49 protein-coding genes and 4 pseudogenes are annotated in these 56,241 nt (G+C 61.5%); 26 read left to right on the top strand and 27 right to left on the bottom strand.

Annotated elements, in window-relative coordinates; genetic code table 11:
• Window positions 1-358: 358 nt before the first annotated feature.
• Window positions 359-1,297 carry a LysR family transcriptional regulator gene (locus IB272_RS33180; protein ID WP_060521191.1) on the bottom strand — a complete coding sequence of 313 codons (939 nt, stop codon included), beginning with the start codon at window positions 1,295-1,297 and terminating at the stop codon, window positions 359-361.
• A 95-nt stretch (window positions 1,298-1,392) separates the two neighbouring features.
• Between IB272_RS33180 and IB272_RS33175 the strand changes: the two genes are divergently transcribed.
• From IB272_RS33175 to IB272_RS33155, 5 genes are all read left to right on the top strand, one after another.
• A complete protein-coding gene (locus IB272_RS33175) occupies window positions 1,393-1,641 on the top strand; it encodes a hypothetical protein (RefSeq protein WP_060529873.1) in 249 nt (82 codons plus the stop codon).
• Window positions 1,641-2,156 (top strand): SgcJ/EcaC family oxidoreductase, encoded by a 516-nt coding sequence (locus tag IB272_RS33170; RefSeq protein WP_060580694.1) that lies wholly within the window; start codon window positions 1,641-1,643, stop codon window positions 2,154-2,156. Before IB272_RS33175 ends, IB272_RS33170 begins: the two co-directional genes overlap by 1 nt.
• On the top strand, window positions 2,149-2,622 hold the full coding sequence (locus IB272_RS33165) for an SRPBCC family protein (RefSeq protein WP_090302489.1): 474 nt from the start codon (window positions 2,149-2,151) through the stop codon (window positions 2,620-2,622). Before IB272_RS33170 ends, IB272_RS33165 begins: the two co-directional genes overlap by 8 nt.
• 255 nt (window positions 2,623-2,877) lie before the next feature.
• A complete protein-coding gene (locus IB272_RS33160) occupies window positions 2,878-3,981 on the top strand; it encodes an efflux RND transporter periplasmic adaptor subunit (RefSeq protein WP_348646843.1) in 1,104 nt (367 codons plus the stop codon).
• 28 nt (window positions 3,982-4,009) lie between these two features.
• Complete coding sequence (locus tag IB272_RS33155; RefSeq protein WP_192445795.1) at window positions 4,010-7,162, top strand: efflux RND transporter permease subunit; 3,153 nt, start codon at window positions 4,010-4,012, stop codon at window positions 7,160-7,162.
• 26 nt (window positions 7,163-7,188) lie between these two features.
• Here IB272_RS33155 and IB272_RS33150 read toward each other — a convergent pair whose 3' ends face one another.
• The 5 genes from IB272_RS33150 to IB272_RS33130 form a co-directional block, all read right to left on the bottom strand.
• The gene (locus IB272_RS33150; protein WP_192445794.1) at window positions 7,189-7,839 is read right to left on the bottom strand and encodes a glutathione S-transferase family protein; all 651 of its coding nucleotides are present in this window, start codon (window positions 7,837-7,839) and stop codon (window positions 7,189-7,191) included.
• A 521-nt stretch (window positions 7,840-8,360) separates the two neighbouring features.
• Window positions 8,361-9,344, bottom strand: coding sequence for an ABC transporter permease (locus IB272_RS33145; RefSeq protein WP_060580698.1), 984 nt, complete (start codon window positions 9,342-9,344; stop codon window positions 8,361-8,363).
• Window positions 9,345-9,355: 11 nt separating this feature from the next.
• Window positions 9,356-10,366: an ABC transporter permease gene (locus IB272_RS33140; protein WP_034803379.1), complete on the bottom strand. Its 1,011-nt coding sequence runs from the start codon at window positions 10,364-10,366 to the stop codon at window positions 9,356-9,358.
• Window position 10,367: 1 nt separating this feature from the next.
• On the bottom strand, window positions 10,368-11,882 hold the full coding sequence (locus IB272_RS33135) for a sugar ABC transporter ATP-binding protein (RefSeq protein ID WP_060521186.1): 1,515 nt from the start codon (window positions 11,880-11,882) through the stop codon (window positions 10,368-10,370).
• 148 nt (window positions 11,883-12,030) lie between these two features.
• Window positions 12,031-13,011: an ABC transporter substrate-binding protein gene (locus tag IB272_RS33130; RefSeq protein WP_057251674.1), complete on the bottom strand. Its 981-nt coding sequence runs from the start codon at window positions 13,009-13,011 to the stop codon at window positions 12,031-12,033.
• 274 nt (window positions 13,012-13,285) lie between these two features.
• Between IB272_RS33130 and IB272_RS33125 the strand changes: the two genes are divergently transcribed.
• On the top strand, window positions 13,286-14,380 hold the full coding sequence (locus IB272_RS33125; protein ID WP_192445793.1) for a LacI family DNA-binding transcriptional regulator: 1,095 nt from the start codon (window positions 13,286-13,288) through the stop codon (window positions 14,378-14,380).
• Between the two features lie 236 nt (window positions 14,381-14,616).
• Entirely contained in the window at window positions 14,617-15,288 is a 672-nt protein-coding gene (locus IB272_RS33120) for an FkbM family methyltransferase (RefSeq protein ID WP_034803387.1), read from the top strand.
• Between the two features lie 511 nt (window positions 15,289-15,799).
• Here IB272_RS33120 and IB272_RS33115 read toward each other — a convergent pair.
• Complete coding sequence (locus IB272_RS33115) at window positions 15,800-17,662, bottom strand: sigma-54-dependent Fis family transcriptional regulator (RefSeq protein WP_192445792.1); 1,863 nt, start codon at window positions 17,660-17,662, stop codon at window positions 15,800-15,802.
• A 231-nt stretch (window positions 17,663-17,893) separates the two neighbouring features.
• On the opposite strand from IB272_RS33115, the gene IB272_RS33110 reads away from it, so the two are divergent.
• The 6 genes from IB272_RS33110 to IB272_RS33085 all read left to right on the top strand — a co-directional run bounded on the left by IB272_RS33110 (window position 17,894) and on the right by IB272_RS33085 (window position 24,551).
• Window positions 17,894-18,946, top strand: coding sequence for an NAD(P)-dependent alcohol dehydrogenase (locus IB272_RS33110; protein WP_192445791.1), 1,053 nt, complete (start codon window positions 17,894-17,896; stop codon window positions 18,944-18,946).
• Window positions 18,947-19,034: 88 nt separating this feature from the next.
• Entirely contained in the window at window positions 19,035-20,591 is a 1,557-nt protein-coding gene (locus IB272_RS33105; RefSeq protein WP_192445790.1) for an extracellular solute-binding protein, read from the top strand.
• A 90-nt stretch (window positions 20,592-20,681) separates the two neighbouring features.
• Entirely contained in the window at window positions 20,682-21,563 is an 882-nt protein-coding gene (locus IB272_RS33100) for a sugar ABC transporter permease (protein WP_192445789.1), read from the top strand.
• Window positions 21,563-22,396 (top strand): carbohydrate ABC transporter permease, encoded by an 834-nt coding sequence (locus tag IB272_RS33095; RefSeq protein WP_192445788.1) that lies wholly within the window; start codon window positions 21,563-21,565, stop codon window positions 22,394-22,396. The genes IB272_RS33100 and IB272_RS33095 overlap by 1 nt, the downstream gene beginning before the upstream one ends.
• A gap of 8 nt (window positions 22,397-22,404) precedes the next feature.
• A complete protein-coding gene (locus IB272_RS33090; RefSeq protein ID WP_192445787.1) occupies window positions 22,405-23,487 on the top strand; it encodes an ABC transporter ATP-binding protein in 1,083 nt (360 codons plus the stop codon).
• Window positions 23,487-24,551 (top strand): ABC transporter ATP-binding protein, encoded by a 1,065-nt coding sequence (locus IB272_RS33085; protein WP_060529887.1) that lies wholly within the window; start codon window positions 23,487-23,489, stop codon window positions 24,549-24,551. The genes IB272_RS33090 and IB272_RS33085 overlap by 1 nt, the downstream gene beginning before the upstream one ends.
• Before the next feature lie 189 nt (window positions 24,552-24,740).
• Here IB272_RS33085 and IB272_RS33080 read toward each other — a convergent pair whose 3' ends face one another.
• The 3 genes and pseudogenes from IB272_RS33080 to IB272_RS33070 form a co-directional block, all read right to left on the bottom strand.
• The gene (locus tag IB272_RS33080) at window positions 24,741-25,628 is read right to left on the bottom strand and encodes an NmrA/HSCARG family protein (RefSeq protein WP_060609886.1); all 888 of its coding nucleotides are present in this window, start codon (window positions 25,626-25,628) and stop codon (window positions 24,741-24,743) included.
• 104 nt (window positions 25,629-25,732) lie between these two features.
• Entirely contained in the window at window positions 25,733-26,752 is a 1,020-nt protein-coding gene (locus IB272_RS33075) for an NAD(P)-dependent alcohol dehydrogenase (protein WP_060529889.1), read from the bottom strand.
• A 70-nt stretch (window positions 26,753-26,822) separates the two neighbouring features.
• Window positions 26,823-27,234: pseudogene (locus IB272_RS33070) on the bottom strand (DoxX family protein).
• Window positions 27,235-27,349: 115 nt separating this feature from the next.
• Between IB272_RS33070 and IB272_RS33065 the strand changes: the two are divergent.
• Window positions 27,350-28,258, top strand: a complete 909-nt coding sequence (locus IB272_RS33065; protein WP_060529891.1) for a LysR family transcriptional regulator — start codon at window positions 27,350-27,352, stop codon at window positions 28,256-28,258.
• A gap of 479 nt (window positions 28,259-28,737) precedes the next feature.
• Here the strand turns inward: IB272_RS33065 and IB272_RS33060 are convergent, their stop codons facing one another.
• The 4 genes and pseudogenes from IB272_RS33060 to istA all read right to left on the bottom strand — a co-directional run bounded on the left by IB272_RS33060 (window position 28,738) and on the right by istA (window position 32,753).
• The gene (locus IB272_RS33060; RefSeq protein WP_060529892.1) at window positions 28,738-29,010 is read right to left on the bottom strand and encodes a helix-turn-helix domain-containing protein; all 273 of its coding nucleotides are present in this window, start codon (window positions 29,008-29,010) and stop codon (window positions 28,738-28,740) included.
• A gap of 95 nt (window positions 29,011-29,105) precedes the next feature.
• A pseudogene (locus IB272_RS33055) lies at window positions 29,106-29,864 on the bottom strand (IS30 family transposase); the annotation flags it as partial.
• Window positions 29,865-30,436: 572 nt separating this feature from the next.
• Window positions 30,437-31,231, bottom strand: a complete 795-nt coding sequence (istB, locus tag IB272_RS33050; RefSeq protein WP_192445786.1) for an IS21-like element helper ATPase IstB — start codon at window positions 31,229-31,231, stop codon at window positions 30,437-30,439.
• Window positions 31,221-32,753 (bottom strand): annotated as a pseudogene (istA, locus tag IB272_RS33045) (IS21 family transposase). The gene istB and the pseudogene istA overlap by 11 nt, the downstream one beginning before the upstream one ends.
• Window positions 32,754-32,963: 210 nt before the next feature.
• Between istA and IB272_RS33040 the strand changes: the two are divergent.
• Together IB272_RS33040 and IB272_RS33035 are read left to right on the top strand one after the other, a co-directional pair.
• Entirely contained in the window at window positions 32,964-33,167 is a 204-nt protein-coding gene (locus IB272_RS33040) for a hypothetical protein (protein WP_192445785.1), read from the top strand.
• A 152-nt stretch (window positions 33,168-33,319) separates the two neighbouring features.
• Window positions 33,320-33,679 (top strand): hypothetical protein, encoded by a 360-nt coding sequence (locus IB272_RS33035; RefSeq protein WP_192359023.1) that lies wholly within the window; start codon window positions 33,320-33,322, stop codon window positions 33,677-33,679.
• 102 nt (window positions 33,680-33,781) lie between these two features.
• Here IB272_RS33035 and IB272_RS33030 read toward each other — a convergent pair whose 3' ends face one another.
• The 6 genes from IB272_RS33030 to IB272_RS33010 all read right to left on the bottom strand — a co-directional run bounded on the left by IB272_RS33030 (window position 33,782) and on the right by IB272_RS33010 (window position 38,154).
• Entirely contained in the window at window positions 33,782-34,066 is a 285-nt protein-coding gene (locus IB272_RS33030; RefSeq protein WP_060585856.1) for a copper-binding protein, read from the bottom strand.
• Between the two features lie 27 nt (window positions 34,067-34,093).
• Entirely contained in the window at window positions 34,094-34,570 is a 477-nt protein-coding gene (locus IB272_RS33025) for a plastocyanin/azurin family copper-binding protein (protein ID WP_246810506.1), read from the bottom strand.
• A 39-nt stretch (window positions 34,571-34,609) separates the two neighbouring features.
• Complete coding sequence (locus IB272_RS33020; protein WP_192359029.1) at window positions 34,610-35,959, bottom strand: copper oxidase; 1,350 nt, start codon at window positions 35,957-35,959, stop codon at window positions 34,610-34,612.
• 14 nt (window positions 35,960-35,973) lie between these two features.
• Entirely contained in the window at window positions 35,974-37,437 is a 1,464-nt protein-coding gene (locus tag IB272_RS33015; protein ID WP_192359032.1) for a TolC family protein, read from the bottom strand.
• Window positions 37,434-37,661 carry a hypothetical protein gene (locus IB272_RS35235; RefSeq protein WP_246810505.1) on the bottom strand — a complete coding sequence of 76 codons (228 nt, stop codon included), beginning with the start codon at window positions 37,659-37,661 and terminating at the stop codon, window positions 37,434-37,436. Before IB272_RS35235 ends, IB272_RS33015 begins: the two co-directional genes overlap by 4 nt.
• 88 nt (window positions 37,662-37,749) lie before the next feature.
• Window positions 37,750-38,154 carry a hypothetical protein gene (locus tag IB272_RS33010; protein WP_192359035.1) on the bottom strand — a complete coding sequence of 135 codons (405 nt, stop codon included), beginning with the start codon at window positions 38,152-38,154 and terminating at the stop codon, window positions 37,750-37,752.
• Between the two features lie 179 nt (window positions 38,155-38,333).
• Here IB272_RS33010 and IB272_RS33005 point away from each other — a divergent pair, with 179 nt between their 5' ends.
• Window positions 38,334-38,786 (top strand): YqaA family protein, encoded by a 453-nt coding sequence (locus tag IB272_RS33005; protein WP_192359038.1) that lies wholly within the window; start codon window positions 38,334-38,336, stop codon window positions 38,784-38,786.
• Window positions 38,787-39,201: 415 nt separating this feature from the next.
• Complete coding sequence (locus IB272_RS33000; RefSeq protein WP_192359041.1) at window positions 39,202-39,618, top strand: DUF305 domain-containing protein; 417 nt, start codon at window positions 39,202-39,204, stop codon at window positions 39,616-39,618.
• Between the two features lie 69 nt (window positions 39,619-39,687).
• Here the strand turns inward: IB272_RS33000 and IB272_RS32995 are convergent, their stop codons facing one another.
• The 4 genes from IB272_RS32995 to IB272_RS32980 form a co-directional block, all read right to left on the bottom strand.
• The gene (locus IB272_RS32995) at window positions 39,688-39,933 is read right to left on the bottom strand and encodes a DUF2933 domain-containing protein (protein WP_192359044.1); all 246 of its coding nucleotides are present in this window, start codon (window positions 39,931-39,933) and stop codon (window positions 39,688-39,690) included.
• Window positions 39,930-42,020 carry a copper-translocating P-type ATPase gene (locus tag IB272_RS32990; RefSeq protein ID WP_246810509.1) on the bottom strand — a complete coding sequence of 697 codons (2,091 nt, stop codon included), beginning with the start codon at window positions 42,018-42,020 and terminating at the stop codon, window positions 39,930-39,932. Before IB272_RS32990 ends, IB272_RS32995 begins: the two co-directional genes overlap by 4 nt.
• Before the next feature lie 210 nt (window positions 42,021-42,230).
• Window positions 42,231-43,688, bottom strand: coding sequence for a multicopper oxidase domain-containing protein (locus IB272_RS32985; RefSeq protein ID WP_192445784.1), 1,458 nt, complete (start codon window positions 43,686-43,688; stop codon window positions 42,231-42,233).
• A 92-nt stretch (window positions 43,689-43,780) separates the two neighbouring features.
• Complete coding sequence (locus IB272_RS32980) at window positions 43,781-44,254, bottom strand: hypothetical protein (protein WP_192359053.1); 474 nt, start codon at window positions 44,252-44,254, stop codon at window positions 43,781-43,783.
• Window positions 44,255-44,378: 124 nt separating this feature from the next.
• Between IB272_RS32980 and IB272_RS32975 the strand changes: the two genes are divergently transcribed.
• Window positions 44,379-44,822, top strand: coding sequence for a cytochrome c (locus IB272_RS32975; protein ID WP_318841768.1), 444 nt, complete (start codon window positions 44,379-44,381; stop codon window positions 44,820-44,822).
• A gap of 37 nt (window positions 44,823-44,859) precedes the next feature.
• On the opposite strand, the gene nirK is transcribed toward IB272_RS32975, so the two are convergent.
• Complete coding sequence (gene nirK / locus IB272_RS32970; RefSeq protein WP_192445782.1) at window positions 44,860-45,936, bottom strand: copper-containing nitrite reductase; 1,077 nt, start codon at window positions 45,934-45,936, stop codon at window positions 44,860-44,862.
• 203 nt (window positions 45,937-46,139) lie between these two features.
• Entirely contained in the window at window positions 46,140-46,361 is a 222-nt protein-coding gene (locus IB272_RS32965; protein WP_192445781.1) for a heavy-metal-associated domain-containing protein, read from the bottom strand.
• Between the two features lie 26 nt (window positions 46,362-46,387).
• Here IB272_RS32965 and IB272_RS32960 point away from each other — a divergent pair, with 26 nt between their 5' ends.
• The 4 genes from IB272_RS32960 to IB272_RS32945 all read left to right on the top strand — a co-directional run bounded on the left by IB272_RS32960 (window position 46,388) and on the right by IB272_RS32945 (window position 51,601).
• Entirely contained in the window at window positions 46,388-47,194 is an 807-nt protein-coding gene (locus IB272_RS32960) for a Spy/CpxP family protein refolding chaperone (protein WP_348646842.1), read from the top strand.
• Window positions 47,195-47,286: 92 nt separating this feature from the next.
• Window positions 47,287-47,994: an ABC transporter ATP-binding protein gene (locus IB272_RS32955; RefSeq protein ID WP_192445780.1), complete on the top strand. Its 708-nt coding sequence runs from the start codon at window positions 47,287-47,289 to the stop codon at window positions 47,992-47,994.
• A gap of 3 nt (window positions 47,995-47,997) precedes the next feature.
• Window positions 47,998-50,361: an ABC transporter permease gene (locus tag IB272_RS32950; RefSeq protein WP_192445779.1), complete on the top strand. Its 2,364-nt coding sequence runs from the start codon at window positions 47,998-48,000 to the stop codon at window positions 50,359-50,361.
• Between the two features lie 4 nt (window positions 50,362-50,365).
• Entirely contained in the window at window positions 50,366-51,601 is a 1,236-nt protein-coding gene (locus IB272_RS32945) for an HlyD family efflux transporter periplasmic adaptor subunit (RefSeq protein WP_192445778.1), read from the top strand.
• 208 nt (window positions 51,602-51,809) lie between these two features.
• On the opposite strand, the gene IB272_RS32940 is transcribed toward IB272_RS32945, so the two are convergent.
• Complete coding sequence (locus IB272_RS32940) at window positions 51,810-52,193, bottom strand: MerR family transcriptional regulator (protein ID WP_192359067.1); 384 nt, start codon at window positions 52,191-52,193, stop codon at window positions 51,810-51,812.
• Between the two features lie 75 nt (window positions 52,194-52,268).
• On the opposite strand from IB272_RS32940, the gene IB272_RS32935 reads away from it, so the two are divergent.
• The 3 genes and pseudogenes from IB272_RS32935 to IB272_RS32925 form a co-directional block, all read left to right on the top strand.
• A complete protein-coding gene (locus IB272_RS32935; RefSeq protein ID WP_192359070.1) occupies window positions 52,269-53,057 on the top strand; it encodes a glutaredoxin family protein in 789 nt (262 codons plus the stop codon).
• 165 nt (window positions 53,058-53,222) lie between these two features.
• Window positions 53,223-54,578 carry an SIR2 family protein gene (locus tag IB272_RS32930; RefSeq protein WP_210339553.1) on the top strand — a complete coding sequence of 452 codons (1,356 nt, stop codon included), beginning with the start codon at window positions 53,223-53,225 and terminating at the stop codon, window positions 54,576-54,578.
• A 754-nt stretch (window positions 54,579-55,332) separates the two neighbouring features.
• Window positions 55,333-55,959: pseudogene (locus IB272_RS32925) on the top strand (hypothetical protein); the annotation flags it as partial.
• Window positions 55,960-56,241: the final 282 nt, after the last annotated feature.

Here is a 56,241-nt window from a genome sequence, read left to right as displayed (position 1 = left end):
TTCCACTTCGGCCCAGGCCACCTGGCCGATCGTTTCCTCGTTGGCCGGGTCGATGACGGGAATGGTCTTGCCGGAACGCGCCGGCCGCCAGGCGCCGTCGATATGAAGCAGGATGTCTGGGTAGTGAACCATGGGAAACCCTTTACTGAATGAAGTTCGCCGCTTTGAGCGCGATGCCGTAGGATCAGGTCAATGGGGAACAGGTCGCCTGGCCAGGCGACCTTGAGATCTGGAGATGGGGACGTGGCCGCCCCGTTGCAAGGCGGCAACCCTATTCGGGGCGAACTGAAGACGCTCCGCTCGCAGACGTCAACCCCCTGGCTACCTTCTCGAACTCGTCTGCGTATTGCTAGCCCGATCAGGGGAGCGCCGATGTGGCCTGCGGCTGACCGCCGAAGTGGGCAATCATGAGCCTGCACAGGCTTTCCATTGCGGGTCCGCGGACCCGATCGATCCGGCGGATCGTGTAGAGGGGGAGAAGCGGGCCGGGGAGACCGTTGCGGGCCGCGAGTGGCACCTCGCAGAGCCGCCCTTCACCAAGATCTGCCGCGACCAGCCATAGCGGCAGATGACCCCACCCGGCCCCGGCAAGAATGAGGGCGTGTTTGGTCGCAAGGTCGCTGACCCTCAGCGTTTGCTGCGAGAAGACTGCGTAGCTCACCGCCTGCGCATCGGCTGCAGGATCCGCAACGACGATCTGCAGATGGTCGGCAAGGTCGACCGTCGTCAGGCCAACGGTTCCGTCGCGGGGTGCGGCCAGGGGATGACCGCCGGCGCATACCGGAACCATGCCCGGAAAGGCTGCGACCGCCTCGCTGGCGATATGTGCGTCCGTTTCCTGTGCCGCCGTCAGGCCGAGGTCGCAGTCGCCGTCGAGCACCAGGCTCAACGCCATCGTCATCGGCGCCGTCACAAGCTCCACCCGCACGCCGGGATGGGCGCGGGTAAAATCGCTGATGACCCGTGCAATATCCGGCAGAGGAAGCAGCGGGTCGAGCGCCACGCGCAGCGCCGATTCCATGCCCTGATTGAAGCCGTTCGCCTTGGCCCGCAGCGCGTCGGCCTTTATCAGCAAGGTCCTGGCTTCTGCAAGCAGGGTCGCTCCGGCCTTCGTCAATTCGGGGCGGTGCTGGGAGCGGTCGAACAGCGGCAGGCGCAGTTCCGTTTCGAGGTTCAGGATGGCGCTGCTGAGGCCGGATTGGGCACGCCCGAGCGCGCGCGCTGCCGCCCGGAACGAACCGTGGTCGACGACGGCGACGAATACGCGCAACTGGTCGAGCGTCAAGGCATCCAGCATGATCGGCCATCCCGATCAAAGTGATCGATATTTGAGCAATTACATTGATCATTTGAATTGGGCAATGCTCCGCCCACGGGTTAAGGGAGCAGGCAATGGAACGGCCGATCATCAATCACACCTCCGACACGCGGGAGGCATGCGACTGTGATCGCATCACCGTCCGTATCTTCGCCTCTTCCGTCCCGTGCAACGTCGATGAAGCTTCTATCGCCGGCCGGCCGCCGGACGAGGCTTTCCTGCTGCTAGGGCCTGGCGTGGATCCGGTATTTCGCACCCACGTTTCCGGATCTGTCGCCCAGGCTCTAGCGGTCGGGTACCGCACCGTTGGGAGCACGCCGTGATGCCGCGCATGCGCCCCATTCCCGCAATCGGCCAAGCTCGTGGCGTATCGTCACCTGATGCCCGCGATGTCAGTGCCGTTCTCGCGCTCGTCGCCCGGGTCGAAGAGACCCAATGGCTCCGGGACGTCGACGGTTTCGTCTCGTTGCTGGCGCCACAGGCCGTATGGACAACCGCATTCGGGCGCCAAATCGTCGGTGCGCCGGCAATCCATGCCTTCACCGCCGCCGTACTCCCGAACCTGTTTCGCGATTTTCAGGCGCTCTACGACGTCGAGCGCATCACCTTCCTGCATGCGGATGTCGTCGCGGTGAACGTGCGGCAAATTCCTGTCGATGCCGAAGGCAACCGCCGGCCGGGCGAGGACGAGGGGCGGCCGCTCTATATTCTTCGACGCCACGATGGCGCCTGGAGGATCGTTGTCGCCCAGAACACCACGCACCAGAACGAAAAGATCGCCGCCCAGCAGCGGGCGGTGGATGAAGCAACCAGCGGCGAGACCCAAGCACATGAATGAAAGATCTGCCGGCCACGCCACCTTCGTCATTCGCCGCAGCTACGCCGCAACACCGGCGACCGTTTTCCATGCCTTTGCGGATCCCGCCACCAAACGACGCTGGTTCTTCGAAGGGGAGGGGTGGACGGTCGACGAATTCACCTCGTCTTTCGAGGTCGGCGGCCGCGAGCACAGCCGCTTCCGCTTCGGAAACGGCCCGGTCATGTGCAACGACACGATCTATCTTGAGATCGTTGCGAATAAGCGCATCGTCTTCTCCTACACGATGACCGTGGCGGGAAGGCCGATTTCGGCTTCTCTCGGAACCCTCGAATTTTCCGCTGACGGCGAGGGAACGCGCCTCAACTACACCGAGCAGGCCGCCTTCCTCGATCGTCTCAACGAGCCGGGCGAACGTGAGGTTGGGTTTCGCGAATTGTTTCAGGCGCTTGCCGACGAAGTCGAGCGCGCGCCGGCCGATGCCTGACGGACGGAGGAACCGTCACCACTGAAGCGATGGCCGTCAAAACCTGATGAACGACACCCGAAGATGAACAATTTTTAATTGTTTTTCAGAGTGTTGCGCCATTGAAGCGGCCACATTTAGGCCCAGCTTCCGATAGTCGGCACCACCTATCGCCGCGTGCCGACAGCAAGGTCTGCGGAGGCGCCGATGCTCAGCCGATCAAGTGTCACGTGTCGTATCGCCGTCGTTCTTCTCGCAATCGCGGCCGTCGGGTTCGTGGTGGCGCGCAAGCCCGTGCCGAGCGAAGCGAAATTGCCAGCCAACGCGGCCGTCAGTACCAAGCGTGGCGCCGTGTCCGTGCAGACGGCGACAGTGACGCTTAAAGATGTTCCCGTTGTCGTCCATGCCCTGGGCAACGTGCAGGCCCCCGATACCGTGGAAGTGGGCGCGCGCATTGCGAGCCAGATCACGGCCATCCACATCAAGGACGGGCAGATGGTCAAGGCGGGCGACCTGCTGTTCACGCTCGACGACCGCACGATAAAGGCCGGGCTTGCCCGTGACCAGGCGATCGTCGCCAAGGATACCGCGCAGCTTGCCGACGCCAACACGGAACTCGAGCGTGCCAAAACCTTGCGCGACGACAAGACCGGCACCCAGCAAAGCTATGACACCGCTCTCTCGCTTCAGCAGGCGGCGCAGGGGACTCTGGATGCCGATCGCGCCACCGTGGATGCCGATCAGGTCGCGCTGAGCCTGACCGAGATCACCGCGCCGATCGGTGGACGCCTGGGCGCCGTGCAGGTCGCGCTCGGAGATCTTGTCGGCCAATCGGGCGCGACATCGAACAATCTGGTGACGATCACGGCGATCGACCCGATCGACGTTACGTTCCGCCTGCCGGAAGAGCGCTTGCAGACGTTCAAGGATCTGATTGACCGCGGGACGCCTCCACTGGTTCGTGCCAGGTCGAGCGGCACGCAAACAGTGATCGGCGAAGGCGTACTCGATTTCATCGATTCTGCCGTCGATACCGCATCCGGCACCATCGCCATGCGCGCGACCTTCCCCAATACCGCTCAGAAGCTCTGGCCGGGCCAGTTCGTGGATGTCGATATCGATCAGGCGCAACTGCATCAGGCGCCTGTTATCCCGAGCGTTGCGGTCCAGCCCGGGCAGGACGGCCCGTTCGTCTTTGATGTGAAGGATGACAACACGGTCGAGACCCGCGCCGTGTCCGTGCTGGCCGACGACGGCAAGGAGGCCGCCATCGGCACGGGCCTTGCCGCCGGTGACCGGGTCATCATCGAAGGACAGGCGCGGCTGAAGTCGGGTGATGTCGTTGTCGCTGCAGGCGCGGCCGATCTGGCCGCGGATTAGGATTTGCCATCATTCGGGAGTGCGTGAAATGCCGCTGTCCGAGTTCAGTATCCGCCGCCCGATCGCGACCATATTGTTATCGGTCGCGCTCATCCTGGCAGGCGTTTTCAGCTATCTCGTCCTGCCGATAGCCGCGCTTCCGCGAACGGATTTCCCGGTCATCAACGTTTCTGCCTCGTTGCCCGGCGCCTCGCCCGAGACCATGTCGACGTCGGTCGCCATTCCACTGATCAAGCAGTTCGCCACCATCGCCGGGATCGACACGATCTCGACGACGAATGCACTCGGCTCGACATCGATTTCAATCGAGTTCGTGCTCGGGCGCAACATCGATGCCGCCGCCGCCGACGTGCAGGCAGCTATCACCAGGACGCTCAGGCTGCTGCCACAGGACATGCCGGCGCCGCCAAGTTACCGGAAGGTCAACCCGGCGGATGCACCGGTTTTGCTCCTGGCGCTGAAGAGCAGCACCGTGCCGCTCACCACCCTCGACGCCATCGCGCAGCAGGTGATTTCGCCCACGCTTTCGGTGCTCGACGGGGTGGCGGAAGTGTCCATCTTCGGCAGCCAGCAATATGCCGTGCGCATTCAGATGCATCCTGACGCGCTTGCCGCGCGCGGCATTTCCGTCGACCAGTTGAGGACGGCGGTTGCGGCGGCGAACGACAATTCGCCTCTCGGCACCGCGCAGACCAGCGATCGTCAGGCGGCGATCGTTGCGAACACGCAGCGCATGAATGCCGCCAGTTTCGCGGATATCATCGTCAAAAGCGTCGACGGCAAGCCCGTGCGGCTCGGTGACGTCGCGACGGTGATCGATTCCGTTGCCAACAACCAGACGGCAAGCTGGCACGACGGTTCGCGGGCGATCATCCTGGCCATCCAGCGGCAGCCGGATGCAAATACTGTTGAAGTCGTCGACCGGGTGCAGGCGCTTCTGCCGTCGCTTCGCCAGTCGCTTCCGGCCGCAGCCTCGATCGAAACGCTCAGCGACCGGTCCATGTCGATCCGCGGGGCGGTGCACGACGTCCAGTTCACCCTGATCCTCACCGTCGGCCTCGTGATCCTCGTCATCTTCGCCTTCGTTCGCCGCCTCTGGGCGACGCTTATTCCGGCGCTTGCCGTTCCGATCTCGATCATCGCCACCTTCGCGGCGATGTATCCACTTGGCTTTTCGATCGACAATATCTCGCTGATGGCGCTCACGCTTTCCGTCGGGCTGGTGGTGGATGACGCCATCGTCATGCTGGAAAATATCGTGCGGCACATGGAAGAGGACGGCATCGATGCCTTCTCGGCGGCGCTCATCGGTTCGCGTGAGATCGGCTTTACGATCATCGCGATTTCGCTGTCGCTCGTCGCGGTCTTCATTCCCGTCTTGCTGATGGGCGGCGTGATCGGCCGCATTCTCAACGAATTTGCGATCGTCGTCACCGTTGCCATCCTCGCTTCCGCCTTCGTTTCCCTTACCCTGACGCCGATGCTTGCAGCGCGGCTTCCGGCGAGGGCGGATGGAGCAGAGAAAGCGCGCTGGCTGCGGCAGCTGGATCTTGTATTCGAACGAGGTTTCGACGGGCTTCTGCGCGCCTATGAGCGGCTGCTATCGCTCTGCATAAAGGCGCGCGCGCTGGTGTTTCTGCTTTTCCTGTTTACCGTCGCGATCACGGGCTACCAGATCGCCACGATCCCGAAGGGGTTCTTCCCGCAGGAGGACATCGGCCAGTTGCAGGTTACGACCCAAGCACGCCAGGACATTTCCTTCGCCGCCATGTCGAAGCTCCAGTCCAATGTGGAGGCGGTGTTTGCCAGTTCGCCCTACGTGGACCATGTGGCAAGCACGATCGGCTCGGGCGGCGCGTCGAGCGCGCTCAACTCCGGTCGGCTGTTCGTCGAGCTAAAGCCCAAGACCGAGCGTCCGCCGCTTGAAACCGTCCTTGCGGATTTGCGCCGGAAGCTGGCGGCGATCCCCGGTATCCAGGCCTTCATGTCGCCGGTCCAGAACCTCTCGGTCGGATCGCGCGCGTCGGCCAGCCAGTACCAGCTGGTGCTCCAGAGCCTCGATCAGCCGTTGATGAACGAATGGGCGCAGAAGCTCCATGATGCGATGAGCGCGGATCGGACCTTCTTTACCGACGTCAACAGCGACCTTCAGATCAACGCTCCACAAACACGCCTCGTGGTCGACCTCGACAAGGCGGCAACGCTCGGGGTCAACGCGAGCGAACTGCGCACCACGCTCTATGGCAGTTTCGGTACCGAGCAGATCTCGACGATCTACACGGCGGGCGACAGCTACGAAGTGATCCTGGAACTCGATCCCTCGATGCAATGGTCAGCCGACAAGTTCGACGAACTGCGTGTCGGCAGTGCCAATGGCGGCCTTGTTCCGCTCGGGGCCTTCGCCCGGGTCGAGACCGTATCCGGACCGCTCACCATCAACCAGCTCGGCCAGCTGCCAGCGGTCACGCTTTCCTTCAACCTGCCGGCCAAGGTCGCCCTCGGTGACGCCCTTGCGGAGATCGACCGCCTCAAGGCAGAAATCGGCATGCCGTCTGAGGTGACGACCCGCAATTACGGCACCACGCAGTTATTCGAAGACGCCGCCGCCAACCAGGGTCTGCTGGTGCTGGCGGCGATCGTCACGATCTACCTCGTGCTCGGTATTCTCTATGAAAGCCTGATCCATCCATTGACCGTGCTTTCCGGTCTCCCGTCAGCCATATCCGGGGCGTTGCTTGCCATCCATTTCGGCGGTTTCGACCTCTCGATCATCGCTATTGTCGGCGTGCTAATGCTGATCGGTATCGTCAAGAAGAACGCCATCATGATGATCGACGTTGCGCTGACGCTGCAGCGCGCCGGTTCGCCGGCCGCCGAGGCCATCCATAAGGCTTGTGTCATGCGCTTCCGCCCGATCATGATGACCTCGGTTGCTGCGATCATGAGCACGCTGCCGATTGCGATCGGCAGCGGCGCCAGCGCAGAACTGCGCCAGCCGCTTGGGGTCGCCGTCGTCGGCGGCCTGCTGGTGTCGCAGCTTGTGACCCTCTTCGTGACCCCGGTCATCTATCTGTACATGGAAGATTTCATGCGGGTCGCTTCCCGCCTGGTTCGCCAGGGGCTGCAGATCACCAGGGGCGAACGACCGACTGCGGTCGACGATCAGCCGGGACACGGATAGCCCGGCGTTCCGGGATCACGCTACCCTCAGGCGGATGAGGCGGATGTGAAGACCGCAAGCTGCGCATCGAAGGCGCGCTTGTAGGCCGGCCGCGCCTTGCCGCGCGCGACGTAGGCGGAGAGGTTGGGATACGCGTCGAGCAAGCCTGAGTTTTCCAGCCTGCGCAGCACCGTCACCATCAGCAGGTCGCCGGCACTGAAGGCGCCATCGAGCCAGTCGGCCTCCGCGAGCCGCCTGGACAATTGGGCGAGCCGAACTCGGATACGATCTTCGAGCATCAGCAGGCGCTCCTGATACCAGTCCTTGTCCCGCTCCACGTAGGTGCTCGCTTCACGCTCGAGGATCGGCGGCTCCACGGTGTTAAGCGAGGCAAACATCCAAGTGATCGCCCGTGCGCGGGCATCGGCGTCACTTGGAAGCAGGCCGGCATGACGCTCCGCGACATGAAACACGATGGCACCGGTTTCGAACAGGGCAAGGTCGCCGTCCTGATAGGTAGGGATCTGCCCGAACGGCTGAAGCGCGATGTGCGCAGGTTCCTTCATCGTCTTGAAGGTAACGAGGCGAACCTCGTAGGGCTGCCCCACTTCTTCGAGCGCCCAGCGAACGCGCATGTCGCGTGCGAGACCTCGGCCGCGATCGGGCGATTTTTCAAAGGCGGTAATCGTGATCGTCATCTTATCCTCCACGGCTTGCCTGTCCTGAAGACGATTGGCCGAGCGGGATGCCGACATTCATTTTCGCCGCTCGGCGCCGGAAGCGGAAACCGCGATGATGCTGGCAGATAAAGTGATCTCTTCCTCGGTCGGAGAACAGCCGGCTCGCTTCAAAAAGACGTACTGCTCGTCGAGACTAGCCCGAATGGACAGCTTGCTCCAACAGCCGTGGCGAAGTATAAAAGTGTCATAAACGTTATTGTCGAGCGCAATGGAAGTTGATGCCGGCAATTGCGTATCGCTTTCGCCTTTTGACCATGGATGTACTGGCAGAAGCCTTGAGAGCGAAAAAGAAAAGAAGGCCGGAGCCAGCGCGCTCCGGCCTTTTTTGCTGTCTGCTTATCGCTGCGATGCGCAATCCTATTGGCGCGGGCTTGCACCTTTAGCGGTCACGCATTGTTCCTGCTCCACGAGGGCTAATCCAGGGGTAGGTTTCCCCGTTTCGTCCTGTGGATGTTCGCGCCCCGTTCGCGACGGAGGGTCTAGGTGCTGCGATGCCGTGCCATCAGCTTTGCCTGAAGCACGACCACGACGAGCAGGAAGGCGCCGCGGATAACGGACTGCCAGTAGGCGGAAAGCGAGATCCAGCCGAGGCCGTTTTCGAAGTTCAGGATGTTGAAGACCATGGCAAGCAGCAGCGCGCCGGCAAGCGTCGCACCAACTGAGCCGGAACCGCCGGTCAACAGCGTACCGCCGACGACGACGGAAGCGATCGCGAAGAGTTCCCAGCCCACGCCTTCCGTCGGTTGCCCCGCGCCGAACTGGGAAGCGAGGATGACGCCGGCAAGACCGGCGAGCGTGCCCGAGGCGAGATAGACGCCGGCAAGCGCGCGCTCCACCTTCAGGCCCATCAGGCCAGCCGTCGCCTCGCCGTCACCGATCGCCAGGATATGCCGTCCGATCGAGAGCTTTTGCAGCACGAGCCAGCCGAACACATAGGCCGCAAGCGCGATCCAGGCGGGAATGGGGAAGCCCAAAAAATCGTCCTGCCCGATCACCGTGAAACCGGTGTCATAGGAGACTGAGACAGACTGGTTGTCCGCTAACAAAAGGCCGGTGCCATAGGCGGCGAGCATCGTCGCGAGTGTGGCGATGAAGGGCTGGATCCGCATCTTCGTAATGATGAAGCCGTTGAGCGCGCCGACGGCAAGGCCTGCCGCCATGCCGCCCGCAAGCCCCGCCGCCCAATGATAGGGGGATAACAGGGCTGCCACCACGCTTGCCATCGCCGCCGTGCCGCCGACCGACAGGTCGATGCCGCCGGTGATGATGACAAAGGCCATGCCGAGCGCGATCAGCGCGAACATCGAGTTGTAGCGCAGGAAGCTCAGGATGTTATAGGGCGACAGGAAGTTTTCATAGCGCAGCGCCCCGAAGAGGATGAGACCGGCAAGCGCCAGGATGACGCCGAACCGGGCAAGGTCGCCGGAGTTCTTGACCAGGAAGAGGCGGAGGATCGGTTGCATCGTGGTTGCCTCTAATGTTTGCTGGCGCGCTGCTGGATGAAGACGGCGGTGACAATCAGCCCGGCCTTGACGATGAGCGCTGCCGCATCCGGAACGCCATTGGCAAGCAGCGTGTAACGCACCAGCTGGATCACGAGCGCGCCGAGTACCGTGCCGACGATGTTGGCCCGTCCGCCCGTCAGTAGCGTCCCGCCGACAGCAACCGCGGCGATAGCATCGAGCTCCATGCCGAGGCCGACAAGGTTGGCATCGCTTGCAGAGTTGCGGGCAACGACGATGAGACCGGCCACACCGGCAAGCGCGCCGCTTATCATGTAGACGAAGAGCTTGACCCGTTTCACCGGTATGCCGGTCAGGCGGGCGGCCTTCTCGTTGCCACCGACGGCGATGATCTGTCGGCCGATGACGGTGTAGCGGATCATCGCGAAAGCCGCTGCGACGATGACGATCATCAGCAGGACCTGGGCCGGAACGCCGGCGATGCGACCGAGTGCGATGAACTGGAAGCCTTCATTCTTGAAGACCTGCAGGTTGCCGTTGGTCATCACCTGGGCGATGCCACGGCCGGCGATGAACAGCACAAGCGTGGCGATGATCGGCTGGATCGAAAAGCGGGTGACGAGGAAACCGTTGAAGAGGCCGAAGAGGGCAGCGGCGGCGATCGGCAAGAGGAAGGCAAGAGCCACCGCGAGCGCCATGTTTTCCACCGGCCAGAACTGGCCCATGAAGATCATCGGCGCCAGTGCGCCGGCAATTGCCATCAACGAACCGACGGAGAGGTCGATGCCGCCGGTGGCAATAACGAGCGTCATTCCGGTCGCGACGATGACGATTGTCGCAACCTGGGTGAGGTTCACGTTCAGCGTCTGCAAGGACAGGAAGTTCGGCGTGACGGCGACGTTGAAGAGGATCAGCGCCAGGAAGGCGACGAAGGTGCCGTAGCGGCTGGCGAGCGTCAAAAGCCTGTTTCCGGACGAAAGGGTTCCCGACGGCTGCGGGGCAGGGGTCTCGATCGTCGTCATGTCATTCTTCCTGGTGGGCTTCCTGGTGGACTTCCTGGTGGGCCATGGCGGCAAGCAGCGCCGTCTCGCTCAAGTCCTTGCGCGACAGCGTCGCGACGGAAGTACCGTCGCTCAGGACCGTCACGCGGTCGGCGGCGGCAAGCAGTTCTTCGAGTTCAGACGAAATCATCAGCACGCTCAAACCCTCGTCGGCGAGACTGCGCAGGAGTTTGAGGATTTCCGATTTGGCGCCGATGTCGATGCCGCGCGTCGGCTCATCTACGATGAGGACCCGCGGGTCTGTGGCAAGCCAGCGGGCGAGCAGCACCTTCTGTTGGTTGCCGCCGGAAAGCTCCTTGATCGGCTGATCGGGGGAGGCACATTTGACGCCAAGCGCCCGGATGTAGCGGCTGACGATCTCATCCTGGCGCGCGCGGTCGACGATACCGGCTTTCTTCAGCTTTGGCAGCAAGGCGAGCGTCATGTTTTCGCGGATGCTCATGTCGGGCACGATGCCATCGATCTTCCGGTCCTCGGACACGAGGCCGATCCCATCAGCGATCGCATCCGCCGGTTCGCGATAGCTGCGTCCCTGTCCCTCCATGCGGATCGTGCCGCGCTCCATCCTATCGGCGCCGAAGATCAGGCGCGCCGTTTCGGTGCGGCCGGAGCCGAGCAGTCCGGCAAGGCCGGAGATCTCGCCCTCTCGCACAGCAAGGCTGACGTCGCGCACGCGCACGCCGGCGCCCGCCTTGTCGAGTTCGAGGCGGACGGGCCGCACCGGCGCGTCCTTCTCCGGTGCCATGGCCTGAAAGGCGGCAAGCTCCTTGCCGAGCATGTGGCGCACCAGCGCCATTTTCGGCATGTCCGCCATCGGGCTTTTGGCGACCGTCTGACCATCGCGCATGATCGTCACGCGGTCGCAGATCTCATAGAGTTCGTCGAGCCGGTGGCCGATGAAGATGACGGCGACGCCGGAGCGTTTCAGTGTGCGGATCGTATCGAAGAGGATGGCGACCTCGCGCTCGTCGAGCGAGGACGTCGGTTCGTCCATGATGACGAGCCGGGCGCTCTGCGTCACCGCGCGGGCGATCGCCACCATCTGCCGTGTCGCCGCATCGAAATGCGCGACGGGACGGTCGACGTCGATCGTCAGGTTGAAGGTTTTGAGCACCGCTTCGGCCCCGCGCCGCATGGCGGAATAATCGATCATGCCGAACCGCTTCGGCTCGCGGGAGAGGTAGATGTTCTCCGCCACCGAGCGCTGCGGGGCGAGATTGATTTCCTGGTAGATCGTTGCGATCCCGGCGGCCTGCGCCTCAGCCGGCATCGAGAAATCGACATCCCGACCGTCGTAGGCGATGCTGCCTTCGTCCCGGCGATAGACGCCGGTCAGGATCTTGATGAGCGTCGACTTGCCGGCGCCGTTCTGGCCGACAAGCGCCATGACCTCCGCCGGTTCGACCTCGAGCGAGGCGGATTTCAGTGCCGGCACGCCGGCGAACGCTTTGGAAATGCCCTGCATGGACAGAAGCATGGGTCTCCTCCCTATCTTCGCCATCCGCCGCCCCATTTGGGGGTGGGCGTCATCAGCCTACACTTGAACGGGCTGAAGGTCATGCTGCCGTCAAAAAGACGGCCGAGACGGTTGCGCCGTCCCGGCCGTGGAGGCTCGGGAGATTGGATCAATAGGCGTTGGCGAGTTCGGCGGCCGCGTTGGAGGCGTCGTAGAACTTGTCGTCGTTGATGATCATCGGGTCGATCTTTTCGCCCTTGGCGTAGCGCATCATCGTCTCAAACGCCTTCGGCCCGAAGCGCGGGTTGCACTCGACGACGGCTGCGATCTTGCCGTCGACAACCGCCTGCACGGCCTCCTTGCCGCCATCGATCGATAGCACCAGGACGTCCTTGCCCGGCACCTTGCCGGCCGCTTCGAGTGCCGCGATCGCGCCGATCGCCATTTCGTCGTTGTGGGCGTAGATCACGTCCGCATCAGGATGGGCCTGGAGCAGGGCTTCTGCCACCTGGCGCCCTTTGTCACGGGCGAAATCGCCGGTCTGTGAGGCGACGATCTCGAAACCGCCGGCCGCTTTGATCGCCTCGTCAAAGCCCTTCTTGCGGTCGTTGGCGGGCGACGACCCGGTCGTGCCTTCGAGCTCGATGATCTTCGACTTGCCGTTGGCGTTCTTTACCAGCCATTCGGCAACGCGCTTGCCTTCTTCGACGAAGTTCGAGCCGATGAAGGTCAGATAGTCCTCGCCGGCCTTGGCCAACGACGGATCGACCGAGCGATCGAGCAGGATCACTGGAATGCCCGCCTTTTTCGCGGCCATGACGGCGGGGATCAGCGGCTTTTCTTCGCGCGGCGCGAGAAAGATCACATCGACGCCTTGAGCGATCATCGAGTTGACGTCGGCGACCTGCTTGGCGGCGGAACCGGCGGCATCCGTATAGACGAGCTGGAAGCCGAGCTTTTCCGCTTCGGCCTTCATGCTGTTCGTCTGGGCGATGCGCCAGGGATTGTTGGATTCGGTCTGCGCGAAGCCGACCTTGTATTTGTCCTTCTGCTCGAGCTTCGGCACTTCGGCGATCGCGACACCCGCAAGGGCGAGCGCGCCGACGGCCGTTGCCGCCAGCATGAAGGTACGACGGGAAATCGTGGTCATAATCGGGTTCTCCTCCCAGATTGGCCGGTGCTCCTCTACCGGACGTGAGCGTTTTTGCGCTTCACATCTCCAAATCTTGCGCTAATAATATTAGCAGTCAAGGCCAAAATTTATGAGCACTTGCAAAAGCCCGCGTGCGGTGCAATGCACGCTCAACTGCATGTTTCCTTTAATCGTCTCCGATTGAAGGGGAAAAACATGCAGAAATTCAAAGTGCTACAGCGACCTTTGCACGTCTCCTAGACGCGCGGTGCTGTAGGGTAGGGGAGCACACATGGCCAAGGGAAACGGGCGAAATCTGGAGAAAAAGGGGGAAGGACGCCCAACCATGACGGATGTCGCCAGGATAGCCGGCGTTTCCCAGTCAAGCGTTTCCCTGGTGCTGAACGAGATGTCGGGCTCGCGCATCTCGCCCGAAACGCAGCAGAAGGTGCGCGAGGCTGCTCATAAAATCGGTTATAAACTGCCAGCGACCCGAGGTCCGGTTGCAGCGGCGCCGGCGGTAGAGAAGGACACAATCGCCTTCATCGTCGATGAAATCTCCACCAGCCCGCACCCGGTCGTCAGCCTCGATGGCATTCGCGATTATGCTTTCGAGCAAGGCATGCTGGTCTCGGCGCATGTCACCCGCTCGAATCCGGAACTCGAGGAAGCGGTTCTGCGGTCGGTCCTGCGGGACCCCTCCATCGCCGGCGTCATTTACGCGACGATCTTCACCCGCAAAGTTGCCGTTCCCGAGGCGTTGGCGCCGCTGCCGACCGTGCTTCTCAATTGTTACTGCGAGCCGCGCCAGCATGTGGCGATCGTGCCGGGCGAGGTCGCCGGCGGTTTCGCCGCCACGGCGCATCTGACGGCGCTCGGCCACAAGCGCATCGGCTTCATCAACGGCGAGTGCTGGATGGACGCCGCCATGGATAGGCTAAAAGGCTACAAGCAGGCGCTTGCCTCAGCCGACATCGCTTTCGACGAGACGCTGGTGCGCGATGGCGACTGGCTGCCGCTCCGCGGCTACGAGGCCGGGCTGGACCTGCTCTCCATGCCCAACCCGCCGACAGCCATTTTCTGCGGCAATGACCTGATGGCGATCGGCGTCATGGAGGCGGCGCAGGAGAAGGGCTTGCGGGTTCCCACCGATCTCTCGGTGATGGGCTATGACGACCAGGAACTGGCGCGCTACACCCATCCGCCGCTCTCGACCCTCGTGCTGCCGAACTACGAAATGGGCCAGAAGGCGGCTGAACTCCTGATCGACATGGCGATCCACGGAAAACACATGCGGCCGATGACGATAAAAGTCGACGGACCGCTGGTGATTCGCGATACCACCGCTCTCCTGTCCGCAGCCAGAGCTTCAAAGAGCGCTCGATAAACGCCGTCAGCAGCGCTCCCTCCCTTGCCCCGCCGCGGCGCGCGCGGGGCCGTGACGCCGACGCCGGTAATCTAGATACTTCGGATCCCTTGCTCAGCGTGTGTCATTAGCACGACCGCCATCAAAACGCTCGTTTGTACACAACGGTTACGTGTGTTATCCGGCCGCGGTGATTTTCGGCGGTCCGTGAGTCTGCGTCCAGCAGACTGCAATCGCGGTATTGGGATTGGTTATTGATGTTTGAGAAGGAAGCCTACTGGGTTTCGTGGTTGCGCTGGCATCTCTATCGAAAGCGCAGGGGCAAGCAGGGAGATGCCTTCAAAGGTGCCCTGCTGAAAATGCGGACGGCCGTGCGCAGACTGCCAAGGGGTGCACTGGTGCTTGATTGCGGCGCCAACGTGGGTGATGTCAGCGGCTATTTCCTGGCCAAGGGAATGAAGGTAATTGCGTTTGAGCCGGACCCGACTGCACTTGCGGTCCTCAAAGCGCGCTTCCCGAACGAGCCGCGACTAGTCATCGAGCAGAAGGCTGTCGGGGCGGCCGCCGGCTTTGCGCCATTCTATCAGACCGAGGCGCTTGCCGATGGCAACATCAAGGAGACGATTGCCTCCTCCTTGATGCGTCGCGACGTTCACACGACGGCACCCGTTGCTCAGGTGGAGATCGCCAACCTGGCTGAATACATTCGTGGTTTGCCGGAGCGCGTGCGCATCCTCAAACTCGACATTGAAGGTTACGAGGCTGAAGTCCTCGAAGCCCTGCTCGCGGAACGCCTCGAGCGTCAGATCGACTTGATCCTGGTGGAAACCCATGAATTCTTCTCGGAAGAGTTAGCCGCCCGGATCGGTGCGCTGCGCTTGCGGATCGAACGGGAGAAGATCACGAACGTCTGCCTGGATTGGCACTAGAGCAGGCGGATCGTCGCTCTCACCTGGTTGCGCTTGGGTACTTGGTGGCGATCTTGCCACATCCATGGCACCCGGGAGGCAGGTGCTTCCGGTCGAAGTCCCGCGCGAACGTCGAGTCTTAGTATGAGGGGCGGAGGGCAGTAGAGGCTTGCTTCTCGTCGTCAGTCACTCGCCAACTAAGGCGCGCTGGATTGCTCAGCATAGGTTCATCGTCGCGCTAGACCAGCCGTGACGCCCCACCAAGAAACCGTGTTATCTGCTTCTAGCAGAAATCGAGATATACTGAGCATCGTCATGTGGCCGCTACCGTGGCAATACATTGAAGGGACGCGCGGTGACCCCGGCGACGGCGTGTCACTCGTTCGAGAGCAGTCAACCGCGCAACTAACCGTTCGGAGCGAGAAGGGCAATCGCGCCGGAGCGAAGCGCTTCGATCAAGTACTGAGCGATGGCATGGGTCTATCGATTTATTTGAGACGGGCAGCGGCCTGATCTGTCCGCGCGCAAGCTCCTAGCGCACGTGCTTGTACACCGTCGTTCGCGACAATCTCAGAATGCGCGCCGTCTTTGCGATGTTCTGGCCGGTGATATGATAGGTCGACCGTATTTCGCTGCATTTGCTTCGGTCCAGGGGGCGCGAGTGACACCTGTCGCAAGTGTCGTCGGCGTGCCTCCCACCCACTCCGCTGTCGTCGAAGGAGTCTTCGTCAAGGTAGTCCATGCGCCGCCGCACGAGGGCGCGTTGGAGTGTGGTCTTCAGTTCACGTATGTTGCCTGGCCAGGAGTGGGCGGCGAGACGGGCGATCGCCGCATCCGTGATCGGCGTGTCTGGAGCGAATCCTTGCATCAGGTGCCGGACTACGCCGGCGAAGTCGCTGCGGTCCTTGAGCGCCGGAAGACTGACGCTGAAGGCGTTGAGACGGTAGTAGAGATCGGCGCGGAACTCCCTGGCCGCCACCATTTCCTGCAGATTTCGATTTGTGGCAGACACGATCTGGACGTCGACCTTTCCGATCTTATGTCCCCCTACGGATCGCACTTCCATGCTGTCCAGGAAGCGCAGAAGCGACGTCTGCGCTGCCAACGGGATGTCGGCAACCTCGTCAAGGAACAGCGTTCCCTTGTCGGCGGCGCGGGCAAGGCCCGGCGAGCCCTCGGTGCGTGCGTTTGTAAACGCGCCACGCTCGTGGCCGAAGATCTCGGCTATGAACAGGTTTTCCGGTAGGGCACCGCAGTTCACAGCGACAAACTCGCCCTTGCGCCCACTCAAGGTATGGACGTGGCGGGCCATCAGGTCCTTTCCGGTGCCCGTCTCGCCCGTGATGTGGACGGGCATGCGCAGCTTTGCCGCGTCGGCGACGTCGGCAATCGACCGATTTACCTTCGGATCGTCGCACACAAAGTCAGGCGCTCCCGCTCGCGGCAGAAGGGCAGGTGAGGCAAGTAGCGGGCTGGAAGGCATGACCGCTTTGCGCAGTCCGATCTGGCGGCAGACCATGAACACGCCGCTTCCGGCTTTGTCGCGGATCCGAATGGCGCCACCGCCGAGGAGCTCGTCCATCGCCGCTCCGAATCCAGCTTCGAACAGATCGTCGAAGCGACTGCCGATCATTGCAGGCAACCCGGTCAGCAGTGCGCGCCCCGGCCGATTTAGCGAGATCACAAGTCCGTCCCGGCTGACAGACAGCAGGCCGGCGGACAACGTATCGAGATATTCGACACGCGGGTGGAAGGCGAAAATGAAGCTTTCCGAACATTCCTGGTAGATCAGTCCATTTTCGATCTGGGCGGCCGCCATCCGTACGAGCGCGTGGGTGTGCTCCTGACGGGCCTCATGGGCACAGGAAGCGTCGAGCAGGCCGAGAATCTCACCGCGGGAATTGAGAATCGGCGCTGCCATGCAGCTCAAGTGGCCGTGACAGGCGAAGTAGTGCTCGCGGCCATAAATCGCGACGGGCTTGTGGTTCGCCGCAGCAAGGCCCAACGCGTTCGTCCCGCGCAGCCCTTCGTCCCAGAGGCTTCCGGGAATGATCGATCTTCCGGCGGAACTGTCGGCGAAGTGAGCGTCGCTGATGGTATCGAGCACCACGCCGCCAGCATCAGCGAGGGCGATCATGAAATTGGATCCCGCAATCTGGGAATGGAGGAGCTGCATCTCGGCCAGCGCCAGTCTGCGCAGCGCTGCATTGTGCTCGCGCCGTTCGTTAACCCGCGCGAACGGAACGACGCAGCTTTGCGGCTCCGCATTCGGGTCCAATCCCAGATCACGGCATCGCTGCCAACTGTCGGCCACGAGAGAAGGCAGGCCGCCAAGCGGCAGGCGGCCACCAACCTCCAGTGCGCTGCGGGCGCGCTCGATCCCTGAAAGATGCATGGCTCCTCCTCATGCGCTCATCCCGGCCCAAAATGCGTCGCGCGCGCTGCCATTGCAATAGACAGAAACTGAACACTTTCGAATGTACAGGCGTTCAACCAGTTCACACTCCGGACATGCGTAGTTTCGGTTAAATACCTGAAAGACATAGATAAATAAATCTGGCACAGCCCTTGCTACCGTCACCGCCGAACGCGGACTTGTTGTCCCGCGGAACGAGGAGTGACAGGCATGAAGGCACAGGTGCTGACCCAATACGACGACTATCTGAAAGCAGACCAGTGGGTCTCGCTGCAGGATGTACCCGATCCCAAGATCACCAAGTCCAGCGACGTCATCGTCCGGATCGGAGGCGCAGGGGTCTGCAGGACGGACCTTCACATCATCGAAGGCGTTTGGCGCCCACACATGGATCCCTCCGGCAACAGCCTGCTACCGCTCATCATGGGGCACGAGAATGCGGGCTGGGTCGAGGCGGTCGGCAAGGAAGTGGAGGGCATCAAGGTCGGGGATCCGGTCATCGTCCACCCGAAGATCTCCGGCGGCAGCTGCCTCGCCTGCCGACGCGGCTTCGACATGCACGGGCCTGGAAAGTTTCCCGGGCTCGACTGCAATGGCGGCTATTCCGAGTACCTCTGCACCTCTGAGCGAAACATCGTGCCGCTGCCGAAGACGTTGGCACCGAAGGAAGTCGCTCCCTATGCCGACGCGGGTTTGACTGCCTACCGGGCGGTGAAGAAGGCGACCCGCCACCTGCTGCCGGGTGAGAGTTGCGTCGTCATTGGCGCGGGCGGCCTTGGCCACATCGGCATCCAGTGCCTGAAGGCGATGTGCGCGGCAGACGTGATCGTGGTGGACATTTCCGACGCGTCACTCGCGCTTGCGGGGAAGATCGGGGCCGACAAGCTCGTCAAGGCCGACGGCAACGAGGTCGAGGCCGTGCTTGAGCTGACGGACGGGCAGGGCGCCGAGGCGGTCATCGACTTCGTCGGCGAAAAGGGCACCACCCTGAAGGGGCTCGCCATGACCCGTCCGATGGGCAGCTACTACGTTGTCGGGTACGGCGAGGACATTCGCGTGCCGACCGTCGACCTGGTCATCACCGAGAAGAACATCGTCGGCAACCTCGTGGGCACGTGGGCCGAACTCACCGAGCTGATGGCGCTTGCAGACCGCGGTCTCGTGGATCTCACGACCGTGGAGTACCGCCTGGCCGACGCCAACCAAGCCCTTCGGGATCTCCGTGATGGAAAGATCCACGGCCGCGCCGTCCTGATCCCATGAAGAACGATCGGGAGGCGTCAGCAGGGCCCTCCCGAGCGAACCAACCCAACCAAAACCAACTCGGGCAACCTGTGGGAGGAGACCACACATGAAACTGAAGAACTTCCTCTATGCGTCGGCTTGCGCTCTCGCGACGACAGTCGCATCTGGCGCTCAAGCGGCGGAGATCGACTACAGCCAGTTCGGCGATTACGCAAAGTACGGCAAAGCCAAGGATGTCCCCGGCGCGTGCTCATACGAGGCGATCGACAAGAAGGACTATTCCGGGCGCACCCTGAAGGTCATCAGTCACGCGGTTCCGGTGATCGGAGAGCCGACCGACCTGCACGCCAGGCAGTTCGAGGCGCTGACCGGGGCCAAGGTGGATGTCGTCCATATCCCCTTCGGTGATCTCTATCAGCGCATCATGATTCCGTTCCAAACGGGGCAGGCGGCGTACGACGTTCTGTTCTACCCTTCGCTGTGGATCGGGGACCTTCATAGCTTCCTCGCCCCCGTTCCCGACACTTACAAGGAACTCAGCGGCCTCGATGACGTAACCACCAACTACAAGGACGTCGCGACCTGGGGCGCCGAAATGGTGCAGTATCCGGTCGACGGCGACCGTCACTACATGAAGTACCGCTCGGATATCTTCGACAATCCGGAGATGCAGGTCAAATACAAGGCCGAGACCGGGCAGGACCTCAAAGTCCCGGAAACCTGGGAGGAATACAACGCGATTGCGAAGTTCTTCTCGGGCTGGGATTGGGCCGGCGACGGCCAGCCGCATTTCGGAAGCGCTGAAGTGACGAAGCGCGACGACCTGATGTTCTCGGCCTTCATCAGCCGTGCGGCCGCGTATGCGAAAAACCCTAACGTGAAAGGCGGCTTCTTCTTTGATCTCGAGACGATGGAACCGCAGGTCAACAATCCGGGCTGGGTGAAGGCCCTGGAAATGTTCATCGACGCGCAGAAGGCCTTCCCGCCGGGGGGCGCGAACTTCGGGCTGGGCGATGAGATCTTCTCGTTCGGCGGCGGCCAGACTCTGATGAGTTACTCCTGGGATGATGCCTTCGTGCAGGCTCAGGAAAAGGACAGCCCGATCCGCAACAAGGTCGCGGCAGCCCCGCTTCCCGGTGCCAACGAAGTCTGGAACCGCACGACGAAGACCTGGGACAAGTTCGAAGTGCCGAACGCGCCGCCATACGTCACCTGGGGCTGGACCTCCGCGGTCGCAAAGGCGTCGAAGAACCAGGACATGGCGTTCGACTATCTCTGCTTCTTCTCGAATGAAGCCAACACCACCCTCGACCTGCAGATCGGCCGCTTCGGGGTTAACCCGTACCGCAGGACGCACTTCGACCCGCAATTCTGGCAGGACAAGCTCGGCTGGGACCGGAAGGTGGCGGAAACCTACGTGCTCACCCTCAGCGGCATGGATGAAAGCACCAACCGAGTCTTTGACCTGCGCGTCCCCGGCGTGAACCAGTTCATGTCGACACTCGCCAACGGAGTGGCCGAAGCCATGGCCGGGCAGAAGAGCCCGCAGGAAGCGCTCGACGGCGTGGCTGCCCAGTGGACCGAGATCGTCGCCAAGGTCGGAGCGGACAAGGTTCGTGCGGCCTATGCGAACGTTGTTGAACTCGAGGACCGGGGACGCTGAGGCAATCGCTTAAGCGACGCAACAGACGGGGCGGCCCGCCGTTCCGTCTGTCCTTCAAACGTTCGATATCACATGGGGACAAGGCGCATCATGGGTCACACCGGGTTTCGCTTCTACAAACTATCTTTCCTGCTGCCGGGGCAACTCGTGCTCCTGGCAATCATCCTCTTTCCGCTGCTGTTCACCCTCCGCGTCTCGCTGTCGGGCTGGGACGCGATCTCGCCCGGACTTGGTTGGACCGGGCTGGCGAACTACGCAGCCCTTCTTGGCGACACGCGGTTCTGGGAGGCGATGCTGCGCTTGTCGGGTATGGCCGTCGGCTCCGTTCTGATCCAGTACACGCTCGGATTCGCGCTTGCACTGCTGGTCTGGCGCGAGATCGCCCTGCGCCGCTTCTTCCGGGTCCTGTTCCTCATCCCGATGATGACGACTCCCGTGATCATGTCGGTGATCTGGCGCACCATCTTTCATGAATCGCTTGGCCCGGCCAACGACCTGCTCGGCGCGATCGGACTTGGTCCTTATCCATGGCTCACCTCCGCGAACTTCGCGATGGCGGCGGTCATGATCGTCGAGATCTGGCAATGGACGCCGTTCATGTTCCTGCTGCTGCTTGCGGGCCTCCTGAGCCTGCCGCGGGAGCAGTTTCTGGCTGCAGCCATCGACGGAGCGGGTCCGATCCGGACGTTCTTCAACGTGACCTTTCCTCTGCTGGTTCCGGTGTCCATCGGAGCGATCGTGATCCGGCTGATCGAGGCGTCGAAGATCATGGAGACCGTCTACGTGCTGACCTCCGGTGGACCGGGAACCGCGACGGAAACCGCTGGCTACTACATCTACATCAAAGGACTGCGCGATTTCGAGATCGGGTACGCGGCATCCCTTTCCATCACCTACCTGGTGATCATGATCGTGCTGCTGACGATCGTCGCCAAGCTCCTGGTTCGCACATTCATCGGAAGGAGCGCCTGATGCTCAAGATCCTCAAATACCTCGCCGTGGCGTTCTGGAGCGCCTTCGTTGTCGCGCCTCTGCTGTGGGCGATGACCACGAGCTTCAAGTCGGCAAACGGAGTGACAAGCGGTCCGACCTATCTTCCTTTTGTCGGATATGAGCCTTCGCTCGGCGGCTGGCGCAGTCTCTTCGGCGGTGCTGGGGGCATCGACATCGCGAAGCCCTACCTCGACAGCCTGATCGTGACTGGAAGCGCCAGCTTCATTTCGATCGTGCTCGGGACACTTGCGGCCTACGGGCTGTCCCGGTTCGACTACCGGGCTGGCATCGTGAAGAACACGGACATCATCTTCTTCTTCGTCTCCCAGCGCATCATGCCGCCGATCGTGCTGGCGATTCCATTCTTCCTTATGCTCCAGTTTCTCGGGCTACTCGACACCAAGGCAGGGCTGATCCTCGTCTACGTTGCGCTGCTTCTGCCCATAGCGGTTTGGATCATGGTCGATTTCTTTGACGGGGTCCCTCGCCAGATAGACGAGATGGCCATGCTCGACGGCTGCACGCCATTCCAGGCCTTCTGGCGCGTCGTATTGCCGAACTCCGGAGCCGGAATCCTGGTCGCGGGAATGTTCTGCCTCATCTTCGGCTGGAACGACTTCTTCTTCGCCTTCACGCTGACTTTCACCGACACGCAGCTCCTGCCGGTCGCCGTCGTTTCGTTGAATTCATCGGTGACGCCATGGTGGAGCCTTTCCGCTTCCGCCCTCGTGTCCGTCGCCCCGCTCATCCTTATCGCCGTTTTCGCCGAGCGCCTCCTGTCGCGCGGCACGCTTTCCGGCGCGATCCGGTAGGAGACAATATGACCCTTGTTCTCGATAAACTTGGCCTTGCCCGCAATGGCGAGGTCCACCTCGATGGCGTGTCAGCCTCGTTTGAGCGTGGCAGCCTGACCACAGTGCTTGGACGCACCCTGGCGGGCAAGACGACGTTGCTGAGGGCGATCGCCGGACTTCAGCCGATCGACAGCGGCAGAATGGAGCGTCAGGGCTGCGAGTTCGGCTTGTTGCCGCCGTGGCGGCGCGATGTGGCCATGGTCTACCAGCAGTTCATCAACTATCCGCATCTCTCGGTTTTCGACAATGTTGCTTTTCCACTGCGGAAGCGAGGTGTCCCGGATGCCGAAGCGCGCAGTCGCACGGAGACCGCTCTCGGCATGGTTGGGCTTTCGGATTTCAGAGCGCGAGCGCCGACTGCGCTGTCGGGTGGGCAGCAGCAACGCGTCGCTCTCGCTCGAGCGCTCGTACGTCGCGCCGACATCCTCCTTCTGGACGAGCCACTGGTCAATCTTGACTACAAGCTACGCGAGCAGTTGCGAGAGGAGTTTCGCGGTCTGCTCACGAGCCAGAGCGACGGCATCGTGATCTACAACACGACCGAACCCGCAGAGGCGATGATGCTGGGCGACCGCATCGTCGTGATGCACCACGGCCGGATCTTGCAGGCGGGAACGCCAAAGGAAGTGTTCGAACGCCCGGCAAATGTGGCCGTGGCCGGGATCGTCAACGATCCGCCAATGACGATCCTGCAGGGAAAACTTGAAGATGTCCGTGTAACCTTCGGGAATAACGTCGATTTCCTGGTGCCGAGACATCTGGATGGTTTGACCCGCGGCCCCTACCGCTTTGGTATCCGTGCGACGGAGATCGCGCCCAGTGAAACCGGAGGGGTGATCGGACGAGTGGAATTCTCGGAGGTTTCCGGATCGGAGACGTTCGTGCACGTGGTGACACCGCTGGGCGAGGCTGTGATGCAACTTCAAGGAGTTCATCATGTGCTCACTGGTTCCGAGATGCGCCTGTCCTTCAGCCCTGAACGGCTATTCGCCTTTAATACCGACGGAGAGGGCGAACTGCTCCGGGCTCCCACGACAGGAGAATACTGATGGTTGCTATCCATCTTGATCGGATCGGGCATACATACGGGACGTCCGCCGCATACGCGCTGGAAAAGACTGATATTCACTTCGAGAATGGCAAGACGTATGCGCTCCTGGGTCCGTCCGGCTGCGGCAAGACGACGATGCTGAACATCATATCCGGGCTGCTGACCCCTTCCGACGGTCGGGTGTTGCTGGGAGGTCGGGACGTGACCCGCGTCAGGACAGCAGACCGCGACATCGCGCAGGTCTTCCAGTTTCCCGTTGTCTACCAGTCGAAGACCGTTTTTGAGAACCTCGCGTTTCCGCTTCAGTGTCGGGGCTGGGAACGAGGCCGGATCGCTCGCAAGGTGAACGAAATCGCCGAACTTCTTGATCTCACTGCGCGTCTCGATCAGTCGGCTCGGAGGCTCACCGCTGGCGAGAAACAGTTGATTTCACTGGGGCGCGGACTTGTGCGCGACGACGTCGCGGCGCTTCTCATGGACGAGCCACTCACCGTCATCGACCCCCACATGAAGTTCGACCTTCGGCGCAGGATCAAACAGGCCAACGATCAGACCCGCCACACCGTCGTCTACGTCACGCATGATCAGAACGAAGCGATGACCTTCGCGGACGAAATTCTCGTCATGAGCGCCGGCCGCGTCGTCCAGCGCGGCACCCCGCGCGAATTGTTCGAGGAGCCACGCAACGTTTATGTTGGGACTTTCATTGGCTCTCCTGGAATGAACTTTGTTCGGGCGGAGCGCGGCGAAGGGGACCTTCGGCTCGGCGGCGTTCCTCTCTTGAGCGGAGAGCGCTGTCACGGGATCCCTCACTCAAGCGAGGTAATGTTTGGAATAAGGCCGGAGCATCTTCAATTTGCTACCGTCGAAGAGGCTGGGATCCCAGCCTCAATCCTCGCCGTGCAGAACCTCGGCAGCTCCCGTGTGGTGGATGTCGCCATCGGGACACACCGTTTGCGGATAAAGGTCCGGAGTGACGTTTCCCTGCCGACAGGACAAGTGCAAATCCGGGCAAATGCCGATCAAATCCGTTTATATACCGGGCAGGATCTCCTTAGCTGATCCGAGAAAAATGGGCGACGGTTTTAGATGACCCCAATAACGAGCCGACGTTCACGAATCCCTGATGGAGGACGTGCAGTTCAGTCCTCTCGCCGGCTACCTTCGGCAAACACTTGGCGGGTGCCCTTGTAGCAGTTGTAGCGGAAGCCAACCAGGACGCGCGGCGAAACGCCGCGCGTCCTTTCGAGGTCAGATAGGCTGATATCGGAAGTGCTCTCGGGCCCACGGCAGGAGTTTCGTCGGCTGCTTTTCCGAGACCACGTTTGCAAGCTCGACGTCAGCCGCGGTGAGCGTGCCCATGTAAGTGTGCGCCTCAAAGTAATCGAAAGTCGCCTCAACTTCCGCCGGAAAGACGCCCGGCGGAGCGCGATTAAACGTGAATTCGTGTCCGAGCTGCCGAAGTGTTTCAATGATCTCGGCGAAGCTCATGAAGTCACCAACCAACGGCAAGTATTGGCCATTGCCTGCCACTTCAGGGCGGGCGAACGCCCCTGCGACGATGCCACCGAACTCGTTGATGTCGCCCATGTGAATGCTGCGCGAGTCTGGGTTCAGCGGGAGCGTCCAGCCATAGGTGCCGTCTGATTGCTGCTGCGGCGCCAACACCGTCAACAGGTTCTGATAATAGAACGGCGGGACTACAAACGTGTGATGCGCGAATCCGGCGGAGCTTACAATGCGATCCACCTTGGCCTTACCGGTGTAATGCGGAACGTTAAAACGACCGGCGCTAATCGTTTCGACATCCGGCAGTGTAGACCAGATCAGGTGCTCGACACCGGCCTCTCTAGCAGCATCGATTGCAGTTGTTGCCTGCTTGATCTCGTCGGCCCCCTCTTGCCAGAAGTTCGTCACGAGGAAGAGCCCATGTGCACCCGATAGGGCCGGCTTGAGGGTCTCCGGTCGGTCAAGATCAGCCTCAACGACTTCGTCGGCAAGATCGCTATGTACGCTTGGATAACGGGTGAGGGCACGGGTCTTGAATTGATTATTGACCTTGAGGGCGCGCAAGACAGCGCCTCCCTGCTGGCCGGTTGCGCCGATGACGGCGATGGTCTTCTCAGTTCTGGATGACATGTTCATTTCCAATGTCGGTCTCGAGTTTCGGTGCCGAGAGCGTTTCTGCGCTTCCCCGGTTTTCGCGTCAGATACTAGGCGCTTCGCAAGAGCGTTCTTTCCGCCTAAGCCTGTCCGTCTCCTGCAATGTCGATGACGATCTTTCCGAAGGGGGCGCCGCGAACCTGGTGTTCGAATGCCTCCCGGGAGCTTTCGAATGCGAAACGCTTTCCGATAACAGGGTGGATGTCATGCTTTTCGATGAAAGCGTTCATTTCCTCGAAGAGCTTGCGCGAGCCGACCCGAACGCCGCGCACGTTGACCGTGCCGCCGAGGATCAGCATGGGGTTCAGCGCTCCCTTAGGGTTCATCAGGCCGACAAAATGCACGGTGCCTTCGCGGGCAGTTGCAGCTATCGAGCGTTCCAACGTGTCGGACCCGACGGCATCAACGACGTGCTCGACGCCCTGTCCTCCAGTGAACTCACGGGCGCGTAGGTGCCAGTCGGGATCCGTCGTGTAGTTGATGACGTGGTTGGCGCCTGCTTCTTTCGCGAGGGCGAGTTTTTCATCACCAGACGAGATGACGATCGTCTTTGCTCCCAGCGCTCTGGCGAATTGCAGTGCAAACAACGCAACGCCGCCTGTTCCGGTGATGAGCACTGTTTCCCAGGCGCGGACGTTTCGAACCGCATTCCATGCGGTGACCGCGGCACATGGAAGTGTAGCGGCTTCCTCGTAGGTGAGGTTCTGGGCCAGGTGGACTAGTCCCTCCTCATGGAAAGTCCTGAACTCTGCGAGCACGCCATCAATCCCGTGTCCCAGTGTCGTGCTGGAATCAACCGCATGCGACGGGATGGGGCCGTAGATCCAATCCTGCACGAAATTTCCCACAACCCGGTCGCCGACCGCGAAACGACGCACCAGCGGGCCGACGGCGACGACCTCGCCTGCGCCGTCCGAAAGTGGAATGGTGGCGCGCGGGAGTTGAATTCCGTCCTCTCCGTTAAGGTAGAAGCTGTCTTTGTAATTGAGGGACGCTGCCCGCATTTTCACCAGCACTTCGTTTTGTGCCAATTCAGGCATAGGCTCGTCGAATAGATCGAGCCCGTCCAGGTGCGGAGCTGTCAGTCTAAAAGTGCGCATCTGCGATGTTTTCCTTTGGCTTGTCATCGATACCGGGCTCGCCCCGCGGTCTGGCGTGGCAGAACATCAATCATGCGGCGGGGGAGCGATCGGAAATCCCTCGTCCGTCGACGCTAAGTGCGCCCGAACCAAAGGCGACGATCTGCAGCAACCCGCCCGCGATCGCCATGTTTTTGAGGAAATTCGTCGCCTGGATCTGGTCCGCCAGATCGGCGTGAAACGCGAACGCGGTCACGATACAAAAAGCCGCAAGCAGACCCGCTACAATCCGTGACCTGAAGCCGACAAAAAGGAGGAGGCCACCGCCGATTTCAACAACGACGGCGATCAGATATGCGAGATCGGGGAGGGGGAGGCCGGCGGAGGCGATGTAGCCCCTTGATCATGGCAGCGTTGGTGATCTTGGAGAAGCCGCTCACCAGAAAAATCATGCTGATGAGCAAGCGGCCAACCGGTGGAAGGTAGCGGATGTTGTTAGACATTGCGGAGATCTCTCGTCTTGAGCTTGGTCACTGGAACGGTGCTGACGATTAGCTAGACGGTAATCAACCGAACAAAAAGCTGGATAATATTGCGCAATTTGTTCTAATAAGTGGGATGAACAATCCGCATCCACCCACACTCGAGCAGCTCCGCGTGTTCCTCGCCATTGCGGACGCCGGAAGCTTTGCGGGTGCTGCAAGGCAGCTCAACCGCGCGACATCCGTTGTGAGCTACCAGCTCGCGAACTTGGAAGCGCAGTTAAACCTCTCGCTGTTTGACCGTCGGACGGCGAAACGGGTGAGCCTCACCGAGGCGGGCCGGGCACTGTTGCCCGGCGCTCGGGCAGTCACAAGGGAGGTGGGCGGTTTGCTCACCCGCACCAGAAGCCTCCTGCAAGGCGAAGAGGCCGAAGTCTCCCTCGCCGTCGACGTGATGATGCCGATCCCCACGCTCACCGAAATCCTCAACGCATTCAGTGCTGCCTATCCGACCGTTACCCTGCGATTGCATGTCGAGGCTGTTGGGGCTGTGACGCAGCTCGTGCGCGACGGCGTCGCCGACCTCGGCATCAGCGGGCCTGTGCCGACGGCTGCAGAGGGTTTGGAGTTCGTTCCACTCTACTCAATTGCCATGGTTCCGGTTGCGGCCCCGAATCATCCGCTTTCCGTGGAAACAGACAGCGCAGTCGCCGCGCTTAAGGCGCGGGATTATGTGCAGCTTGTCCTATCGGATCGCTCGAAACTATCTGAGGGTCGGGACTTTGGCGTTCTCTCCGAACAGACATGGCGCCTGGCTGATCTTGGTGCGAAGCACGCATTGCTACTTGCGGGGGTCGGATGGGGATCCATGCCAGAGCCGATGATAAAACCTGACCTGGAAGCCGGTCGATTAGTGCGGCTCCCCTTGAACCTATGGAAGGACGCTCGTTATCATCTTAGGGCAGTTTACAGGTCCGACAAAGCTCTGGGACCGGCGGGTCGTTGGCTGTTGGATCGGGTTCAGCGCCGTGAAATTGGCGACTGACCGAAGCACCATACAGATGGAGCCTGACATCCTCGTCGCCATGATCAGTCGCCAGTAAATCAGCGAACACGGCTCCGAGCGTAGTCTCGACTGGTCGGACCGGCGCACAAAGGCGTGCGACTGAAAACCACGCTCATACCAGCAGTAAATGACCTCCGGCCCCGTGGGCGGTCGCGAGATTGCCGATCATTCAAGTGACCTTCCGTTGCGCTGCCGTGGACGGCAGCGGGCCTGTGCTCCGTAGCTGCGCCGCTTTGGGCAACTACCAGCTTTTCTGGTTCTTCCGTCGAGGGTTGGAAAGATTCGAGTTCAATGAAATGGAACAAAGCGAGGCTAGGTCGCCAACGGTGAGCGAAGCAGGGCCGGGCCGAAGTTCCGAAGCAGTCTTCGCTGCCGCCGTAGCCTGGATAGCAAATCAACCCCTGACGATAGAGACAATCGAGGTCAGAAAGCCGCATCCGGCGAGGTGCTTGTCGAGATCATGGCGACGGGTGTCTGCCACACTGACGCATAACCGCGGCGCAAAGCTGCGGGTCGCGCAAAAGCTTCCGGTAGCGCCGACGCCGGTCCTCAGCCATCTGTTGAGCCGTCACGTGCCAATAGCCCTCGGCAATGGGGACTTCACGATCGTGCCAGAAATTCCGTCGTAGCTCGCGGCAAATGGTCGAACGGTCGCGACGAAGCGTCCGCGCGATCTCCGCCTGGCTGATCTTCTTCTCAAGCATCCGCGCAATAACGCGGCGTTCATCCATACTCAACTGCGCAAAAGAGCGGGCCACATCCATCCTCCTGAAACGATGGCCAAAGGGTGTGAGTTCACGCCGAACTGCGACTTGCGCGTGCAACGCTAACCGACACGCCGCATTTGCGCGAGCAGTTTCTTGCGGAAGACTTCCGCGGGCGTTCGATAGCCGAGGCACTTTCGGGGCGTCGAGTTAAGCCGATCGCAAATGTCCTTCAGGTCACCGTCGGTGATCGATAGAGGATCCACCTCTCTCGAAAGCCATTTGCGAGCACGGCGATTGGTGTTCTCAACGGTGCCTTTTTGCCACGGCGCCTGCGGGTCGCAGAACCATGTCTGCGTTCCGATGCCAGCCTGGAGATACGGCCATTCGCTGAATTCGGTGCCACGGTCAAAGGTAATCGACCGGCGGGCGAGATGGGGCAGGGACTGCAGCGCCTGGATCAGCCCGTCCATGATCGGCTTCGATTGCCGGTCATTGTTGCGCAGGAAGACGGCAAAGCGACTGACTCGCTCGACCAGCGACGTCACATTGGCCTTGCCGAACTTCTTGCGAAATTGAATGAGATCGCACTCCCAATGACCGAACTGCTTGCGCTCGTCGACCGCGTCAGGACGATGGAGAATGTTGAGTTCCGGGCTGAAACGGCGGCCGTAGCGCCGCCTGGCATGCCGCGGTCGACGTCTCGCGCGACGTTCCGGCAGATGCCGCCGCAGCTTGATGGCAAGGCCGTCTGCGGAATAGGCGAATTTGTAGATCGTCTCGTAGCTGACGGAAATCGGATGACGCTCAAGCCGCATGCGGCCGGCGATCTGCTGCGGCGACCAGCCATGCATGATCCGCTCCAGCAACCGGCGAACCTGGCGGGTGCTCAGCTCAAGCACATGTGCCGCCGACACCAACGTCATGCGTCCGGCGATCACCTTCGACAAAACCTCAATCCGCTGCAGATCGCGCTCGCTCATCGCAATCAATCCCATCCGCAATCTCCCAGGTCATCAAAACCCGGGGAGAGTGACATTCCAACTTTGCAGGATCATGAGCGTCGCCCCACAATTCTGGATCAGAAGTCGTTGTTTTTGTTTGGTAATTCCGCCAAACAACTCGAGCGGGTATTGGATTCGAAATGTCACGACCTTGGATCGGACGGAGGACGGAATCCATAAATTTGGATTGGGGTTTTCAGCCAGAATCGGCGCCATCATAGCGTGTTCAAGGATTGGACTACGGAGGCGGATCGGGGTCAAGAAGCCCGCAAGTTCGAGGCTCTCAGCGACGCAGAATGCGTCCGCATTCCGCTCTGATCATCTCGGAAACCGCGACGAGCAGAGGGTTCGACGGATCATCCAAAATAGGATCCAGTTGTTGGTTTCCGCGCGGAACTGAGCCGGTTTTTCCACCGAGAAGTGAGCCACCTCTGAGTATGGTTTTCTGATCAGGGTTTGGTCAAGGGATTGGCTTTTTCTCCTCTCTTCTGGGCCGCAGCGGCCGAGCTGGCTTTGAAGCGGAAGCTGTCGTTGCCGGTTTCCAGGATGTGACAACGATGGGTCAGACGATCGAGGAGAGCGGTCGTCATCTTGGCGTCGCCGAAGACCGTGGCCCATTCGCTGAAGCTGAGGTTGGTGGTGATCACCACGCTGGTCCGCTCGTAGAGCTTGCTCAGCAGGTGGAAGAGTAATGCGCCGCCGGAGGCGCTGAACGGCAGGTATCCCAACTCGTCCAGGATCAGCACGTCGAGCCTGACCAACGTCTCTGCGATCTGGCCCGCCTTGCCCTTGGCCTTTTCCTGCTCGAGCGCGTTGACCAATTCGATGGTCGAGAAGAAGCGGACCTTTCGGCGATGATGCTCGATCGCCTGAATGCCGAGTGCTGTCGCGACATGTGTTTTGCCTGTGCCCGGCCCGCCGACGAGCACGATATTCTGCGCTCCGTCCATGAACTCGCATCGGTGCAACTGGCGCACGGTCGCTTCGTTGATCTCGCTGGCGGCGAAGTCGAAGCCGGAGAGGTCCTTGTAGGCCGGGAAGCGGGCAGCCTTCATGTGATAGGCGATGGATCGAACCTCGCGCTCGGCCATTTCGGCTTTCAGCAACTGGGACAGGATCGGCACGGCCGCGTCGAAGGCCGGAGCCCCTTGCTCGATCAGGTCCGTGACGGCCTGGGCCATGCCATACATCTTCAGGCTGCGCAGCATGATGACGACGGCCGCGCTGGCAGGATCATGACGCATGGCGACCTCCTACGATCCGGACGCGCAAGCCGTCGTAGCGTTCGACATTGGCCTTGGGTTCACGCAGCAAGGTCAGCGCATGTGGCGTATCGATGTCCGGGCCGTCGGTCGTCTTGCCGTCGATCAGCCGGTGCAGAAGATTCAGCACGTGCGTCTTGGTCGCCACGCCCGCATCCAGAGCCAGTTCCACAGCCCTGACGACGACCTGTTCGTCGTGATGAAGCACAAGCGCGAGGATATCGACCATCTCACGGTCACCGCCAGGGCGGCGAAGCATCTGGTCCTGGAATTGCCGAAAGGCCAACGGCAAGTCCAGGAAGGGCGCACCATTGCGCAAGGCACCGGGCTTGCGCTGGATGACCGCAAGGTAATGCCGCCAGTCGTAAATCGTTCGCGGCGGTTTGTCGTGGCTGCGCTCAATGACCCGCGCATGTTCGCATAGGATATTGCCCTCGGCCGCAACGACCAGCCGCTCAGGGTAAATCCGCAGGCTGACGGGCCGGTTCGCAAAGGATGCAGGCACACTGTAGCGGTTCCGTTCGAAGGTAATGAGGCATGTCGGTGAGACGCGTTTGCTTTGCTCGACGAAGCCGTCAAAAGCGCTAGGCAACGCCATCAACGCGGCCTGCTCTGCGACCCAAATGTCGGCGATCGTGCCAGGCAAGGTGCCGTGCGATGTCTCCCGCCACAGGTTCTGGCAATGCTGTTCCAGCCAGGCATTCAATGCCGCCAAATCTGGGAAGTCCGGCATCTGTTGCCACAGCCGTGGACGGGCATCCTGGACGTTCTTCTCGACCTGACCCTTCTCCCAGCCTGCCGCCGGATTGCAGAACTCGGGTTCGAAGACGTAGTGGTTCGTCATCGCCAGGAAGCGGATGTTGACCTGCCGCTCCTTGCCCCGTCCCACGCGATCGACCGCCGTCTTCATGTTGTCATAGATGCCGCGACCAGGCACGCCGCCGAACACCCGGAAGCCGTGCCAGTGGGCATCGAACAGCATCTCATGCGTCTGCAGTCAGTAGGCTCTGAGCAGAAAAGCACGGCTGTGCGACAGCTTGATGCGCGCGACCTGAAGCTTCACGCGCTCTCCGCCTATGACGGCATAGTCCTCGCTCCAATCGAACTGGAATGCCTCACCTGGGCGGAAAGACAGCGGAACGAATATGCCGCGGCCCGTCGTCTGCTGCTCACGCTGCCGATCAGCCCGCCAATCACGGGCGAAAGCGGCCACCCGGCCATAAGAGCCGGCAAAGCCAAGAGCCACCAGATCGGCGTGAACCTGCTTCAACGTTCGACGCTGCTTGCGCGACTTCCCGGCCTCGGTCTTCAGCCAGCCGGCCAGTTTATCGGCAAAAGGATCGAGCTTGCTTGGTCGCTCTGGTATCGCGAACTTCGGTTCGATCGTGCCAGCGCTCAAGTACTTCGCGATCGTGTTGCGCGACAATCCGGTTCGTCGGCTGATCTCGCGAACCGACAGCTTCTCGCGCAGTGCCATCCGACGGATGATGTTTAAAAGTCCCATGTGGATCACTCCGTTGCCCCCGTCGCTCACCGCGTTGAGGGGAAGGTTCACATGGCTCAATTCTCAATGGAAATTATGCGCCTAACCGGCTCAGTTCCGCGCGGAAACCAACAGCGAAGCCTCTGCTCGGAGGTTCGGCGACTTATGCTCCGGGATTGATCGCCACCTTCGGCGTGGCGCTCGCGGGTACCGCTTGCAGGTCGAGGCCCGATGCCACGGCTGCTGGCGGCGGCTGGAACGGTTTTCTCCGCTGCCTTGATCTTTCGGATCCTCGATGCGCCGCTCTGCGGATACTGGAGCGTGGGCACGCACTTCATATGGCACCTGCTCAACGCAGTCGCCCTGGGACTCGCGCTCCTGTCGGTGGAGGGCCGTGCAGTCTCGTTGTCGAAGCTGGTGCGGGTTCAGTCGTGACGCTACTGCTGTCAGCCCGCGCGGGCAGCGACCGCGGATGATATCGGGGCGCACGAGAGTACTAAGGACGCTGCGGCCCTGCGCATTTCACTCCTCCTGGATCCGGTCCTTGTGGTATAGTCCAGGCATCCCATGAACCACGGGAGGGGTGAATGCGTACTCTTGTTTCAGCCCTGGTGAGCGGACTTGCGCTGGCAACGCCTGCCGCCGCTACCGAGCCTTTCCACACTGCCAGTTTCCCTGACCACACCATCGTCAGCTTGAGCCTCGTCGGAAACCAGACGGCGGCAAGCATCGAGTATGACTATGACGTCTACATTTCGCTTTCGACCGTGAGCACGGACGGGTACGGCTCGCACAGCGATCCAAGCAGACACAAGGCGTCGGTTCGCTGCCATGCTCCCGAAGCGGTCTCGGTGAGAGGGGTCAGCTATCCTATTCCAACGTCGACCGGGGTGGCCGACTGGAAGGACGATCTCTGGCGGGCTGTGTGCATCGTTCCGGTGTCGTAGCAGTGGTCCCGCCATCGGGGAGCAGCGCCGCGACATGGCTGCACTCTACAGGCGAAGCCATGTCGCGGGCGGCGGCCGGGGCTTCCGGCCGCGACCTTCGGCTTACTTGACCTCGGTCACCGTCAGCTTGCCGTCGACCCGCTCGGCGACGAATTCGACGCTCGCGCCTTCCTTGAGCTTCTCCATCACCGCGTCGTCCTTGACCCGGAAGACCATGGTCATCGCCGGCATGTCGAGGCTCTTCAACTCCTCGTGGATGAGCGTGACCTTCTTGGCCTTGGCATCGATCTTCTTAACGGTTCCCTTGGTGAACTCGGCGGCCAGCGCCCCATAGGCAGTCCCGAGGGCGAGGACCGAAGCAAGGGTGAGTTTGATCAGCGTTTTCATGTGAACTTTCCTTTCGGAGCTTGATTACTACTTGGCGACAGTGACGTCACCGTGCATGCCAGCGTCGTAGTGGCCGGGGACGAGGCACGCGATCTTGAAGGTGCCATCGTTGGTGAACTTCCAAATGATCTCTCCGGACTTGCCCGGCTCGAGCCGGATGGCGTTCGGGTCGTCGTGTTCCATCTCCGGAAACTTCTCCATCGCCGCCTTGTGCTCGATGATCTTGTCTTCCTGGTCGAGCACGAACTCGTGGTCGAGTTCGCCGTCGTTCTTGATCGCGAAGACTACGGTCTGGCCCTTGCGAACCTTGAAGGTCGACGGCGTGAAGATCATCTTGCCGTCGTCCGTCTCCTTCATGGTGACCCGGATCGTCTGGGTGGCGTTTGCCTTCTTGCCCGGCTCGCCGACCGCCATGGCTTCGCCGTGGCCGCCTGCGTGGTTGCCGGAGGCGAGCGCCGGGGAGGCGAGTGCGGCGACGAGGATTCCGAAGATCGCAGCTTTCATTGTCAGGTCCTTTGGTTGGTTGAACATGGGCATGCGGGATCAGCCGTGATTTCCATGCTTTGGCGTGATCTGGGTTTTCGCGTCATTGGCCTTGGTCGCGTCGGGGAGCTCGCCCGTCCACTCCCAGGCCTGGGTTCCCGGCGGGTTCTCGTACCAGCCGGGGTCGGCGTAATCGCCGGCCGAGATGCCTTCGCGCACCTTGACGACCGAGAACATGCCGCCCATCTCGATCGGGCCGTGTGGTCCCCAGCCAGTCATCATCGGCACTGTGTTTTCGGGGATCTCCATTTCCATCTCGCCCATGTCGGCCATGCCTTTGGTGCCCATCGGCATGTACTCGGGGCGGATCTTCTTGATCTTCTCGGCCACCGTCTTCTTGTCCACGCCGATGAAGGTCGGGATGTCGTGACCCATGGCGTTCATCGTGTGGTGCGACTTGTGGCAGTGGATCGCCCAGTCGCCGACGTACCTGGCGTCGAACTCGTAGGCCCGCATCGCACCGACCGGAATGTCGATCGAGACCTCGGGCCAGCGGGCTTCCGGACGCACCCAGCCGCCATCGGTGCAGGTGACCTCGAAGTCGTAGCCGTGCATGTGGATCGGGTGGTTGGTCATCGTGAGGTTGCCGACCCGCACCCGAACGCGGTCGTCCTTGGAAACCACCAGCGGGGTGATGTCCGGAAACACGCGGCTGTTCCAGCACCACATGTTGAAGTCGGTCATCTCCATGATCCGCGGCACGTAGGAGCCGGGGTCGATGTCGTAGGCGTTGAGCAGGAAAACGAAGTCGCGGTCGACCGGCATGAACTTCGGGTCCTTCGGATGGATGACGAAGAAGCCCATCATGCCCATCGCCATCTGCACCATCTCGTCGGAATGCGGGTGGTACATGAAGGTGCCCGACTTCACGAGGTCGAACTCGTAGACAAAGGTCTTGCCGACCGGGATGTGCGGCTGCGACAGACCGCCGACGCCATCCATGCCCGACGGCAGGATCATGCCGTGCCAGTGGATGGTCGTGTGCTCCGGCAACTTGTTGGTGACGAAGATCCTAACCCGGTCGCCCTCGACCGCTTCGATCGTCGGTCCCGGCGACTGGCCGTTGTACCCCCAGAGATAGGCGGTCATGGCTTCGGCCATTTCCCGCTCGACCGGCTCGGCGACAAGGTGGAATTCCTTGACGCCGTTGTTCATCCGGTAGGGCAGCGTCCAGCCGTTGAGGGTGACGACCGGATTGTAGTCGGGGCCGGAGGTCGGTCTGACCGGGGTCTGGGTCTCGGCCGTTTCCATCACCGCAGCCTCGGGCAAGCCCATGTTGTTGGTTTTCGCCCAGGCGGCGGTCGACACCAGTGCGGCGCTCGCGCCGAGCAATTGTCTTCTGTTGAACATAGCCTATTCCTCTCTCAGTGCCCGCCGCCGCCGCTTTCGGCGGCCGCGGCGACTTCGGTTTCTTCTGAGGCGGCTCCCGCACCACCGCCGTAGATCGCCGGGGCGAGGTTGGCCTCGGCCAGCCAGAAGTCGCGCTTCGCATTGACCGCGAGGAGGATGGAACTGACCTTTTCCCGGCTGTCGGCGAGCAGTTCGAATGTGTTGGTGATCATGCCGTTGTAGGTGAGGAGGGACTCCTCTTCGATCTTGGTGCGCAACGGCACGACACTGTTCCTGTAGTGCCGGGCGATGTCGTAGTTTGAGCGGTAGGCCTGGTAGGCGGAGCGCGCCTCGGAGCGGACGTTGACGGCCTTCTCGGCGAGCAGGTTGGCTGAGCGCATGTAGGCGAGTTCCGCCTTGCGCATGCGGGCCTTGCCGCTGTCGAAGATCGGAATCACGAACTCGAGCTCAGCGATCCCTGTCGTCTCGGTCTGGACGTCGCCATCCTCCTTTTCCCGCTCCGTCTCGAAGCCGGTCAGGAGTTCGAGGTCGGTGACATAGCGGGTCGCTTCGGTCAGCTTGTAGGATTTCGCCGTTGCGTCGAGGTCCAGCTTGGCCATCTGCAGGTCGACGCGACGCTGCAAGGCTTCCGCCTCGATGAGGTCACGCTTCATCACGCCCTTCGGCAGGGAGGGCAGGCGGTTCGGCACCTGGTAGTCGACGTCCGCCCCCCAGAGCCCCATCAGCCGCGTCAGTTCCTCCTTGGCGAGCCGGGCCTCCAGCCGGGCCTTCGCCGATTGCCCGACCAGCTCCGCGTAGAAGACGTGTTCGCGGGCCTGGGAGCCCTTTGTCATCGCGCCTGTCTCGCCAAGTTTCTGGGCAAGCTCGGACGCGGCATCGGCGGCCGCCTGAGCCTGATTGAGCTGGGCGACGTTCTCCCACGCAGCAACGGCGTTGATCCATGCGCGGCGGGTGTCGGCGGCGAGCTGAAGTGTCCGCAGTGCGGCGTTCAACTGTGCCTGGCGGAAACGTGTGTCGGCGATCGCGATATCCCGTTCGCGGGTGGCGAGCGCCAGGATGTTGGATGTGATCGCTCCCTCAATCGACCTGAATGCCTCGATGCCAGGCGCGCCAACGCCGTTGAAGCCGACGGAAACCGTCGGATTGACGAACATCGTCGACTGCCATGCGTCGGCGGCCGAATCCCCGAGGTCGGCATAGGCGGCCTGCAGGCCCTTGTTGTTCAGGAGCGCAACCTGGACCGCCGTGTCCGCGTCGAGGGTCTTCTTGGCGATCAGCGTCTTGACGCGGTCGGAGACGACCCGCGCCTGCTGCTGGTTCTGGACCCAGACGGTCTGTTTGCCCGTCGCCTCGGAGGTTCTGGCTTCGACCGAAGGAAAACCCGCGTCCTTGGCCGCGTATTCGGTGGCCGACACGCAGCCTCCGACGACAAAGGGAAGGGCGAGCGTCGCAGCCAGCTTCAACGTGCGTAGGGTCATGACGCGTCTCCTTCCGGAGCCTGCGCGTCATTCTGGTTGCGCCATGGTTTGGGATCGACGGGCGCGCGGTGAGTGTAGCCCGACACCGGGCTCATGTATCTGAGGGGGCGGACTTCAGCCGGCGATGCCGCGAGGTCGCCCGATGCAATGACGTCGGGAGGCAGTGTGGCTGCGCATCCGCTTGCGATAAGCGGCAAGGCGGCCACCAGAAATAGGGGTTTCATGATCGTGTCCGAACAGGAGATGGCATCGGCGCTGCGAGGCATGACGCTCGCAACGCGCGGTGAGACCCGAAGAACGGGTGCGGTCTGTTCAGATATTCGGGGGACGGTGGAGCGACGGGAACTCGCCCATGACATAGGCGTCGTCGATGAATTCCCGGATGATGGGCAGACGCTCGCCGCCGACGGGGACGCTGCTGGCTACGATGGCCATGCTGGCACAGAAGCTGCCGCAGCATTCCTGCTTGGCGATTTTCAGTGCAGCGTCATCGGGCGAGGATGCGTGGTCGCCGTCCGAATGGTGGCTGCCCGCTCCTTCGTGATGGTCATCCACTTGGCCATGGTGATCGTGAGACTGCAAGACCTCCGACCCGGACCATGACGCGTGCATGGCAGCCGACGCGGTCGGCAGGGAGTATCCCGCCAGTGACACGATGATCACCAAACGGAGCAGAACCAGCATCTTTGAAAATGTGATTCGATACATCTTGCCCATGTCGGAGGACTAACAGCAGCCCGGAAGTTGTCAATTGTCAGGTTCTATCCTTGATGCGATTCGCGTCTATTATGTGGCACTGAACTACGTGCCGACCCCGTCGAGCTGGTAAGTCAAATGAGAATGCTGTCGAATGGCTCACGAAGCGCCCCCTTGTCGCAGCGTTTGCACGAGGTTGTATGGCTAGCCTGACCGCATATCTCGGATTGTTTCTCGCCGCGTTCGGGGCGGCCACGGTGTTGCCTTTCCAGTCGGAACCGGTGCTTATCGGCTTGCTCGCGTCAGGGAAATTCTCGACGACCTGGCTTGTCGTTGTCGCAAGCGTCGGAAACGTATTGGGTGCCGCTTTAAGCGCCGTGCTCGGACGTTTCATAGATCGGTTTCATGACCGATCCTGGTTTCCTGTGAAGGCATCCGCGTTGGATAGGGCCGTCGGATGGTACCGCCGCTATGGCAGGTGGTCGCTGCTGCTCTCGTGGATGCCAATCGTCGGAGACGCTTTGACTGTCATCGCAGGTGTCTTGCGGGAACCCTGGTGGTCATTCCTGCTGCTTGTCGGCATGGGGAAGACGGCGCGCTACATCGTCCTTGCCGCGGCGACGCTCGGCACGAAGGCGGCCATCGGAATTTGATGCGGGTCGGGGCGGGGAACTTTTGATCGGCGGACGGGTTTTAGGCTCGAAGGAACCGCGCCTCATGCCTGCCTTCCGAATTTCACTTCGATTAATTGTGATCGGCGTTCTCTGCCTTGGGATATTCAATCTGCACGGCACGGCGGCGACACCCTTTCATGTCGGCCTCTATTGCCCGTCCTTGACGGAGCCAGTCCACGGCTCATCCGACATCGCCTCGCCGTCGAGCTGCTGCACGAAGTCATCATGTTGTCTGGTCGATTGCGTGCTCGTGGCGGACACCCATCCGCCACGTCTTCGCAATCCGCTTGGGGGGGAGGCGAAGCCCTTCCTGCTCGGGCGGGCGCTTTCTCCGCCGCCCAAGTCCCCGGTTCTCCCGGCCTGAACAGACTTTCATCCGAACATGGAGAGTACAATGAACAGCATTCTCAAGCTTTTGGTCGCAGGGGCGGCCATCCTTCTCGTAACGACCGCAACAGCATCGGCTCAGATGGCTATGCCTAACGGTTGCAAGTCGGAAGCCTCGATGAGTGGCGACATGAAGATGCCAAGCGACATGCATATGGGCGAAATGGCCGACCATCAGAAAGCGATGATGGAGTCGATGCAGAAGATGCACCCGGCCATGATGCAGGGAATGATGGCCAAGGACCCGGATGTCGCGTTCGTCTGCGGCATGATCGGCCATCACATGGGCGCGATCAGCATGTCAGAGGTCGAACTGAAGTACGGCGATGACGAGGAGGCCAAGACCATGGCCAAGAACATCATCGATGCCCAGAAGAAGGAAATCGAAGAGATGACCAAATGGGTCAACGAGCACGCCAAGTGACCCCTCGGCAGCTCGATGACCTCGTTCGGCGGAGGCGGCATTCGCGACCGCTTCCGCCGAGCGAGCGTGTCATGTGATGTCGCCCGGTTTCGTCGCGCGGTCTCCACCGTCATGGCGATGTCCGCCATGGCCACCGTGACCGCCGTGGCCGCCGTGGCCGGCGTGGCCATGAAAGAAGTGCATCAAAGGGCAGGCAAGCAGTAATAGGTAGGGCGTGAAACCCAAGACATGCTGCCAGTGCTCGCGAAGGAAGAAGAACGCGGCAATCACCGCGAGCGAGGCTGCAAACAAGGTCCATCTGCGGTCCCAGTTCATATCCGAACACTCCTCAATCTTAGAGAATTCCCGATCACGCTGACCGACGACAGGGCCATCGCCGCCGCCGCGATGATCGGGGACAGCAGGAGGCCGAAGGCCGGGTAGAGCACGCCTGCCGCGACGGGCACTCCGGCGGCGTTGTAGATGAAGGCGAAGAACAGGTTCTGCCGGATGTTCTTCATCGTCGCATGGCTCAACTGCCGGGCCCGCGCGATCCCCTGGAGGTCGCCCTTGAGCAGGGTCACGCCCGCGCTCTCGATCGCTACGTCGGTTCCGGTGCCCATGGCGATGCCGACATCGGCGGCGGCGAGCGCAGGCGCGTCGTTCACGCCGTCTCCCGCCATGGCGACGATGCGACCTTCCTTACGCAGGCGCGCGACGATCTCGCTCTTGTGTTCCGGCAGGACTTCCGCTTCGACTTCCGTGATGCCGAGCTTGCGGGCGACAGCTTCGGCCGTGGTCTTGTTGTCCCCGGTCAGCATGACAACGCGGACGCCCTCGTTCAGCAATGTCTGCACGGCTTCGGGGGTCGTCGCCTTGATGGGGTCGGAGATGGCGAAGAGGCCGCTGGCTCGACCATCTACGGCCACGAAGATGACGGTCGCGCCTTCGCCGCGCAGATCCTCCGCCTCTCTGGTCAGGGCGGACACGTCCACGCCGGACTCCTCCATGATCCGATGACTGCCGATGATCAGCTTGCGCCCCTCGACGGAGCCAGTGACACCCTTGCCGACGGGGCTGTCGAAGTCTTCCGCATTGCCAAGCGTCAGGCCGCGCTCCATCGCGGATTCGACAATGGCGGCCGCGAGTGGATGTTCGCTTGCGCGTTCCAGGGTCGCAGCGATTCGAAGCAGCTCCTCTTCGTTCAAACTCTCAGTCGTGGCGATCGAGGTCACCTTCGGCCTGCCCTCAGTGAGCGTTCCCGTCTTGTCGACCACCAGCGTGTCGACCTTCTCGAAGCGTTCGAGAGCCTCGGCGTTCTTGATCAGCACGCCGAGACGTGCGCCGCGGCCGACCCCGACCATGATCGACATCGGCGTGGCCAGTCCGAGGGCGCACGGGCAGGCAATGATCAGCACCGCGACCGCGGCGACCAGTCCGTGCGCGAAGCGCGGCTCCGGCCCCAGCCACATCCAGACCGCGAAGGCGATAATGGCGATCGCGATAACTGCTGGAACGAACCAGCCGGAAACTTCGTCGGCGAGCCGCTGGATCGGGGCGCGGGAGCGCTGGGCCTCCGCCACCATCTGCACGATCCGCGACAGCATGGTGTCGCGGCCGACCTTGCCCGCCTCCATGACGAAGCCGCCCGTCTTGTTCATGGTGCCGCCGATGAGTTTCGCGCCGACCTCCTTGGTGACGGGCATCGACTCGCCTGTGATCATGGATTCATCGACCGAGCTGCGGCCCTCCAGAAGGGTGCCGTCGACCGGAACCTTCTCGCCGGGGCGGACCCGCAGCTTGTCGCCGACGGCGACGGCCTCCAGATCCACATCCTCGTCGGTGCCGTCGGAGCGTATGCGGCGGGCGGTCTTCGGCGCGAGATCGAGAAGTGCCCGGATCGCGCCGCCCGTCTGCTCGCGCGCCTGCAGCTCGAGAACCTGCCCAAGCAACACCAGCACTGTGATGACGGCGGCCGCCTCGAAGTAGATTGCGACCGCTCCTTCGCCGGACCGGAATGTTTCTGGAAACAGGCCGGGAGTAACGGTTGCGACGACGCTGTAGACCCAGGCGACCCCGGTGCCCATGGCGATCAGCGTGAACATGTTGAGGTGCCTGTTGACGACGGACTGCCAGGCCCGTTCGAAGAACGGCGCGCCAGCCCAAAGCACGACCGGGGTCGCCAGGACGAGCTGGATCCAGTTCGACATCTGCGGACCGAGCAGCATGTGCAGGTTGGTGAGATGTCCGCCCATCTCGAGCGCCAGTACGGGCAATGTCAGAACCAGTCCGATCCAGAACCGCCTCCGCATGTCGACGAGTTCCGCGCTCGGTCCAGTGTCGGCCGTCACGACCGCGGGTTCGAGTGTCATGCCGCAGATCGGGCAGTTGCCGGGGCCGAGCTGGCGTATCTGCGGATGCATGGGGCAGGTGTAGATCACGCCATCCTGCTGTGAGCCCTGCTTGCCTGGGACTTCGGCAGCCCTCGCGTTCTGATTGGCGTGGTGGTGATGGTCGTGACCTTCGTGCTTTTGGTGATGCTTATGCTCGTCCATGGGATTTCTCCGTAACGGTACCCGCCTCCAACAGAGCTAGCGTCCAGCCACCCAGTGAGGGGGCCGGACATCTCCTGTTTAGGCGTAGGCGACGAAGGACATCATTCCCGATGCCATGTGATAGAGGTGATGGCAGTGGAGCGGCCAGCGGCCCGGATTGTTGGCGTCGAACGCGACGCTCACGCTCCCCATCGGCGGCACGAGAACCGTGTCCCGCACAGCGCCGCCGAATGCCTTCCCGCCGATGTCGACCACCTGGAAGTGGTGACCGTGCAGATGCATCGGATGGGACATCATCGACATGTTGCGCATGACGACCTCGATCCTTTCCCCTTCGCGGACATCAAGGGCGTTGCCGCCTTCGATTCGCCAGTCGTAGCCGCTCATGTTGCCCGTCAGAGTGAGCTCGAACCGGCGGTCGGCGGGACGGGCGGGAAGCGGTGCGACGGCTGCCAGCCGCTGTTCGAGGTCAAGCGCGACGACCGGGCCGGGTTCCGTCCCGCGCGAGGCAATCTTGGCGATCTTTGCCCCGGACGGCGCCAGGACAATGCCTGTGCGATGATCTGTGCCCTCGCGCAGTGCAAGGATTGGATGGGCTTCGGCCGACTTCGGAAGCTCAAGCAGGATATCGAGCCGCTGACCCATTGAGATCGGGAAGCGGTTTCCGGAAATCGGTTGGATTGGCTGTCCGTCGACGGCGATCAACTGTCCGGTGAGCGTGCCCGTGTCGATCGTGAAGGCCGTAGCCGTCGCGCCATTGATGATGCGCAGGCGGACGCGTCCGCCGCTCTCGACGGTGAAGACTTCCGGATCATCGAGCGTGCGGTCGTTGGCGAGATAGGCATCGTACTCGATGTCGTTCAGGTCCATGGCGGCCATGCCCGGCATTGCCGCTCCGGACATGTGGCCCTGCATGTTGGATGCCATGCCCTGCATCATCGCGCCGTGGTTCATCCCGTGGCCGCCCGCCGATCCCTTGAGTTTGGCGAGCAGTTCCTCGGCCGGCGTGAAGGAGAAATCATGCAGCAGCACGACCACTTCCTGCTCGTCGCGCTGCCTGTCCTCTGCGGTCCGGACGATCAGGGGCGCGGCAAGAAGATTCTGTTCCTGCAGCGTATGCGCATGCATCCAGTGCGTTCCGCCGGAGCCGACCGGAAACGTGTAGCGCCGGGTCTCCTTCGCGTTCAGAAGCGCTGCGGGATTGTCTGGCACGCCGTCCATGTCCCATGGCGGCGCGAGTCCGTGCCAGTGGATGAGTGTCGCTTCACCGCCTTGGTTGGCAAGCGCGACATCGAATGGGCTGTCGGAATTGAGCGTCAGGCCGACGGTGCCATCCGGTTGTAGAAGCCCGAATACATCGGCGGCCCTGCCGTTCACCTCGATGACGCGTTTAGTGATCGCGAGCGACCGGGTGCCTGCGCCAAACGATGTTGCCTTGCTGGCCTCGGCCCAGCTTTTATTTGGATGCAAAGCGGCAGCCGATGCGGCGACCATAACGCCCGACATCAGTCCGCCCAGGAATTCACGGCGTTTCATATCAATTACCTCATGTTCCGTGTCGGCCAATGCCGACGAAGATCGCGCCGCGTAGGTGCGATCGTGGAAGGCAGCCGCCAAGCGACTGCTGTTCATCCGGCGGAACGAGGAGGGCCGATGGCGGGTCGCGAGGTGATACCGGAGATGGGTGATTGGGCAGCGAGATCCCGGCGCTCGCCGGATTTCAGCGTGACTTCGCCCCAGATCGGAGCTGGGAACATCGCATAGCACATGCCGCAGACTGGTTTGCAGCACGCTTTCTGGCCGCCTGTTTCCTTCTCCACATGGAGGTCGGCTTTTCCCGGAGGCGAAACGACATGTTCATTTCCCGCAATGTGCCGCCCGCATTCGATGGGGGCCGCCTCAGCCATCGGCACGACCAAAAACAGAAGAGCGACCAAGATGGCCAGCAATTCTGTTGTGCGTTTCCGGACGGTCTGGCTGGCGGCGATCATGTTTTCGTCCGACACCTCGTGCTGTATTGACGGCCACAGTGCGCGATCCTGGGAAATCTCGCCTTGACCTTGATCAAACGCCGACAGCGGCTCTCGATGAGAGGATTGCATCCGAATGTGTCCGAAGGTTGTAAAATGGTCTGGCCTCATCGTCTTGGCGATCGTGGTAGCGGGCTTTTCGACTGCGACAGCACAGAGGGCGGACAACGACGTCGTTGGTCAGAGGCAGCATGACATGAAGGCGATGGCGGCCGCCGCCAAGAACATCGATGCCATGTTCAAGGGGACACTGCCCTACGATGCGAAGGCTTTCAAAGCCGCCGCCGAAACCATTCGAGCCTATTCAGGCCAACGCCTGATGGCCCTGTTCGGAGCTCCGGTCGTCGCCGAAGGCACCAAAGCCAGCGCCAGCATCGAGGCCGATCGACCGACGTTCGACAAGCTGGCGGCGGAGCTCGGCGCCTATGCGTCGGCGCTTTCCATTGCGGCAGACCAGAACCCAGTTGGTCTCGCGCCCAGAATGCGCATGCAGGGTGGTGACGCGACGATGGGCGGGCCGCTCGCCAAGAGGAAGGCGGCAGCTCCAGACCCGATGAAAATGCCTGCCGAGCACGCTTTCCACATGATGCTGCAGACGTGCACCTCCTGCCACGCCAAGTTTCGAGTAAAGGGCGAGTAGCGGCCGTCGTGACTGGTGCAGGACAGCAGTGGTTCAATCAGTGAGCGCTGTGTTCGCTGGGCTCCACCTCGGCCGTCGCAGGCGCAGCGCTCTGGAACAGCTCGGTCCGGTTCTCGCCGCTCACGACGAGCTTTCCGACCAACCCACGAGCCGCCCGCGACAACGCGTGGTCCACCAGGACGTATTCGCCGGGAACCTCCAGCTTCATGTCGACCGCGGCCGCGCCTCCGGGCGGCACGGTGATCGTCTGGACATCGGATAGCGGCTCCGTTGTCAGCGATGCCAACTGGTACACCTTGTCGAAGATTTCTCCGATCACATGGAAACTGGACGTCTTGTTCGGTCCGCCGACACCGAAGTAGATGCGGACGGTCTCGCCGACCGTCGCCGTCAGGGCATTGTCGCCCGTCAGCGCATTCGCAGCCCCGTTGAAGACGTAGTATTCCGGGTCTTCCTTGAGGAGCCGTTCGACGCTTTCCGTCAGCTTCCCCTTGGAACCGTATGGTTGCGATGTGTAGACCTCGCCCTGCATCATGTAGAACTCGCGGTCGACCGGCGGCAGACCGCCCGGCGGCTCGACGAGGATCAGGCCATACATGCCGTTGGCGATGTGATGGGCGGCCATTGGCACAGCACAGTGATAGACGTACAGCCCCGGCTTCAAGGCCTTGAACGAGAAGCCTTTGGTCTCACCCGGCGCTGCCTCGGTGGCGACCGCTCCACCGCCAGGTCCGGTCACGGCGTGGAAATCGACGCTGTGGCGTTCGCTGCTGTCCGCCTTGTTGGAAAGCTCCACCTGGATTGTGTCGCCAACGCGGGCACGCACGAACGGACCAGGGACCTTCTTGTTGAACGTCCAGTAGTGGTAGGTCGCGCCGTCTGCGAGCTGGCCCGTCACCTCGACGGTGTCCAGTTTCACCGCGATGGTCGCAGGCTCGCTTCTTGCAATCGGCGGCAGCAGGTCAGCGGCCGGACGGACTATGTCGAGTGGAGCCTTGGCACTGCCGTTTTCCGCCGGATGCTCGTGGGAGCCGGATGCGAGGGCTGAAGTCCCAGTCGCCGCCAGAAATGCGAGTGCCAATATTGCATTTGAAGGTCCGGGTGAACGTCTCATGGGGAAGCTTCTCAGCAATGCTTGTTCTGAAAACAGTCAAGACCTCCCCGGCCATCCGATCTTTGAGCTGCCGCAATGACGGCACGTGCTCGCGGGATCGTGATCGTGTGATGCGGTACGCCGCCAACATCTGCGGCCGAACTGTCGTTCTTCGCGCCGCTTGAGCGGCGTGTTCCGGCATGTCGGCGCCGTACCCTTATGCTTCAAGCCACGTGGCTGCAGCAGGATTTCTTGAAGGAGGCCTGGTAGCCAGCTTCCTCGATCGCGGAAACAAATGCGTCGGAGGCCACCGGAGAGTCGATCGATGCGGTCTTGGCATCGAGATCGACGGCGACCTTGGCGTTGGGGTCGACCGACTTCACCGCTTTTTTGACTGCTCCGGCACAGTGTCCGCAGGTCATGTCGGGGATATTGAGATGGTACATTCGAGATCTCCTCGTGAAGGATTGATATGGCCGAATGTGGTGCTTCCAACGATGGCAAGGTCAATAGGCAGCCGACAGAATATCTCTCCTGCGCTGCTTTGATTGTTCGTCTTCGTCTCGCCCGCTTTGCGAGTTCTGATCTGAGCTTGATCTGCGTCAATGTGAACTGTCTCAGCCGTCGTACCCTCAGGTTCAGTCGTTTATCGGAGCTTAGGAGAAGCGAAATGACGACACTGCGGACAATCCTGCTGGCGGGTACGGTGCTCGTGCTCTCGACGCCAGTCTTTGCGGAAGACGCGCATCATCCCGAGACCTCTGTGGAGCAGACGAGCGAGCAAGCAGCCCAGCCGTCGGATTCCGCGGCGGACCTGAATTCCATGATGTCCTGTGGCATGATGTCGGGTGACATGATGGGCAACATGATGCGGATGATGGCTGGCGGACCCGGACGAATGAGACCGCCGGGCATGGGGCCGATGGCCGAGATGATGGCTCCCGAACATGTCGAGGGACGGATCGCGTTCCTGAAGACGGAGCTCAAGATAACGTCGGAGCAGGAGGCGTCTTGGAACGGCTTCGCGGACGTTCTGCGTGCGAATGCCGGCGGCATGAAGGATGGCATGATGCAAATGCCAGACGCGATGGGAATGCCGGGCGGGGCCGCAGCGACCCCGTTGCAGCGTCTCGAACGGCGGGAGAGCATGTTGAACAGCCGACTCGAAGGCGTGCGGAAATTGAAAGCCGCCCTTGAGCCTCTCTATCAATCGTTCGGGGCGGAGCAGAAGCAGATGGCCGACAAGCTGCTCCTGCCTCCGATGATGGGCATGATGTAGGGATCGTGCATGGCACCCGAGAAACGCTGAACTGCCCACCGGCGGTTCAGCGCAAGAAAGGCTAGACGACCCAATTCGCCTTGGAGGAGACGATGACGGAGACGATATTTCGTGCCCGGTCCCTCACGAGAACCTACTTGACCGGCGAAGTCGCCGTGCATGCCCTGCGCGATGTCAGCCTCGACATACAAGCGGGTGAAGTGGTCGTCATGCTGGGGCCGTCAGGGAGCGGCAAGTCGACCTTGCTGAACATCATGGGCGGCCTCGATAGACCGACGAGCGGGCAGCTCTTCTTCCGAAACACCGAGCTGACGGCCCTCGGGGAGCGCGGTCTCACCCTCTACCGACGTGAGCACGTCGGCGTCGTCTTCCAGTTCTATAATCTCATACCGAGCCTGACCGCTTATGAGAACGTCGCGTTGGTCACCGAAATATCGGCCAATCCCATGCGGCCCGACGAGGCGCTGGCACTTGTCGGTCTCGAGGCGCGGCGAAACCATTTCCCCGCGCAGCTCTCGGGAGGAGAACAGCAGCGGGTCGCCATCGCTCGGGCGATCGCCAAACGGCCGGAGGTGTTGCTCTGCGACGAGCCGACGGGCGCGTTGGACTCCAAGACGGGCATCCGCGTGATCGATGCGCTGGTGAACGTCAACACCCAGCTCGGTACCACGACGCTCATCATCACCCACAACGCAAGCATCCACGCGGTCGCCGACCGCGTGCTCTTCTTTACCGACGGAACGATTTCAAGGATTCAGGTGAATGAACGGCGGCTCTCGGCCGCGGCGCTGACCTGGTGAGGCATGACTACGCTGGACACCAAACTGAAGCGGGATCTGCGGCGGCTCTGGGGACAGGTCCTCGCCATCGCGCTGGTGATCGCCGGCGGCGTCGCATCCCTTGTGCTGTCGACCGGATCATTCAGGTCGCTGGATGAGACGCGCACCGCATATTACGAACGGTACCAGTTTGCAGACGTCTTCGCGGAGGTCACACGGGCTCCGAAGACGCTGGTCAAGCGCATCGCCGAAATCTCCGGTGTCGCCGCCGTCGAAGCCCGGATCTCCAAACTCGCGCTTCTCGACATCCAGGACGTCCCCGAACCCGCGACCGGGCGGTTCATCTCGCTTCCCGAAAGCGGCTCCCCGCTGCTCAATCGGCTCTACATGCGAGAAGGACGTCTGCCTGACGCGAGCGATCAGGACGAGGTTGTGGTCAACGAGAGCTTTGCGAAGGCGCATGGCTTCGGACCAGGTGACCGCTTCTCCGCCACGCTCAACGGTCGCAAGCGTGAGCTGACGATCGTCGGCATCGCATTGTCGCCGGAGTATGTCTATGCGATCGGCCCCGGCGACCGGATGCCCGACGATCGCCGCTTTGCCATCATCTGGATGTCGGAGCGCGTTCTGGCCGAGGTCTTCGGTTTGGAGGGCGCGTTCTCCTCGGTGAGCCTGAAGCTGATGCCGGATGCCGTGGAGACGGAAGTCATCGATGCGCTCGACGATCTGCTCGAGCCATACGGCGGCGGCGCGGCCCACGGACGGAAGTACCAGACCTCGCATGCCTATCTCGAGCACGGGCTCGACATGCTGCGGAACATGAGCCGCACGCTTCCTCCGATCTTCCTCGTCGTCAGCGCATTCCTCGTGAACCTGACGCTCAGCCGGCTCGTCGCACTCGAACGCGAGCAGATCGGCCTGCTCAAGGCGCTCGGGTACTTCGACACCAGCATTGTCGCCCACTACGTAAAATTCGTCGCCGTCGTCGCCCTTATCGGCATCGTCATCGGCAGCGCGGCGGGAACCTGGCTCGGCGTGTACGTGACAAGGCTGTTCGGTGATTTCTACCGGTTCCCGTTCCTCGTCTTCGCCGACAGCCCCGACGTCTATCTCCTCGCTGCGCTCCTCAGCCTGTTCGCTGCTCTCGGAGGCGCTTTTCGATCACTTCGCGAGATCGTCTCGCTGGCCGCGGCGGTTGCGATGCAGCCTCCGGCTCCTCCGTCGTTCCAGCGCACGCTGTTCGGCCGGATGGAGCTTGGCTCGCTGCTGTCTCAACGCATGATGATGATGGTCAGGGGCATGGCGCGGAAGCCGATCCGGGCAGCACTGGCGACCCTCGGCATGGCGTTTGCGACCGCCATTCTCGTGGTCTCACTGTTTATCGGCAATGCCATGGAGGAGCTGGTCGACGTGACCTATTTCATGGCCGACCGCCAGGATGCGACGATCAGCTTTGCGGAGAAGCGACCGGAGACGGTTCTGTTCGACGTGAGCAGACTGCCGGGCGTGCTTGCGGCCGAGCCTTATCGGCAGGTCCCCATCCGCATCCGAAAGGGAAGCCTGGAACGCAGGACGCTGCTCTCAGGCAGGCCACCCGGAGCCGATCTCAGCCGGATCATCGACATCGATCTGCGCACGGTCAGCCTGCCGGAGACCGGAGTGGCGATTTCCGCCTACCTCGGGCGCCTTCTCGATGCGCGCGTGGGCGACACGGTCGAGGTGGATCTGCTCGACGGACGGCGGCGGACCGTCGAGCTGACCGTAGCCGCACTGGTGGAGGATTATTTCGGCATTGCCGCAATGATGGACGCTCGGGCCCTGTCCCGGCTGCTGCGCGAGGCTCCGGTCGCGAACGGCGTCCATCTCAGCGTGGACGACGGCAAGCTTGACCTGCTCTACGAGGCCATAAAGCAGATGCCGACCGTAGCCGGCGTGGCGCTGCAGCGTGTGTCCCTCGTGAACTTCCGCCAGAGCCTGGCGATCATCGTGACGACAATGGCTGGCATCTACACAGGGCTGTCCATCGTGATCGCCTTCGGCGTTGTCTACAACAGCGCACGCATCTCGCTTTCAGAGCACGCACGGGAACTCGCGACGCTACGAGTCCTTGGCTTCAGCCAGGGTGAGACGATGCGCATCCTGCTTCTCGAACTGTCCGTCATCGTCGCCCTTGCGCAGCCGCCGGGCTGGGCGATCGGCTACGGCCTTTCGTGGCTCATGAACAAGCAGCTCGCCGGGGAACTGATGCGCGTGCCGCTCGTCGTCGAGAACCTCACCTACGTGCTGGCGAGCGCGATCATTTTTGCGGCGGCGCTGATCTCGGCTCTTGTCGTCGGGCGCCGTGTCTACGCGCTCGACCTTGTCGTAGTTCTCAAAACTCGGGAATAGGACCATGCAGCGGAACTGGTTGAAACGGGTCGGGTGGCTTGGAGCGATAGGCGCGGCGACGGTCGCTGTCACGTGGTTCGCCTGGCCGCGGCCGATCCCCGTCGACACGGCGCAGGCGGCGAGGGGCCCGATGGCGGTGTCGGTCGACGAGGAGGCAAGAACACGCGTCCGGCACGTCTACACCGTGTCCGCTCCGGTTGCCGGAAAGGTTCTGCGGATATCCAGGCCTGATGGCCACGACGGGGCTTCCCTCCACGTCGGCGATGCAGTGTTGGAGGGGAGAACGATCGTCGCGGTCATGCAGCCGGTGTCTCCTGGCCTGCTCGATGTCCGTTCCCGTACGGAACTGGAGGCCGCTCTCGTCGCCGCAAACGCCGTCGTAACCCTGGCTGAGGCGGAGATACGTCGCATCAACGCAGCGGTCAGCTTCGCTCGCACCGAGCTTGCGCGCGCGGAGGGGCTCGCACGCAGCAACACGATTCCCGCACGGGATCTCGAAAAGGCGAGGTTCGATCTCGAGACGATCGGGGCCCAGCTCGCGACGGCGAAGGCACAGCTCGAGGTGCGACGTCGGGAGCAGGCGGTCGCGTCGGCGCGCCTTCTCGAGTCAGGAACGGATGTCGGCACCAATCAGGACTGCTGCGTTAAGATCAGTGCGCCCGAGAGCGGCCGTGTACTCAGGATCGTCCAGCAGGACGAAGCAGTTGTTCAGGCCGGGGCGCCTCTCGTCCAGATCGGCGATCCGAGGGATCTTGAGATCGTCGCGGATTTCCTCTCGACCGAGGCCGTCCAGATCAGGAGCGGCGCCCCGGTCACCATCGATGGCTGGGGTGGACCGGTCCTGCGCGGCCGCGTGGTGCGCGTCGACCCGGCCGGCTTCGCCAAAGTCTCCGCCCTCGGGATCGAGGAACAGCGCGTCGGCACTGTCATCGATCTCGTCGATCCACCCGAATCCTGGGAACGGCTGGGTCACGACTTCCGCGTCATCGTTCATGTTGCAATATGGGAATCCAACGATGCCCTGACAGTGCCTGCGAGCGCGCTGTTCCGCCGAGGCGACGACTGGGCCGTCTTTGCCGTCAAGGACGGGCGTGCCCATGCAACGGTCGTCCGCACGGGACAGCGAAACAGCAAACTGGTGGAGGTGCTATCCGGGCTCTCGCCGGGGGATCGGGTCGTGCTGCATCCGAGCGACCGCGTAGCGGAAGGCACAACGGTGGCGGAGCGGGAGCCGCGCTGACGGTACCGAGACCGCCTGACCGCAATGCGGATCGGGGGCGAGCATCTCCTGCGGGCGCTCGAAGTCTTGTGCGATACGGACGAAAGCAAGCGTAGGGAAGGTCATAGTGCCGTTGACGGCGCCTATCGCGCTGTTGCTGGTATTCGCAGGCACTCTTAGATGCCTAGATGCCGACAAGCTTGCTGCCGGCATCTGCGCGCAGGTGGCGCTAAATGTCGAAGGACGCAAGGATCGGGCAGGGGCCAGACTTGTCCGCCGCGCATTCCCCGACGAGCCGCTGCAGTGCTTTCCGTGCGCGCTGAAGCTCGGCGATCCTTGTATCCAGAGCGTCGATGCGGTTCCGCGCCAGGCTCCGTGCTCGCTCCCTGTCCTCGCCCGAGTCGAGATCGAGGAGCTCCTTTATCTCCTCCAGCGTGAAGCCAGCCGTCTGCGCCTGCCTTATGAACAGCAGCCGTCGAACGTCGCCGTCACCGTAGCGGCGCACCCCCATTGACCGCCGCGGCGTGTCGAGCAGCCCACGCCGCTGATAGTAGCGGATGGTCTCCACGCCTACCTGTCCGGCTGCCGCAAGTTTTCCGATTGTCATTTCCATGGCCTATTGACTCCGTACCATGGTACGGAACGTATTGTCGTGCCAACAGTTTCACAAGAGACAAGGAGACGTGAAATGTTGGACAGGACAAATCCCGGAAATCTCTCCAAGAAGGCCGTGCTCTATCGCATGGTGATGGCGGAGCATACCTGCCCGTACGGATTGAAGGCGAAGGACTTGTTGAAGCGGTCGGGCTATGAAGTCGATGACCGTCACCTGACGACGCGCCAAGAGACGGACGCCTTCAAGGCGGAGCACGGGGTGGCGACCACGCCGCAGGTGTTCATAGGCGACGACAGGATCGGCGGCTACGACGATCTTCGCCGGTTCCTTGGGAAGCCCGTCGCGGACCCGAAGGCCACGACCTACCGCCCGGTGATCGTCCTGTTCGCGTTGACCGCCCTGATGGCTGCAGCCGCTAGCTATGCGGTCAGCGGCGATCCGCTCACGCTGCGGGCGGCGGAATGGTTCATCGCCTTCTCGATGGTCGCTCTTGCAATGCTGAAGCTGCAGAACGTCGAGAGCTTCGCAACGATGTTCCTGAACTATGACCTCTTGGCGAAGCGCTGGGTTCCGTACAGCTACATCTACCCGTACGCCGAAGCGCTGGCTGGAATTCTGATGATCGCTGGAGCACTGAACTGGCTGTCGGTTCCGGTTGCGCTCTTCATCGGCACCATCGGAGCGGCATCCGTCTTCAAGGCGGTCTACATCGACAGGCGGGAGCTGAAGTGCGCGTGCGTCGGCGGGTCCAGCAACGTTCCCCTCGGCTTCATCTCGCTCACTGAAAACCTGATGATGATCGCCATGGCCCTCTGGATGGCTGCCGCCTCGTTCGGCATCGCTGCCGGGCACGCCATGTAGCGCAAGCGGCACTTATGCTTTACACCGGGAAGGGGTTCGATGCCTTTCCCAGCGGTCGCATCGTCGCTATGACATCCAAGGTTCGAGCGTGACTGCGATCCACTCTACCAATCCTTGACTCCCGGTCCCCCTCTTGCGCGAATCCAGCATCTTGGAGGGCGATTCGTGGAACTGGAAATGTCATATCGGCAGAAGGCGGATGCTGCGGTCAGGGACCTCCTTCTCGAATTCGAGTGCCAACCAATCCTTTTCGTCGAAAGCGGAATCTCGCGAAGGTACTTCGGCGCGCCAAATTGGCACGAGCTGCTGAAGGTTCTTTTCCAGAAAATTCCAGGCGGTTCCGATACGTACGAATACCTCAGGCAGAAGCATGACGACGACCCTATCGCCATAGGATCCGTGCTTTCGGATATGGTCTTCGAATGGGCGTGGAAGCAGGCGAGGGCGGAGTTCCCGGAGGAGTTTTTCAGCACGAAGGTCGGGAAGGATTCGTTCCTGAAACACCTCGCCTGCAAGCACATCGAGGCGATCACGCCGAAGGTCACCGAGATCGCGGACACCCACCTTCAGAAGGAGCTTGAGGCGCTTGCGGATATCAAGCCGCACGCCATCATCACGACGAACTACGACCTGTTCCTCGAGCAGGTCTTCGATGGATACGAACCCATCACCGGGCAGACTATCCTTCGATACAATACGAACAGCTTCGGCGAGATTTTCCATATCCACGGCGACATCTCGAATCCCACCTCGATCGTTCTGACGCAACGTGACTACGCTGAGTGGAGCGAGAAGAAAAAGTACGTCTCGGCCAAGTTGCTCACGTACTTCGCGGAGCATCCAGTCTTCATCTTCGGCTATGGACTCGGCGACCCGAACGTCAAGGCAATCCTTCGGGACATCGGAGAGCTCGTCGCCGACGAGAACGGGCTGATTCCGAACGTCTACCAGGTCGTCTGGCATCCCAGCCTCAGCGACAAGCATCCACCGGACCAGGCGGTGTTCGCCGTCGATGGAAGGGAGTTCAGGATTCGAGCGATCCATACGAGTGACTTCGAATGGATCTTCAAGGCGCTGAAGAGCCAGTCTGCGCTCTCGTCGATCCACCCAAAGCTCGTCCGCGCCTTGGCCGCTCGGACGATGAAGCTCATCCGACACGACATTCCGTCAGGATCCGTGCAGGTGGACTACGACGTCCTCGAAAGAGTCGCGGGCGAAAAGGACTACCTGCCGAAGCTCCTCGGCATCACGGTCGTCGACAATCCGAACCAGTCGCATCCGTACACATTGACGCAGTTGTCCCAAAGACTCGGCCTTCCGAACTGGCAGGCAGCGAACCATCTCCTCAACCGCATCAAGGAGGAGAAGGCGATCGGCCTTCGTTCGACGGACAACCGGTATCACTGCAAGATCAAGACCGGAAACAAGGCTTCGAGCATGGCTCGGAAATGGTCTCACGAAGGAGTCGATTTGTTGAAAAAGGTGCTCAACAACGAGGATTACGAGATCATCCAGGCATAGTTAAGCTGGGATTCGGCAGCGACGAGGAATCCTATGACACTGCGACCACCAAGAAGACTCGATGCGAGCGAATCCCAGGTCGAAGGATTCGAATGATGTATTTCTGAAACTTGACCGCCCTAAAAACCAGTCGAAAACACGATACGTTCCGAACCGAGTATATTTTAGCACAATACACGGTTTTTTCTTTCGAAAATCGATCTCCATCGCGGTTTGTACGATCCAGCGCATGGATTTCTGAAATTATACTCACGGCCTAAAAGAGTGCGATTTCGGGGAAAATGCGCAGCGCATAACAAAAAAATATTTGCGGGACGGCTCTTTTTTTGCTGCCGCGGCGGCGGGAACGTACCAAGCCAAGGGGATCTGCCTCGAAGCGACTGGGCTGATAAAACAGGGGATAGGTCACGAGCGCTTCGGGAATCGAAAATTATGGCTGACGAATCCAAGAATCCGTGTCGCCAATCCAGGATTATCTGGCGACGCTCATCATCCTTGAACCCACCCGGCTACAGGTTCTGTCAAAGCTGAATAGGGCTGCGACGTCGCCAGCCATTTAGAAATGCGACACTGCCCGCCGGCTTGCTCTGCCAGTCAGCCCCCGATCCGACCGGCTGGTCCGGGTTGAAAGGGCGGAGCGGGGGTGGGTGATGACACTCCCCTTCGGCTTTAGCTTTCTCAGTAGCAATTGTTTTGTCGCCGGTTGATACTCGCTTGCACCTGCATAGGGCGAGGTAGGGATCACAGCCGCACGATGCTTCCGGAAATCAAGCTGCATGGTGACGTCGATGTCGCCGCACTGTCCCCACTTCTTCGCGGTATGCTTCTTTCGGTTGCCTATGCTGACGGTGAGGGCGGCATAGGATTGACGGCGACCGGCGCCATGAACCGCAAGTTCGTGCATTGGGCCGCTGTGCACTTCCTTTGGCCAGGCTTCACAGCCGAAGACCTCTACAGCATCAACAAGGTGCTCAATGAAAGCGACATGCCGCCGCTTTGGGTGGTGCGCGACATGACCCGTCATCTGAAGCTTCTTCGTCGGAAAAAAGATGTGCTGCTGCCAACCAGACGCGGCCGGGAGTTCCTGGTGAACCCGCAAACCTTCTTCGATCTGATCGCCACGGATTATCTCTATTCGTATGTCCATACCACCGAGCGGGAAGAGGAGGTCCGAGCGCGGTTACGCTGGTGGCGCATGTTCCTCAATCTTCTCAATATCAAAGCCAGGGAAGGGTGCACGCCAATAGACGTTGTGAAGATCCTCTATCCAGACTTGGCGCCTCTGTCGGACACCGAAATGACCATAGAAGCCTGGAAGTTGAAATCCGATCTCCAATATGGCGTCTTTCGGCGCTTGTGCTGGCTCGGTGTGCTCTATGAGTAGGACATGACGACTCCGACCGCTCATGGTCTCGACCAGGCTGAAGGTCGTCATCCTTGCTCCCAACGTTGGCTTTGACCAGTGCGTCGAGAGGCGAGACTGTCGCATCTCTAACTGGCCCAACTGTCGCATTACTAAATAGCCACTACAGGTTCTGTGGCAGCCAAGTTGAACTGTCCGCTTTGGCGCAAAGTAGAAATGTCACTTTGGGCGGCGCATCGTCAGCCATTTAGACATGCGACACTCGACATCTCCGTTGGCGCTGAGGCAAGCCCCCGACCG

This window comes from Ensifer sp. ENS08, assembly GCF_014852195.1.
GTDB lineage: Bacteria > Pseudomonadota > Alphaproteobacteria > Rhizobiales > Rhizobiaceae > Ensifer > Ensifer adhaerens.
The sequence above is the reverse complement of the archived record's forward strand: the minus strand, read 5'-3'. Positions and strand labels throughout refer to the sequence as shown.

Excerpts from the sequence above, each read along its gene's own strand:
- IB272_RS33180 (WP_060521191.1), bottom strand. The coding sequence starts at position 1,297 with ATGCTGGATGCCTTGACGCTCGACCAGTTGCGCGTATTCGTCGCCGTC.
- IB272_RS33175 (WP_060529873.1), top strand. The coding sequence starts at position 1,393 with ATGGAACGGCCGATCATCAATCACACCTCCGACACGCGGGAGGCATGC.
- IB272_RS33170 (WP_060580694.1), top strand. The coding sequence starts at position 1,641 with ATGCCGCGCATGCGCCCCATTCCCGCAATCGGCCAAGCTCGTGGCGTA.
- IB272_RS33165 (WP_090302489.1), top strand. The coding sequence starts at position 2,149 with ATGAATGAAAGATCTGCCGGCCACGCCACCTTCGTCATTCGCCGCAGC.
- IB272_RS33155 (WP_192445795.1), top strand. The coding sequence starts at position 4,010 with ATGCCGCTGTCCGAGTTCAGTATCCGCCGCCCGATCGCGACCATATTG.
- IB272_RS33150 (WP_192445794.1), bottom strand. The coding sequence starts at position 7,839 with ATGACGATCACGATTACCGCCTTTGAAAAATCGCCCGATCGCGGCCGA.
- IB272_RS33145 (WP_060580698.1), bottom strand. The coding sequence starts at position 9,344 with ATGCAACCGATCCTCCGCCTCTTCCTGGTCAAGAACTCCGGCGACCTT.
- IB272_RS33140 (WP_034803379.1), bottom strand. The coding sequence starts at position 10,366 with ATGACGACGATCGAGACCCCTGCCCCGCAGCCGTCGGGAACCCTTTCG.
- IB272_RS33135 (WP_060521186.1), bottom strand. The coding sequence starts at position 11,882 with ATGCTTCTGTCCATGCAGGGCATTTCCAAAGCGTTCGCCGGCGTGCCG.
- IB272_RS33130 (WP_057251674.1), bottom strand. The coding sequence starts at position 13,011 with ATGACCACGATTTCCCGTCGTACCTTCATGCTGGCGGCAACGGCCGTC.
- IB272_RS33125 (WP_192445793.1), top strand. The coding sequence starts at position 13,286 with ATGGCCAAGGGAAACGGGCGAAATCTGGAGAAAAAGGGGGAAGGACGC.
- IB272_RS33120 (WP_034803387.1), top strand. The coding sequence starts at position 14,617 with ATGTTTGAGAAGGAAGCCTACTGGGTTTCGTGGTTGCGCTGGCATCTC.
- IB272_RS33115 (WP_192445792.1), bottom strand. The coding sequence starts at position 17,662 with ATGCATCTTTCAGGGATCGAGCGCGCCCGCAGCGCACTGGAGGTTGGT.
- IB272_RS33110 (WP_192445791.1), top strand. The coding sequence starts at position 17,894 with ATGAAGGCACAGGTGCTGACCCAATACGACGACTATCTGAAAGCAGAC.
- IB272_RS33105 (WP_192445790.1), top strand. The coding sequence starts at position 19,035 with ATGAAACTGAAGAACTTCCTCTATGCGTCGGCTTGCGCTCTCGCGACG.
- IB272_RS33100 (WP_192445789.1), top strand. The coding sequence starts at position 20,682 with ATGGGTCACACCGGGTTTCGCTTCTACAAACTATCTTTCCTGCTGCCG.
- IB272_RS33095 (WP_192445788.1), top strand. The coding sequence starts at position 21,563 with ATGCTCAAGATCCTCAAATACCTCGCCGTGGCGTTCTGGAGCGCCTTC.
- IB272_RS33090 (WP_192445787.1), top strand. The coding sequence starts at position 22,405 with ATGACCCTTGTTCTCGATAAACTTGGCCTTGCCCGCAATGGCGAGGTC.
- IB272_RS33085 (WP_060529887.1), top strand. The coding sequence starts at position 23,487 with ATGGTTGCTATCCATCTTGATCGGATCGGGCATACATACGGGACGTCC.
- IB272_RS33080 (WP_060609886.1), bottom strand. The coding sequence starts at position 25,628 with ATGTCATCCAGAACTGAGAAGACCATCGCCGTCATCGGCGCAACCGGC.
- IB272_RS33075 (WP_060529889.1), bottom strand. The coding sequence starts at position 26,752 with ATGCGCACTTTTAGACTGACAGCTCCGCACCTGGACGGGCTCGATCTA.
- IB272_RS33065 (WP_060529891.1), top strand. The coding sequence starts at position 27,350 with ATGAACAATCCGCATCCACCCACACTCGAGCAGCTCCGCGTGTTCCTC.
- IB272_RS33060 (WP_060529892.1), bottom strand. The coding sequence starts at position 29,010 with ATGGATGAACGCCGCGTTATTGCGCGGATGCTTGAGAAGAAGATCAGC.
- istB (WP_192445786.1), bottom strand. The coding sequence starts at position 31,231 with ATGCGTCATGATCCTGCCAGCGCGGCCGTCGTCATCATGCTGCGCAGC.
- IB272_RS33040 (WP_192445785.1), top strand. The coding sequence starts at position 32,964 with ATGCCACGGCTGCTGGCGGCGGCTGGAACGGTTTTCTCCGCTGCCTTG.
- IB272_RS33035 (WP_192359023.1), top strand. The coding sequence starts at position 33,320 with ATGCGTACTCTTGTTTCAGCCCTGGTGAGCGGACTTGCGCTGGCAACG.
- IB272_RS33030 (WP_060585856.1), bottom strand. The coding sequence starts at position 34,066 with ATGAAAACGCTGATCAAACTCACCCTTGCTTCGGTCCTCGCCCTCGGG.
- IB272_RS33025 (WP_246810506.1), bottom strand. The coding sequence starts at position 34,570 with ATGAAAGCTGCGATCTTCGGAATCCTCGTCGCCGCACTCGCCTCCCCG.
- IB272_RS33020 (WP_192359029.1), bottom strand. The coding sequence starts at position 35,959 with ATGTTCAACAGAAGACAATTGCTCGGCGCGAGCGCCGCACTGGTGTCG.
- IB272_RS33015 (WP_192359032.1), bottom strand. The coding sequence starts at position 37,437 with ATGACCCTACGCACGTTGAAGCTGGCTGCGACGCTCGCCCTTCCCTTT.
- IB272_RS35235 (WP_246810505.1), bottom strand. The coding sequence starts at position 37,661 with ATGAAACCCCTATTTCTGGTGGCCGCCTTGCCGCTTATCGCAAGCGGA.
- IB272_RS33010 (WP_192359035.1), bottom strand. The coding sequence starts at position 38,154 with ATGGGCAAGATGTATCGAATCACATTTTCAAAGATGCTGGTTCTGCTC.
- IB272_RS33005 (WP_192359038.1), top strand. The coding sequence starts at position 38,334 with ATGGCTAGCCTGACCGCATATCTCGGATTGTTTCTCGCCGCGTTCGGG.
- IB272_RS33000 (WP_192359041.1), top strand. The coding sequence starts at position 39,202 with ATGAACAGCATTCTCAAGCTTTTGGTCGCAGGGGCGGCCATCCTTCTC.
- IB272_RS32995 (WP_192359044.1), bottom strand. The coding sequence starts at position 39,933 with ATGAACTGGGACCGCAGATGGACCTTGTTTGCAGCCTCGCTCGCGGTG.
- IB272_RS32990 (WP_246810509.1), bottom strand. The coding sequence starts at position 42,020 with ATGCATCCGCAGATACGCCAGCTCGGCCCCGGCAACTGCCCGATCTGC.
- IB272_RS32985 (WP_192445784.1), bottom strand. The coding sequence starts at position 43,688 with ATGAAACGCCGTGAATTCCTGGGCGGACTGATGTCGGGCGTTATGGTC.
- IB272_RS32980 (WP_192359053.1), bottom strand. The coding sequence starts at position 44,254 with ATGCAATCCTCTCATCGAGAGCCGCTGTCGGCGTTTGATCAAGGTCAA.
- IB272_RS32975 (WP_318841768.1), top strand. The coding sequence starts at position 44,379 with ATGAAGGCGATGGCGGCCGCCGCCAAGAACATCGATGCCATGTTCAAG.
- nirK (WP_192445782.1), bottom strand. The coding sequence starts at position 45,936 with ATGAGACGTTCACCCGGACCTTCAAATGCAATATTGGCACTCGCATTT.
- IB272_RS32965 (WP_192445781.1), bottom strand. The coding sequence starts at position 46,361 with ATGTACCATCTCAATATCCCCGACATGACCTGCGGACACTGTGCCGGA.
- IB272_RS32960 (WP_348646842.1), top strand. The coding sequence starts at position 46,388 with ATGGCCGAATGTGGTGCTTCCAACGATGGCAAGGTCAATAGGCAGCCG.
- IB272_RS32955 (WP_192445780.1), top strand. The coding sequence starts at position 47,287 with ATGACGGAGACGATATTTCGTGCCCGGTCCCTCACGAGAACCTACTTG.
- IB272_RS32950 (WP_192445779.1), top strand. The coding sequence starts at position 47,998 with ATGACTACGCTGGACACCAAACTGAAGCGGGATCTGCGGCGGCTCTGG.
- IB272_RS32945 (WP_192445778.1), top strand. The coding sequence starts at position 50,366 with ATGCAGCGGAACTGGTTGAAACGGGTCGGGTGGCTTGGAGCGATAGGC.
- IB272_RS32940 (WP_192359067.1), bottom strand. The coding sequence starts at position 52,193 with ATGGAAATGACAATCGGAAAACTTGCGGCAGCCGGACAGGTAGGCGTG.
- IB272_RS32935 (WP_192359070.1), top strand. The coding sequence starts at position 52,269 with ATGTTGGACAGGACAAATCCCGGAAATCTCTCCAAGAAGGCCGTGCTC.